A 57,671-nucleotide genomic window follows, 5' to 3' on the forward strand; every position below is an offset into this window, starting at 1 on the left:
GGACCGACGCTGATACTGGTTCAGCACCTCGCTCCATGCCGCCTTGGCGTTTTCCTCCGCCGTCGGGATGGTGTTGAAGCCGCAGCCGGCGAGCAGAGGCAGCACGACGGCCATCATCAGCACGGCCGGCAGACTGCGGAAAGGGAAGGCAAGGCGCTGGGCAAACATGGTGAGGTCCCTCGACAGAAGTTGCATGCGAAGCATTAGCACAATCCGCGCTCAAGAAAATGTCTGCCGCTGGCGCGCATTCCTGGCGCGCATTCATGCGCCGGCGAGGCCCTGTGATTGATCGCGCGAACACGATATGGTTGCCGGCAAACAGGACAGGATCATGGCGGAACGCCGCGACGATGACAGCGAATCGCGCCGCATTATTGAGCGCGTGGCGAACGAGGGCGGCCTTGGCGGCGCATCGCTGGTGTCACGGGCAGCGAAAGGCGCCCGCGATCATGTTACCGCAGCCGAGGCCGACCGATCCGATCCGATCGAGGTCTGGGGCACCCGCATCGGTCGCGCACTTGGGCTCATCGTCGCCCTCGGCCTTTTGATCTGGCTCGTGTACTACGTCTCCCGGGGCAGCTAGAGCATGATCCTGAAAAGTGGGAACCGGTTTTCTCGGACAAGCGGGAACCGTTTTGTCCGGAGATCATGCTCCAACCAAAGAGATAGATTAGGATGACGATTCAACGAAAAATTATCCGTATCTAGGATTTTCCATGAACAGCGAAAAAGCCGACGCGCCGCGCGCGGTCATCGTCATTTCCAGCCATGTCGCCCGCGGCTCGGTCGGTAACCGCGCCGCCGTGTTTGCGCTGGAGACGCTGGGCTTTCCGGTGTGGGCGGTGCCGACGGTCATCCTGCCCTGGCATCCGGGCCATGGCCGCGCCACGCGCATCGTGCCGCCGCTCGACCAGTTCAAGGCGCTGATGGCCGATCTTGAGCGCGCGCCCTGGCTGGGCGAGGTGGGCGCGGTGCTGTCGGGCTATCTCGGCGAGGCCGGCCAGGCCGAGGCCGTCGCCTCGCTGGTTGCGGCGGTCAAGGCCAAGACGCCGGACGCGATCTATATATGCGATCCGGTGATGGGCGATTCCGGCGGGCTCTATGTGCCCGAGCCGACGGCCGCCGCGATACGCGACCGGCTGATGCCGATCGCCGACATCGCCACCCCCAACCGCTATGAGCTGGAGTGGATGGCCGGCGCGCCTTTGCCCGATCTGAAATCGGTGATCTCGGCCGCCCTCCATGCCGGACCGTCAACAATGCTGGTGACGTCGGCACAGTCGATGATGACCGGCGGCACCGGCAATCTGCTGCTTGACGGCACCCAGGCGCTGCTGGCCGAACACCGCCTCATCGACAAGCCGCCGAATGGCCTCGGCGACCTGACTGCGGCCGTCTACCTCGCCCGCATCCTGTCGGGGCAGCCGCCGATCAAGGCGCTGCAATCGACCACCGCCGCCGTCTACGAAATCCTGGCGCGAACCGCCAAGCGTGGCGGCGACGAGTTGCAGCTTGAAACCGATGCCCAGAGCCTGTCGCATCCGATGGCGATGGTGCAGCTGCGCCACCTCACGCATCCGGGGCGGGACCGCCGGGCGTGACCTCGACCGTGGTCGTCGGCGTAGACGGCTGCAAGGCCGGCTGGATCGCCGTCCGCCGCGATCTGGATGCCGCGCCGTCAGTCCGCGTCTTTCCCAGCTTTGCGGCCCTGCTCGACGCCTTGCCCGCCGATGCGACAGTGGCCGTCGACATGCCGATCGGCCTGCCGGACGTCTCGCAAAGAGGCGGGCGCGGGCCGGAGACCTTGGTACGGCCAATGCTCGGAGCACGGCAATCCAGCGTCTTCTCTATCCCGTCCCGCGCGGCCCTCTACGCCGACATCAGCGACTTCACCACGGTCGAGGCTTGGTATGAGGCGCATCGGCGCGCCAGCGAGGTGGCCAAGGCGACCTCCGATCCGCCACGCGGCGTCTCGATCCAAGCCTTCGGCATCTTTGCCAAGATCCGCGAGATCGACGCGCTGCTGATTATGCGTCCGGAACTGCGCCGCCGCGTCTTCGAATCGCACCCCGAAGTGGCCTTCTGCCGGCTGAACGGCGAAAAACCGATGACGCTGCCGAAGAAGATCAAGGGCGCAGTCAATCCTGCCGGGATGGAAGAGCGCAAGGCACTGCTCTGCCGGCACGGCTATACCAGAGCTTTCCTCGACCAGCCGCCGCAACGCGGTGCTGCCGCCGACGATTTCCTCGACGCCGCAGCGATGATGCTGATTGCCGGACGCATTGCCGGCGGCGAGGCAAAGCCGTTTCCCGACCCGCCGCTTGCCGACCGTTTGGGCATTCCCCTGGCGATCTGGGCGTGAGGCAAGCGGCGAGCCATGCGTGCGGCATGGCGATTTGCGACGAAGCCATCCGCAATTCGGCATTGCCCGCGACGGGCATTTGCCGTTAGAGCCTTTCTAACTTGAAATGAGCTGCCGTCGCTAACCCCGAAAGGCTTCATCCCTAGCCCATGCCCCATCTCCCCGAACATCTTTGGACCGGCTACCGCAACTTCATGAATGGCCGCTATCTCACCGAGAGCGGACGCTATCGCGAGCTCGCCCGCGAAGGGCAGGCGCCCGAAACCATGATCGTTGCCTGCTGCGATTCCCGCTCTGCCCCCGAGGCGATCTTCGACGCCGGTCCGGGCGAACTGTTCGTCCTGCGCAATGTCGGCAATCTGGTGCCGCCCTATGCGCCGGACGGCGAGTTCCACTCGACCTCGGCCGCGCTCGAATTCGCCGTGCAGAGCCTGAAGGTGAAAAACATCGTAGTGATGGGCCATGGCCGCTGCGGCGGCATCCGCGCCGCGCTCGACACCAATTCGGCGCCGCTGTCGCCCGGCGACTTCATCGGCAAATGGATGAGCCTGATCGCGCCGGCGGCCGAAACCGTTTCGTCCAGCACGTTCATGACGGCAACCGAACGGCAGACGGCGCTGGAGCGGATTTCCATCCGCTATTCGATCGCCAATCTCAGGACCTTCCCTTGCGTCTCCATCCTCGAAGGCAAGGGGCGGCTGTCGCTGCATGGCGCCTGGTTCGACATCTCGACCGGCGAGCTCTGGGTGATGAACAAGGACACCGGCGACTTCGAGCGGCCGGATTTGACGTAGACCCATGATCCCGAAAAGTGGGAACCGGTTTTCGGATAAGGGCATGGTCAAATAAGAGGAGGCAAGAATGCGGGTTTGGCCTGCGATCGCTTTCGCGGTAGCGGCGCTGCTGATTTCGCTCGTCCCTGCCGCTCCGATGACGGCGCCATTATCGACCGCTGGTATTCGGCGCTGCTGGTCGCCGATCGCACCGAATTGTCGGACCTGCTCGCCGACGATGTCCGCATCAAGCTCGACGATCTCGGCGTCGTACAGTCGAAGCAGGAGTTCATCGCGTCGATCGACGAATGGAAGGGCGCGGTCGCCGGCGCCGCAATCCGGCATCGCGTCGAAAAGAGCGAGGCCGGCGTCACCACGGTCATCGCCTGCTATGATTTCCCCAACAATGACATGCTGATGCAGGAAACGTTCGCCGTCACCGGCAACCGCATCACCGCCAGTTCGCAAGCGGCGATCGCGGAAAATTGCGACGGCTTCTGACGCGGGCTTGAACGGCCGCGCTGTTGCGCCGCGCCAGTCATCGCCCTACATCGGTCAGCAAGCTCCGCCAATCACCGAAAGATCCCCCATGCCGTCCACGAAAACCGTCGATCTCGCCGCCCATCCGCTGACCAAATGGCAAGGGCCGCTCGGCCTGCCGGATTTTGCCAGCATCGGCGACGACGATTTCTCCTCGGTGTTCGACGCGGCGCTGAAGGCACATGAGGCCGAAATCGATGCGATCGCCGGCAACAAGGATGCGCCGACCATCGAGAATACGCTGGCAGCCCTCGAGCTCGCCGGTGAGCCGCTCGACCATGTCTCGTCGATCTTCTGGTGCCGGGCCGGCGCCCACACCAACGATGCGATCCAGGCGCTGGAGCGTGAGATCTCGCCGAAGATGTCGCGGCATTTCTCGGCGATCTCGATGAACGAGAAACTGTTTGCCCGCATCGACGACCTCTACCAGCGCCGGGAGACGCTAAAACTCGACGTCGAGACGCTGCGGGTGCTGGAGAAGACCTGGAAAGGCTTTGTGCGATCGGGCGCAAAACTCGACGCCGACGGCAAGAAGCGGCTGGCCAACATCAGCGAGGAGTTGTCCTCGCTCGGCACCACTTTCGGCCAGAACGTGCTGGCCGACGAGCGCGACTGGGCGCTGTTCCTCGACGAGGCTGATCTTGCCGGCCTTCCGGACTTCGTGAAGAGTTCGATGGCCGAAGCCGCCGAGACGCGCGGCCAGAAGGGCCGCTACGCCGTCACTTTGTCGCGCTCAATCTATGAGCCGTTCACGACCTTTTCTGAACGCCGCGATCTGCGCGAGACCGCTTTCCGCGCCTTCACCATGCGCGGCCAGAATGGCGGCGCCAGCGACAACACCGCAGTGGTGCGCGACATGCTGAAATTGCGCGCCGAAAAGGCCAGGCTGCTCGGCTATGCCTCGTTCGCCGCGCTGAAGCTCGACGACACCATGGCCAAGACGCCGAAGGCGGTGCACGACCTCCTCGACCCGGTCTGGGAGAAAGCGCTGGAGAAGGCCGCCGCCGACCAGAAGGAGCTGGAGCGGCTGGCGACCAAGGCAGGCAGCAACGAAAAATTCGCCGCCTGGGACTGGCGCTTCTACCAGGAGAAATTGCGCGCCGAGAAATTCGACTTCGACGAGGCGGAACTGAAACCCTATCTGCAACTCGACCGGGTCATCGACGCCTGCTTCGACGTCGCCACAAAACTGTTCGGCATCACTTTCGAGGAGAAGAAGGGCATCGCCGCCTGGCATCCCGACGCGCGCGTCTTCGTGGTGAAGAACGCCGATGGCAGCGAGCGCGGCCTGTTCCTCGCCGACTATTTCGCCCGATCCTCGAAGCGTTCTGGCGCCTGGATGAGCGCGCTGAAGTCTGGCTACAAGCTTGGGGATGGCTCAAAGCCGGTGATCTACAACATCATGAACTTCGCCAAGCCGCCGGCGGGGGAAGCGGCGCTGCTGTCGGTCGATGAGGCCAAGACCCTGTTCCACGAATTCGGCCATGCTTTGCACGGCATGCTGACCGACGTCACCTGGCCGTCGGTGGCGGGCACCTCGGTTTCCCGCGATTTCGTCGAACTGCCTTCGCAGCTCTACGAGCACTGGCTGACGGTGCCCGCAGTGCTGGAAAAGCATGCGCTGCATGTTAAGACCGGCAAGCCGATGCCGAAGTCGCTGCTCGACAAGATGCTGGCCGCCCGCACGTTCGGCGCAGGTTTCGCCACGGTCGAGTTCACAGCGTCGGCGCTGATCGACATGGCGTATCACGCGCGGCCGGATGCGCCGGCGGAACCGCTGCGTTTCGAAGCCGAAACGCTGGAAAAGCTTGATATGCCCGACACCATCGCCATGCGTCATCGCACCCCGCATTTCGGCCATATCTTCTCCGGCGACGGTTATTCAGCCGGCTACTATTCCTACATGTGGTCGGAAGTGCTCGACGCCGACGCCTTCGCCGCCTTCGAGGAGACTGGCGATCCCTTCAACCCGGCGCTGGCGGAACGGCTGCGGAAGAATATCTATGCCGCCGGCGGGTCGAAGGATCCGGAGGAGCTGTACACGGCGTTCCGCGGCAAGATGCCTTCGCCGGAAGCGATGATGGTGAAGCGGGGATTGCTATAGCGCCAGCTTATCTCCCCCCTCGGGGGTCGGTCCGACTGGGCTCGACCTCCTGCGGCAGATGAAGGTCGGCGCTTCACGCGCGAGGACCCCCTCTGTCGCCTTTGGCGACATCTCCCCCTCAAGTGGGGAGATCACCAGCGCCAAGGATCCGCCACCCGTGGCCACACCGGCCGCGTCAGCTTCCTGTAATCCGTCACCGCCGGATTGCTCGGATACGAGCTCGGCGCCGAGACATAGATGATCTCCGCCGCGATCGGTTCAAAGCCGGCGTAGAAATGGTTGGTCGACTTGATCAGCAATATGTCCTTCGACAACGGATCGACACCGATGTTGGAGAAGACATCCGGCTCGAAGGTCTGCGTGCGGTTGGTGTTGAGGATGATGTCGATTTCGGTGCCTTCGAGCCGCACCAGCGCCGTCGGTCCGAGCGTCACCCGGCTCGGCCCGAAGCTCTGCCAGCCCTCGGGGACGGCTTTCAACACCTTGACGCGCGCATCGATCGGTTCGCCGGCCAGCGGCCCGGCCTTGCCGCCGAAGCGCAGGTCGATGACGGCGCCTTCGCCTGCCGCCTGGCAGAAGGTGACAGCGATCGGGTCCCAGATCGTCGCCACGCCAAAATTGTCAACGCCCTGTTCCAACATTGCGCGCAGCACAACGGTACCGTCGCCGGCGACGCCACCGCCGGGATTGTCCCAGATGTCGGCAATCACAACCGGCTTGCCGGGATTTTCCTTGCGCACGGCCAGTGCCCGCGCGATGCCGTCCTCGGTGTTCAGCATCGTCATCGCCGTCCTTTCACGGATGGCGTAAAGCTCGTGCCCTAGCCTCTCCGCCAGCGCATCGCCCTTGGCCTTGTCATTGTCAGTGACGACCAGGATGCGCGTGCCCATTTCGGGCACGTCCGCCGCCATGAAGCCATGGATGACCGAGACCGACAGCACGCCGTCCTTGCCGTGCAGCGCCTTGATGCGGTCGACGAAGGAGCGCATCGGCTCGCGGCTGGTCGGCAGCACCTGGATCATGCGGCAGTCGAAGGTCGAGATCACCGGCCTGATCTCGTCGCGCGCCGCCGCCAATCCAAGCTCGACGACATGTTCGCCGCGCTCATAGAAGTCGGTGTGCGGGAATTCGAGGAAATAGGCCATGACATTGCATGCCGCGACGCGCTTTGGGGTCAGATGACTGTGCGGGTCGAGCTCGACCGCGATCACCACGTCGGGCCCGACGATTGCGCGAACCCGTTCCAGCAGATCGCCTTCGCAATCGTCATAGCCTTGCGCCACCATGGCGCCGTGCAGGCCGAGGATGACGGCGTCGACCGGCAAGGCTGCCTTCAACTGGCCGAGAATCTCGTCACGCAACGCCTCATAGGTCTGCCGCTGCACCAGCCCGCCCGGCTCCGCCCAGGTGGCGGTGCCTTCGATGACGGTCAGCCCTTCGGCAGCCGCACGCCGGCGCAGCGCGACCATCGGCGAGGAGCACAAGGTCGGTGTATCAGGATGCTTGCCCGGCCCGGCATAGAACGCCATCTCGAACGACGCCCGGTCGGTCGGCACCGGCGAGAAGGTGTTGGTTTCGGTCGCCAGCGAGGCGGTGAAGATGCGCATGAAAACTCCGTACGGCTATTTGTTTTTCGCAATTCCGGACGGAAAACCGCTCCACACTTTTCCTGGAATTGCTATTTTACGGCCCCGAGCGCCAGCCCGCGGACGAGATAGCGCTGCAGCCAGATGAACAGGATTGCCACCGGCAGCGTCGCCAGCAGCGTCGCCGCCATTACATGGTGCCATTCGATCGTGTAGCGGCCGGCGACCAGCGAGAACACCTGGATCGGCAGCGTGTAACTTTCCTGGCTGCGCAGCATTGTGAGCGCAACGACGAACTCATTCCATGCGTTGATGAAGGTGAAGATGGCGGTCACCGCGATTGCCGGCAGGCAAAGCGGCAGAAACACTTTTCGCAAGGTCAGCCAGCGGCCGGCGCCTTCCATCCACGCTGCTTCCTCGAGATCGCGCGGGATGGTGTCGAAATAGCTTTGCAGCATCCACACGGTGAAGGCGACGTTGAAAGCCATGTAGATGACGCCGAGCGCGGTCGTGGATTCGATCAGACCCCAGGCCGCCATCAGCCGGAACAGGCCGAGCACCAGCACGATCGGCGAGATCATCTGCGAGATCAGCAGGAACTGGCGGAAGGCGCCATAGCCGGCAAAGCGAAACCGCGACATGGCATAGGCGGCCGGCACCGAGATCAGGATGGCGCCGACGGTGGCGATAACAGAGACATAGAGCGAATTGGCCAGCGCCTGGCCAAAGCCGGTCGCCACCCACATGTCGGCAAAATTCGACCAGTGGAATTCGCTTGGCCACCAGGTCGGCGACAGCACCTCCTGCCGCGGTTTGACCGCGGTCAAAAACATTACCGCGAAGGGGAAGATGGTCACCACGAGCAGCGGCGAAAGCAGCAGCCATGCGATGATCGTACGCTTCAGCTTGGGCGTCATGTGCGCTGCTCCCGCATGGCAAGCCGCACATAGATCATGGTGAAGATCAAAAGGATGGCGAACATCAGCAGCGACACCGCCGATGCTTCGCCCAGCTTGCCGATGCGGAAGGCCAGCTTGTAGAGATGGGTGACCAATATGTCGGTCGAGTTGGCCGGCCCGCCCTGCGTCATCACCCAGATGATCGGGAAGGAATTGAAGACGTAGATGGTGTTGAGGACGATGGCGATGTTGATGAACGGCTTCAGCAGCGGAAAGGTGATCTCGCGGAACTGCTGCAGCGGCGTCGCCCCCTCCAGGGCCGCCGCCTCGTAGAGGTCGTCGGGGATCGACGACAGGCCGCCGAGGAAGATGGTCGTGGTGAACGGTACCGTCACCAATATGCCGATCAGCACCTGCATCGGGAATGCCGTCTCGGCGCGCGCCAGCCACTGGATGTTTTCATGGATCAGGCCGAGCCCGATCAGCGCCGAGTTCAGCATGCCGCTTTCACCGTTGAGCGCCCAGCGCCAGACCACCGCCGTCATCGTCAGCGACACCGCCCAGGGCAGCATGATGATGACGCGGGCAATGCCGCGGCCGTAGAAATCGGTGTTGAGGATCATCGCCACCGGCACCGACAACAGCAGCGCGCCGCCGACCACCAGCAACGTCCACAGGCCGGTGCGCCAGAGTGCCGCCAGGAAATCGGGATCGGCGAGGAAGGCTGAATAATTGGCGAAATCGTTGAAGTCGCGTAGCTGGCCGAAGCGGCTGACGTCATGCGTCGAGATCTGGATCAGGTCCCAGACCGGCCAGAAGATGACGACCGCCGCCAGCAACAGGCTGGGCAAGGTCAGCAGATAGGGCAAGAAGCGATTTTGCATCGGCCGGTTTTGTACCGTGGTTCTGTGGCGCTGGCACGCCAGCTCGGATCAATCTTGCATATCGGTCTTTAGCAGCGCTTCAGAAGAATGCCTTTCCTCTCCCCCGTCGATCGGGGGAGAGGTGTCGAGCGAAGCTCGGGGGGTCGACCCTTGGGGCGCAAGGCGAGGTGATGTTTGCCCCTATTGCCCTTCCTATGTCCGTTCGCGGCGGTTGCCAGGTGGTTCCCCCACTCCGTCTCGGCTTCGCCGAGCCACCTCTCCCCCTCCGGAGGGAGAGGAAAGTGTGGCGCGCCCCGATCTCAGGGGCGCGCCGGGCGCAGGGAGATACGCCCTATTTCTTGATCACGGCGTTGGCCTTGGCAGCCGCTTCCTTCAAGCCTGCCTCGGGGTCGCCGCCGAGATAGATCTTCTGCATGGCATCCGAGGTGATCTGGGCGACTTCTTCCCAGCCGGGGATGACCGGCGCAAAGCGGGCGTCGGGCAGCAGCGCGGTGAACGCTGCCAGATCGGCATTGTTGACGTAATAGTCCATCTTGGCCTCTTCCTTGTTCACCGGCAGGAAGCCTTCCCCTTGCGTGAACTTGGCGCGCTGTTCGGTGGTGAACAGGAAGTCGAGCAGCTTCCAGGCCTCATCCTTGTTCTTGGAATTCTTGAACATGATGATGGAATCGGTGACGCCGTACGTGCCGCGCGCGCCGGTCGGTCCGGCGGGGATAGCGGCCACGCCATATTTCAGGTTCGGCGCCTCGTCCTTGATCTGGTTGGACAGGAAGGGCGCGGTGATCATCATGCCGACCTTGCCCTGCTTGAACAGGTTCTGGACGTCCTCGCGGTTGTTGGAGGTGACGCCGGGTTCCGTCAGGCCTTCGTCGATCATCGACTTGTAGAGCTTGGCGGCTTCGAGCGCGCCGGGCGTGCCGAGGCCCGACGTGCCATCCTTGTTGAGGATCTCGGTGCCTTGCGACCACATCGCATAGTAGTAATAGACGTCGGTCTCGATCTCCTTGCCCTGCAGGCCGAAGCCGAACGTGCCGGTACCCAGCGCCTTGATCTTGCGCGCATCCTCCTGCAACTCGGTCCAGGTTGCCGGCGGGTTGGCGATTCCGGCCTTCTCGAACAATTCCTTGTTGTAGTACATGGCGCGCGCCGAGGCCGCGATCGGCAGGCCGTAGGTCTTGCCCTCCATGATCGACGGCGACAGGAAGGTGTCGATGAAGCGGTCCTTGAAGTCTGGCTTGATGTAGCCGTCGAGCGGCTCGGCGACATCCTGCTGGACGAAATCGATCAGCCAGCGGGTGCCGATGATCGACAGGTCGGCATTGGTGCCGGCGGTGATGTCGGTGGTCAGCTTCTGCAGCAGCACGTCCCACGGCACAACTTCGAACTTGACGGTGATACCCGGGTTGGCTGCCTCGAATTCCTTTTTCACGGCTTCGAAATACGGGCCGGTCTTGGCGCTGTATTCGGCGACGGTTACGCGCACCTCGCCGGCATCTGCCTGCGCGGCCAGGGCGAGCAGGCTCATTCCGGCCATCAGGCCGACAGTCCATTTTGCAAGCTTCATTCGATCTCTCCCATTTGATTGCGCCTGCGCTCTTGCGGCTTCCAGGCGACCAAGGCTTTATGTGACTTTCCTACATTATCCATCATTTCACGCTGTGCAAGCGGATTATCCTGTTGCTTAATTACATTTCTTAAAATAGCGTTTTCCGACTATCGTAGATCCTAAGGAGACGCGCAGGGTGGTTTCAAAGGCCGAATTTGCAGGCAAGACTGTGCTGGTAACCGGCGCCGGCGGCGGCCTCGGCTCGGCCATCGTGGCGCTGCTGGCTGAACGCGGCGCACGGGTGATCGGCTGTGACCAGTCGGCAGACCAGCTCGGCAGCCCGCATCTGGCGTCGCACCATGTCTTCGACCTCCTCGACCGGGGTTCCATCGAAGCAGCGATACCTGCGATCCTTGAGAAGGACGGCGTCCCCGACATCCTGATCAACAATGCCGGCTGGACCCGCGCCGAAACGCTTGCCGCGCTGACCCCTGACAGAATAGAGCACGAGCTCGATCTCAATCTGACCGGGGTGATGCTGTTCGCCGATCCACTGATCAAGGCGATGGCCGCGCGCGGTTCGGGCAGCGTCGTCTTCATCTCTTCCGTCAACGCCATCGCCCACTTCGGCAACCCGGCCTATGCCGCAGCCAAGGCCGGCATCAATGCCTATGCCAAAGCGATCGCTGTGGAACTCGGCCGCAACGGGCTGCGCGCCAATGTCGTCTGCCCCGGCTCGATCCGCACTGCCGCCTGGGACCATCGCCTGGCCAAGAACCCGGATGTTCTCGGCAAGCTCAAGCGGCTCTATCCGCTCGGCCGCATCGTCGACGCCACGGAAGTGGCCGAAGCGGTGGCCTTCCTTGTTTCGGATCGCGCATCGGGGATAACCGGCGCGGTGGTGCCGGTCGACGCCGGACTGACCGCCGGCTTCCTGCCCTTCATCGACGACATATTGGGAGCCTGACCATGACCGATGTCGAGTTCCGCGACCTGTCGAAATCCTTCGGACGCCACAAGATCCTCGAAAACATCAGCCTCGACATCAAGAGCGGCGAGTTCGTCGTGCTGGTCGGCCCTTCCGGCTGCGGCAAGTCGACCTTGCTGCGCATGCTGGCCGGGCTGGAGCCGATCACCGCAGGCGACCTCTTGATCGGCGGCATGCGCGCCAACGATTTGCCGCCACAGCGGCGTAACATCGCGATGGTCTTCCAGTCCTATGCGCTGTTTCCGCACCTGAAAGCGGCCGACAATATCGGCTTTGGCCCAAAGATCCGCGGCGAAAGCCGCACGGCAATCGGCGCCAAGGTGAAAAAGGCCTCTGGCGTCCTCAACCTGTTCGCCTATCTCGACCGCTATCCCCGGGAACTGTCGGGCGGCCAGCGCCAGCGCGTCGCCATGGGCCGCGCCATCGTGCGCGAGCCCTCGGTGTTCCTGTTCGACGAACCGCTCAGCAATCTCGACGCGCAGTTGCGCGTGCAGATGCGCACCGAGATCAAGGCGCTGCACCAGCGGCTGAAATCGACCATCGTCTATGTCACCCACGACCAGATCGAAGCCATGACCATGGCCGACCGCATCGTGGTGATGGATCGCGGCAAGATCCAGCAGGTCGGCGCCCCGCTGGAGCTCTACGACCGTCCCGCCAACAAATTCGTCGCCTCCTTCATCGGCTCGCCGTCGATGAGTTTTGTCTCCGGCGCCCTGAAGACGACGCCCGAGAAAAGCTGGTTCGAATCGGCCGGCGGAGGGCGACTGGCGCTCGGCAGCAAGACGGTGCCGGCTGGCAGCACGGTCGAGGCCGGCATACGGCCCGAACACTTCGTCATCGGCGAGGCTGTCGACGCGATGGCGATCAAGGTCGATGTCGTCGAGCCGACCGGCTCGGAAACCCATGTCTATGGCGCCATCGGCGCTGACACGGTGCGCGCCGTGTTCCGCGATCGGATACAGGTCAAGCCGGGTGAAATGCTGCCGGTCTCGGTCGCGCCTGCAAACATCCATCTGTTCGACACGGCGACAGGCCTGCCGCTATGAGAGCTCCGGCATGAAAACGAAAACACCACGATGAAGACGACAACCCAGAAATGAAAACGCCGGCCGACATCATCACGCGCCTGCAGCTGATGTCGCAGGACGGCACCAAATCGGACCGCCGCCTGGCCGGCCTCGTGCTGACCGATCTCGACTTCGCCTCCAAGGCGGCAATCTCGGAAATTGCCGCGCGCGTCGGCGTCAGCGAGCCGACGGTCACCCGTTTCTGCCGCAATCTCGGCTGCGAGGGTCTGCGCGATTTCAAATTCTACCTGGCGCAGGCGATTGCCATTGGCGGCCAGTATCTGTCGCCCGAACCGCTGAACCGCGACGCGCGCGAGCAGCGCATTGCGTCGGCCATCACCGAAGCGGCAATCGCCGCCATCCAGCGCGCCAGCGAAAACCTCGACATGAAGACGCTGGTGGGCGTGGCCGCGCGCATCGTCAGTTCGGGCAATGTGCTGTGCATCGGCTCCGGCGGCATTTCCTCGATGATGGCGACCGAGATGCAGAACCGGCTGTTTCGGCTCGGCGTGCCGGTGCTGGCGCAGATCGACGGGCAATTGCAGCGCATGTATGCCGCGGTCGCCACATCGGAGACGACGCTGATCGCGTTCTCGGTGTCCGGCTATGCGCGCTCGGTGATCGACGCCGTTCAGGTGGCCCAGCAATATGGCGCCACCACCATCGCCGTAACCCCGCCGGAATCAGCGCTGGCCAAGGCCGCCGATACCGTCATCCAGTTCCAGTCGCTGGAAGACGGCAACATCTACAAGCCGACCTCTTCGCGCTACGCGCTGCTGTCGATCGTCGACATGATCGTCACCTCCGTGGCCGAGACGCGCGGACCCAGGGTTCTCGAAAACCTGCGCCGCATCAAGCAGAGCGTGAACACGCTGAAGGTCGACGATCCGAAATTGCCGCTGGGGGATTGAGGATTATCCGGCGGCCAGTGTCTCGATGCTCTTCACCAGCGTCGATGGTTCGCCAACCACACGCACCGTCTTCAGCCGCGCCGTGCCGCCTGCAATGACCGACACGACCGATACCGGAACGCCCAGCGCCTTGGCCACCAGCCGTTCCAGCGCCGCATTGGCCGCGCCATTCTCCGGCACGGCGCGCACGCGCGCCTTCAAATGACTGCGCCCGTCGGCCCATGTTTCTACGGCTTCGAGCCTGTCCACAGAAGACTTCGGCGTCAGCCGGATAAACAGGTCGATGCCGTCAGCGCGCAAGCGGAATGGCGCGCTCATGCCATCGTCAGGTTCACAGGACCAGCGGCGCTATCGTGGTGAGAATGAGCTGCCTGAGAAAGAACAGGAGCAGAAGCAGGATGATCGGCGAAATGTCGACGCCGCCGAGGTCGGGCATGAATCGACGGATCGGCCGCAGCGCCGGCTCGGTCAGCCGGTAGAGCATGTTGCCGATGCTGCCGACAAACTGATTGCGCGAGTTGACGACGTTGAACGCATAGAGCCAGGAGAAGATCGCCGAGGCGATGATGACCCACCAGTACAGGTCCAGCGCCATGACGATTGTTTGAATGAGGGCGAGCATGCCGGTCTCCGATTGTTGTCGACATGTAGCCATTGCGCGCGAAACCGGCAAGGGCCGGTCGCCTACAAGCACCGGGCACAAGGGATTTCGGCAAAACCCCGCCTTGACAGGAAACCGCAGCCTTCGATAAATGCGCCATCCGCTGGACGGGGCTGTAGCTCAGCTGGGAGAGCGCGTCGTTCGCAATGACGAGGTCAGGAGTTCGATCCTCCTCAGCTCCACCAGCGGAATTTTCCTGCCTGTCGACACATCTAAGTTCCGAGACGTCTCGTCAAAGCCCCGCCTTCGCTGCGAGATAGGGCGCCAGGGCAAGCGAGTAGCTGGCGGTCAGATGATGACTGTCCCGCCAGACGATGATGTTGCCGACAACTGCCGGGCATAGTTGCGGCCCGCAAATGGCATCGAGCATATCGATGGCGCGCACATTTTTCTGTCCTTCCGCGGCCAGCGCCAACACGTTGCTCCGCTCAATATCGCTCAGTTTGGTGACGCATTTCGTTGGGGTCGAACTCAGGCAATCGCCCGGGTCGAATTTCATATAGGGCGTGTTGCGGATGGCAACGATTTGCGAGCCGGCGTCCGTCAGCCCGCCCCAGAGACTTCGCAGCCCCTCGATCATCACGTCTTGCTGAACCGCTCCGTAATTGGACTGGCTGGTGAAGATCAGATCCGGTTTCAGCTTTAGGATCTCGGCCAGCACCTTTTCGTGCCACTGCGCGCATAAGACGTTGGGTTTGCCATTCGCCGTGATGGCCACGCGGGTGAATGGGCAGGCGGATTTTGTAAAGGTAACCAGTTTGAAGTTGCGGTCCTTTGCGATCTTGTCCAGTGCCGGCACCCACTGGGCTGCATGAGAATCTCCCACCAGAACCATTGTTTTCGCACCCGTGGGATCGCCTAGAGAGCATCGTTTGGGCTCCGAGCTTTCCTCCTGGTGGCACTTCCTTGCATACACGACCGGCACGTCCCGCCTCAGCCGGGCCAGCGGCGGCAGAAGGTTCACACCGTCCGGGACCACGGCGCCGGAGACGAGAGCGGCGGGCCCGGGGTAGGAAGGCGTGCCGATCAGCGCGGTGTCGATGCGTTCGGTCTTCAGAAAGAGCAGCAGGCTGCCGGATGCGGCCACGCATGTGAGAACCGCCGCGGTGCCGTATCCCAGCGGCTTCCACCAGGCGCCGCCCCGAGCTTGCCGGTAGCGCTGCTCAACATATCGATAGGACAGATCCGATAGAAGCAGGGTCGCCGCAATCAGGCCGAAGCCGCCGGCAAGGGTCAGCGAATGACCCTGCGCCTGGAAGATGGTGATCAGCGGCCAATGCCATAGATAGACCGAGTAGGAGCGATCGCCGATGAAACGAAGTGGCAACGAATCGAGCCCACGAAACCGGCCGACTTCAACCTCGCCAGCCAGGATGACCAGCACTGTGGCCAAGGTCGGCAACAACGCACTGACGCCGGGAAATGGAGTTGCAGCGGAAAACAGCAAGGCGGACGCAACGATGCCCAGGATGCCGGCGATCGCCAGCCACTGTCTAGTGAGTGCCGCCAGTCGAAACTGGTGTTCGGTCAGCACCAGCAGACCACCCAGCGCCAATTCCCACAGGCGGGTATGGCTGACGAAATAGGCCTGGGCCGGATCCGTCGCCGTCAAAACCACAGAGGCAACAAGTGATGCCGCGAAAATGAGCGACAACGCCCCGATCAAGCAGGCCCTCAGCGGAAGGTCACGGCGGCGCGCCAGCCAGATCACGCCGATCATCACCAACGGCCAGGCGATGTAGAACTGCTCTTCGATGGAAAGCGACCAGTAGTGTTGCACCGGGCTCGGCAAGGTGTCGGCCTCGAGATAGCTGACGGCAATCGAGGCCAGCCGCCAGTTCTCGACATAAAGAGCGCTCGCCACGATCTGGTTGCCTATTTCCTCCCAGCGCGCCTTTGAGATGAAAAGCAGCGTGCCCAGCAATGCCACCAGCAGCACCAAGGTTGCTGCAGGCAACAACCGTCGCACCCGTCGCGAATAGAATTCGATCAGCGAGACGCGACCGTCGCGCAGCGCCATCTGCGCCAGCAGGCCGGTGATCAGATAGCCAGAGATGACGAAAAAGACGTCGACGCCGATATATCCGCCGGGAAGAGCATGGGGCCACAGGTGAAAGACGACGACCAGAGCGACGGCCAGTCCGCGCAACCCTTGTATTTCGGGTTGAAACCGGCGGTTCTGATCGATTGTCACCGGGTATCCCCCAACAGTCTCAGCCGGCCTGGATCAACCGGCCAGTCCCCGCCACGATCTTCATAAGGGCAGAGTGCCGTGAAGCAAGAGCCGATCGCAGCAGTTCATTCCCTTTCCGTCTCCAGCCCGCTCACCAGCGTGTCGACGAAACCCAGCAGCTCACTTTCGAGATCGGTGGACGCCAGGCCAATGAAACGGTCTTCGAGCGAGATGGCGACGATCCCATGCACGGCGGAGAACAGCGTGCGCGCGCGGGCCAAAAGCTCCGGCGTTGCCGCCGCCGGGAGCAGCGCCGCCAGCGGCTCGACCAGATGCTGGATCAGCACGGCATGTTCGGCCAGATGCCATCCGGGCACCGCCACGCCTGGCGCCATGCGATGCTCGAACAGCGCCTTCCACGCCATGCGGTTGCCGCGGGCGAAGCCGAGATAGGCCTTGGCCAGTGCCTTCAGCTTGGCCCTTGGCTCGGCGGCGGCGGTCGCCTCCTGTTCCAACGCCGCCCCAAGTCTTGCCAGCGTGATCGAATTGACGTGCAGGATGAGCTCGTCGAGGTCGGCGAAGGCCGTGTAGAGCGCGCCGAGCGCGCAGCCGGCATCGGCCGTGATGTCGCGTGCACGCAGCCCGGCGAGCCCCAAGGACTGGATGCGCGCTTGCGCGGCCTCGATCAGCCTGCCTTTGAGATCCTCGCGTTTGGCGTCCCGTTTTGCGGTCATTAACCTTCCTTATGCGCAATTCATGAACACCGTTCATTTTCTCCTTGAACGCCGTTCACAATGTGCTACGTTGTGTCGTGAACAACGTTCATAGAGGAGAAACGGAAATGTTGAAACAGTTTTTTGCTCTCGTTCGCGGCCGAAGCTACGAAGCCGCCGAGGCGGTCGTCGACCGCAACGCGCTGATAATCCTGCGCCAGCAGATCCGCGATTGCGCCGACGCTATCGCGGCCGCCCGCCGGGCGGTTGCAATTGCCATCGCCCAGAACGAACAGGAAGTCGCGCAGTTCAAGAAGCTTGTCCTCCGCATCGACGATTTGGAGAAGCGCACGATCGCCGCGATCGAGCAGGGACAGAATGAACTGGCCCGCGAAGCCGCCGAAACCATCGCCATGCTGGAAGCCGAACGCGACGCCTCCGCCGAGGCGCAGAAAAGCTTCGGCACCGAGATCGAGCGTCTCAAGCGGATTATCCGCGTCTCCGAAATGCGCCTGCGCGAATTGCAGCGCGGCCAGCGCATCGTTGCCGCGGTCGACTCGACCCAGCGCCTGCGAGAAAGCGCGCCCGGCTCCAGCCTGTCGGCGCTCAGGGACGCCGAGGAGACGCTGCTGCGCCTGCGCACCAGGCAAAAGCAGATCGACGCCACCGCGGCCGCCATGGCCGAGATGGAACAGTCGGGCGATCCTGCCGCGGTCTCAGAGAAGCTTGCGGCCGCCGGCTGCGGCGCGCCGCTGAGAAGCAGCGCCGACGCCGTGCTCGAACGGCTCACGAAGACCATGACCAAGCCGGCCTGATCGTACCCGGCCTGATTGTATCCAGTCTGATTGTATCCGGCCTGATTGTATCCAGCCTGAAACAGACCCACGCCCAACCAACCTAACCTTGAAACGAAAGGACCATATCGATGACCCCGAACACCTATTCCCCCAAGGACTCAAGCGCCTGGAAGACCTTCACCATGGCCAGTTTCGCCGTTGCCGCCATGATGATGGCCGGCGGCATCTACTTCATGGAGGCGAGCTTCGCCGCCAAGGGGTTTTATGCGATGGCCGCCATCATGCTCGTGCACACCTCGATCACCATCACCAAGACGCTGCGCGACTCGGAAGAGGCAAGCCGCTTCATCAACCGGCTGGAAGACGCCAAGACCGAGAAGTTGCTGATGGAAGTCAGCCGCAGTAACGAAGTGTAACCGGGTTCCCGCTAAACAAGGCTCAACGCGCAAGACCGCTGATCAATCCAGCCAGGATTTTAATCGGTCATGCCCAATGGAAGTCGCCGCTATGGAAATCGCCCCGATCAACCGACCGACAGCTCATCTGATGACGTCCAGGCGCTTTGCGCCCTTGTTCTGGACGCAGTTCCTGTCCGCCTTCAACGATAATTTCCTCAAGAACACGCTGGTGTTCCTTATTCTGTTCACGCTGGCGGCGGACCAGGCGGCATCACTGGTCACCTTGGCGGGCGCCGTCTTCATGGCCCCCTTCCTGCTCCTGTCGGCGCTCGGCGGCGAGCTCGCCGACCGCTTCGACAAGGCTTTCATAGCCAAGCGTCTGAAATTCGCCGAGATCGCCGCGGCGGGTGTCTCCGTCGTCGGCATCGCCCTGTCGTCCATTCCCGTGCTGATGACGGCGCTGTTGATGTTCGGCATCATCTCGGCGCTGTTCGGACCGATCAAATACGGAATCCTGCCCGATCACCTCGAACGCAAGGAACTGCCCAAGGCCAACGCCTGGATCGAGTCAGCCACGTTTGCCGCGATTCTCGGCGGCACCATAGCCGGCGGCGTCGTTTCCGCCGATGGTATCGGCGTCGCGGTGTTCGGACCGATCATGATGGCGCTCGCCGTCGGTTGCTGGCTCGTCAGCCGCTATATCCCGTCCACCGGTTCGGCGGCGCCCGACCTTGTCATCGACAAGAACATCTTCCGCTCGACCTGGCGCCAGGTCACCGAATTGCGCACCGACACGCGCATCTGGCGCGGCGGCCTGATGACGTCTTGGTTCTGGCTGATCGGCGCCATCGTGCTCTCGCTCCTGCCGGTGCTGATCAAGGATTCGCTCGGCGGCAACGAAATGGCCGTCACCGTCTACCTCGCCGTGTTCGCCGTCTCGATCGCCATCGGTTCGGCCATCGCCGCCTGGATGTCGCAGGGCCGCATCGTGCTGTTGCCGGCACCGGTCGGCACGGCGCTGCTCGCCCTGTTCGGCCTGCATCTCGCCTGGACCATCTCCGGCATGACGCCGTCGCCCCAGGCGGAAACCCTTGGCGCATTCTTCGCCGGCCCAAACACGATCCGCGTCGCCATCGACCTCGCCGGCATGGCCATTGCAGCCGCTTTCCTGGTGGTGCCGACCTTCGCCGCCGTGCAGGCCTGGTCGCCCGAAGCGCGGCGCGCCCGGGTCGTCGCCGCCGTCAGTATCGTCAATGCCGGCTTCATGACTGGCGGCGGCATCATCATGGCCCTGATCCAGACGAAGGTCTCGACCGGCGGCATCCTGTTCGGCCTCGCCGCGGCCAATGCGATTGCCGCCTGGCTGATGCTGAAATATTTGCCGACGAACCCCTTCCGTGACTTCGTCTCCATCCTGTTCCGCGCTTTCCTGCGCCTCGAAGTCGAGGGCATGGAAAACCTGAAAGCCGCCGGCAAGGCGCCGATCCTGGCGCTCAACCATGTCAGCTTCCTCGACGGTCCGCTCGCCTTGACGCTGACCGATGAGGAGCCGGTCTTCGCCATCGACTACACCATTGCCCAGGCCTGGTGGATGAAGCCGTTCATGAAACTTGCCCGCGCTTTGCCGCTCAACCCGGCCAAGCCGATGTCGACCCGCACGCTGATCAAGATCGTGCAGGGCGGCGACCCGCTGGTCATCTTCCCGGAGGGACGCATCACCGTCACCGGCGGCCTGATGAAGGTCTATGACGGCGCCGCCATGGTTGCCGACAAGACCGGCTCGATGGTTGTGCCGGTGCGCATCGACGGGCTGGAGAAGACCTACTTCTCGCGACTGAGCTCGCAGCATGTGCGCCGCCGCCTGTTCCCGAAGGTCAAGGTGACCATTCTGGAACCGGTCAAGCTCGAGGTGCCGCAGGAGCTGAAGGGCCGCAAGCGCCGCGCCGCGGCGGGTTCCGCGCTCTACCAGGTGATGTCGGATCTCGTTTTCCGCACCCAGGACATCGACAAGACCGTACTTGAAAAGATCATCGAGACGGCGAACGAACGCGGCATGAAACAGCTCGCAGTTCAGGATCCGGCCACCGGTTCTCTCAGCTACAGCAAGCTGCTCACGGCTGCCGCCGTGCTTGGTGAGAAGTTCCAGAACCTTTATGCCGACCAGCAGACGCTGGGCATCATGCTGCCCAACGCCAACGGCTCTTGCGCGACACTGCTCGGCGTCATGTCCGCCGGCAAGGTTCCGGCGATGATGAACTTCACCGCAGGTGCTGCCAATATTCTGTCCGCTTGCAAGGCCGCCGAAGTCCGCACCGTGCTGACGTCCCGCGCGTTCGTCGAACAGGCAAAGCTCGGCGCTGTAGTCGAGGAACTCGGTCGCTCGGTCGACATCGTGTGGCTCGACGATCTCAGAAAGACCATCAGTCTCAAGGATAAGCTGCTCGGCTTGCTGCGCAAGTCGACGCCGCGCGCGAAACGCAAGCCCGGCGATGCGGCGGTGATCCTGTTCACCTCGGGTTCGGAAGGTACGCCGAAGGGCGTCGTTCTGACGCACCGCAACATCCTGGCCAACGCCGCCCAGGCGGCGTCGCGTATCGACTTCCATTCGGGCGACAAGGTGTTCAACGTGCTGCCGATCTTCCACTCCTTCGGCATGACCGCGGGCACGGTGCTGCCGTTGATCTCCGGCGTGCCGGTCTATTTCTACCCCTCGCCGCTGCACTACCGCCTCGTGCCGGAACTGATCTACGGCTCGAACGCGACGATCATCTTCGGCACCGACACCTTCCTCTCCGGCTACGCGCGCACCGCGCACCCCTACGACTTCCGCTCGATACGCTACTGTTTTGCCGGCGCGGAACCGGTCAAGACAGCGACGCGCATGACGTATATGGAGAAGTTCGGCCTACGCATCCTCGAGGGCTACGGCGTCACCGAGACGGCGCCGGTGATCTCCATCAACACGCCGATGTACAATCGCTCTGGAACCGTCGGCAAGATCATGCCCGGCATGGAATACCGCCTCGATCCGGTCCCCGGCGTCGACGAAGGCGGCCGGCTGTTCGTGCGCGGCCCCAATGTCATGGCCGGTTATCTCCGGGCCGAGAAGCCCGGCGTGCTCGAACCGCTCGACGACGGCTGGCATGATACGGGCGACGTCGTCGCTATCGACGAAGGCGGCTTCATCACCATTCGGGGCCGCGCCAAGCGCTTCGCCAAGATCGGCGGCGAGATGATCTCGCTCGCCGCTGTCGAAGCGCTGGCCGGCGAATTGTGGAAGGGCTCGCTGTCGGCGGTCGCCACAGTGCCCGACGCGCGCAAGGGCGAAAAGCTGATCCTCATCACTGAGGCATCCGGCGCCACACGAGCGGAATTCCTCGCCTACGCCAAGGCCAACGGCGCCATGGACCTGATGGTCCCGGCCGAAGTGCGGGTGGTCTCAAAGGTACCGGTCCTTGGCTCCGGCAAGCTCGACTTCGCCGCCGTGACAAAAATGGTGCGCGACGAAGAGGCCTTGAAGACCAAGGCCGCCTGACCCGGCTACGGCAACGGGCCGACGCAAGAGCCGGCTCGTTCAGTATGATCAACCCTTCGCATGCCGCTGCGAGATCAGCATCGCCATGCGCTGGACTGCCCGCAGCTCCATTTCCACGCCCGGCGACGATGCCAGCGCCGGCATGTTGAGCGCCACCACGGTCAACGGCTCGAGCGTCGCCAGCAGCACATGGGTCGCCTCAAATTTCTCGAACAGCCATGCCAGCTGCTCGCGTATATCCTGGTCGACTGGCGCCCCCGGCTGCGTATCGGCGAGCGAGCGCACGGGCTCCTGCTCCAGTGCACGGGCCAGCACCTTCAGGTCGAAGTCGCCGAGGTCCCCTGCCGGCAGGATCAGCGCGCCGTCGACAAGGATATGGCTCTGCAGGCCGCGCAGGAAGCGCGCCGAGTCGGTGAGATCACCCTCGGCCATGTGCTTCAGCAACGAGTCGCGGCGCTTCTCCGCGGTGAGGCTGACGCTGTCATTGTAGATGACTGCCAGCAGCGTCGCCGACAGCACGATCACCACGCCCTGCACACTGCCGCGCCAGCCGAGATCGTCGATGCCGCCCAGCGCCAGCCCGGCGAAAACCGAGCTCAGCGTAATCACGGTAAAGGCGCCGATCGTGTCGCGATGGCCGAGGCTGGCGCGTCCAAGGCCGATCGTCAGCCAGCACAGGAACAGGATGGCGATGCCGCCAAGCCGAACCGGCACTTCGAACAGGCCGGGCCGGTAGTCGGTGACCATGAACGGAATGATCAACAGCAGCGACAGCGCCATGCGCTCGACCGTGCGGTTTTCGGCCGCCGACAGGCTGTCGCGATCGCGCGTCATCACCAACCAGCCGATGGCGAGAAAACCTCCGAACTGGAAGGCAAGTAGTACCGCCATCCGCCATGGCTCGGCAAAGCGTTCCGGGATCGGCGCCAGCAGTAGAAACAGCAGGGCGCCGCCGGCGGCAAAGAACTTTAGCGCAAACGGCGCATGCCGGCGCAACAGCCCCTCGGTCAGCAGCAGTGCGGCCAGCGGCAGCAGGCCCGCCGCCGCGATGGTGACGAAGCGGAAGAGTGCGAGGCCGGTAGTCCAGTCGAGGATGCGGCAGGCAAGCAGCACTGCCAGCACCTTGAGGCCGAATAGAAAGCGCCGCGACAGCGGATCGCCCGTGTCGCGCCCGCCTATGATCGATATCACGACAAGCAGGCCAACCAGCGCCGCCAGCGAGGTGATGGTGTCGGCGACGAGCGTGCCGTCGAGGTTCATCATCGGCCGGCTGCCATCAGCTTGCGGATAAACCGAGACGCCACGAATGAAGCCATCAGCGTGTCCATGGTCTCAGCACATTCCATTGGCGGGTGCTATCGGCCCAGTGAACCAACGGCAAAACCAGCCGCTGCAGCGTGGCCGCCGCACCTGCTACCGCAAGGGCGGCAAGTGAGCCGCGCGGAACGGTGTCGGCGAGAAAGGTGCGCGCGGCCTGGAAGCTCATCTGGCCAATCTGCAGCACGTCGTCGCCGCGCCCATAGTCGAGCTCCTTGCGGCAGAACTCGTTAAAGGTCTCGTCGCGGTGCTTGGCCGTCTCGTCGAAGGCTTTCTTCAGATCGTCCGAGCCGCCCGTATAGGCATTGGTGATGACGAAGCGCTCTTCGTCGAAACCAGCTTCGGGGCCGACGCCGAAGACATGGCGGTGCCGCGCCATGATCTGCCGCGCCAGAAGCACATGGGTCAGCGAGCGCCGTGCGCCGGCATGCGGTCCGGGAAACACATTGCTGAACGCCTCCGCGACCATGCCGACGACAGCGGGTACCTGGGTGACATTGGAAATCCAGATCGGCCGCAGTTGATTGCGCAAAAACATCAGGAAGCAGGTCAGGCCGTAGAGGATCCAGCTCAGCCCGCGGCTGCGCTCGTCGGGATCGATCATGACCAAACCGAGGTGCAAGACTTCATAGGGCTTGCCGGCGAGCGATATCTCCATCAGCGCCAGCGCGTTGAAGGCGATCGGCTGCCGGTCGCTGCGCCGGTAGACAATGGTGATGATGGAATGTTCCAGCCGGCTGCGGTCGCCGGAAAACACGCCATAGGTCAGGCTGCCGAACTTCAGTGTCTTGGACGCTACCAGCCGCAGATCGCTGCTCAGCTGCTCCAGTTCGGCAGCCTTCATCCAGCGCCCGGGCCGCTCCACGACGCGCGTCTCGTAGTCGGCGGATACGCGCATGCGCACATCCATGAACCGACCCGGCAGCAGCTGCAGAACCGCCTTGAGCACTATTTTTCCCCGTGGCAAGAACGCCGACCGTATAGTGGCCGCCGTCCACCTAAGACGCGGTAAACCCGAGACGGCAGTTCTTGGTTGTACTCAACAAAGTAAAAGAACAGCTGCCAGCCAGTGCGGGCTCAGCTTTCCGCAGCAACCAGATGGCCGCCGCCGACATCGTTCAGCGCCAGCTTCAGCGGCGCCTCCCCGATCCTGCGGGTGGCGCTCGGGATTTCCTGGTCGAGGCGCGCGAAGCGCGTTCTGCGCTGCGCCGGATCGGGCACCGGCACCGCTTCGATCAGCCGCCTCGTATAGGGATGGAGCGGGTTGGAAAACACCTGGTCGCGCGTGCCCATTTCGACGATCTGGCCGAGATACATGACGGCGACGCGGTCGGAAATGTTCTCGACCACCGCCATGTCGTGCGAGATGAAGAGATAGGCGACGCCGAATTCGCGCTGCAATTCCTTCAGCAAATCGAGCACACGCGCCTGCACCGAGACGTCGAGCGCGGAGACGCTTTCGTCAGCGATGATCAGTTTTGGTCGTAGCGCCAGCGCTCGGGCGATGCAGACGCGCTGGCGCTGGCCACCGGAGAATTCGTGCGGGTAAAGCTCCATCTGTTCGGCCGACAGGCCGACACGCTCGAACAGCGCCGCCACCCGTTCCCGGCGCTCGTCCTTCGAAGCGATGCCATGGATCACCAGCGGCTCGGCAACGAGGTCGCCGACGCGCATGCGCGGATCGAGCGAGGCGAAGGGATCCTGGAAAATCATCTGGACGTCACGGCGCACCGCCTTGCGTTCGTCGCGGCAAAGACCGGAGAGATTGCGCCCGCCAATGACGATGTCGCCGCTATACGGCGCCAGTCCGGCCAGCGCCTTGGCGGTGGTCGACTTGCCGCAGCCGGATTCGCCGACCAGAGCGAGCGTTTCGTTGGGCGCGATCGAGAAGCTGACGCCCTCGACGGCGTGGACGCGGCGGGTGACCTGGCCAAAGATGCCGCCACGCAGATCGAAGCGGACATGCAGGTCGTTGACCTCGGCGACATTGGCCGGCTCCAAGACGTCAATCGCATCCCTGGATTTCTGTCGACCGACACCACTGCCGATGCGCGGCACGGCAGCCAGCAGTTCGCGCGTATAGTCGGCCTGCGGGCGGGCAAAAATATCCGATGTCGTGCCTTCTTCGACCATGCGGCCGTCGCGCATGACGATGACCCGGTCGGCCATTTCGGCAACCACGCCCATATCGTGGGTGATCAGGATGACGCTGGTGCCATGCTGGCGCTGCAGGTCGCGCAACAGCTCCAGCACTTCGCCTTGCACGGTGACGTCGAGCGCCGTCGTCGGCTCATCGGCGATCAGCACGTCGGGCTCGAGCGCCAGCGCCATGGCGATCATCACCCGCTGGCGCATGCCGCCGGAGAGTTCGTGCGGAAACTGCTTTAGCCGGCTTTCCGCCTCCGAAATGCGCACCGCCTTCAACGCCTCGATCGCGCGCTGGCGGGCTTGCGCCGACGACAGGCTGGTATGCGCTTCGATGGATTCGGTCAGTTGCCGGCCGATCGACAGCACCGGATTGAGCGAGGTCATCGGCTCCTGGAAGATCATGGCGATGCGGTCGCCGCGAATGCGTCGCATCTGGCGTTCGTCGAGGGTTGCTAGGTCGGTGTCGCCCCGATTCCCATCCCGAAGACGGATCATGCCTGACGATATGCGCGCCGCCGGCTGCGGCAAAAGCTGCATGATCGCCAGCGCGGTCATCGACTTGCCGGAGCCGGATTCGCCGGCAATGCAGAGCGTCTCGCCGCGCGCCAGCGTCAGCGACAGGTTGGAGACTACAATGCGCTCGCCGTCCTCGCCGCGCACGCTGACGGAGAGGTTGGCGATGGAGAGGACGGGGGTGTCGGCGAGGGTCATTGTGGGTGGAGCCCTGCGACGGATTGGTTCCGTCGCACCATTCGCACAAACCTTGGCGCTGACCCCCACCCGGACGTCCGGTCCGACCTCCCCACAAGGGGGAGGTAGGGCGGCAGCGCTTTACCCTCCGCCTTGTGGGGAGGGTCGCTGCGAAGCAGCGGGGTGGGGGTGCAGCGCCGACCTGACATCATTCAAACACGCAACGCGGAAAATAGAACGACACCACCCAGTTCGGCATGTCGACGATCTCGCTGATGCGCAGATCACCACACACCGAGGCCAGCATATAGGCCTCGACCGGATCGATCTGGTAACGCCCAGCGAGCAGATCGACCATCTGCGCCACCGCCTCCTTGGCGCCGGTCATCAGGTCCGGCCCGATACCCGTCGTCACCTCATAGCCCTTGGCGTCGAGATGGCGCGTCACCGGACCGGCGGTGGTGAAGCGCGGCGTCTTCAGCCTGGCGTCCTTGACAAGGTCGAGCTTGAGCACGACGTCCATCGGGCTCTCGATCGCCGTGCCGCAGACCTCGCCATCGCCTTGTGCGGCGTGCGTATCGCCGACCGAGAACAGCGCGCCGGCCACCTCAACCGGCAGATAGAGCGTCGTGCCGGCAGCGAGATCGCGGATGTCGAGATTGCCGCCGACCCGCCGTGGCGGCACCACCGAGTGAAGCCCCATCTCAGCCGGCGCATTGCCGATGGTGCCGGCGAACGGCTTCAGTGGTACGCGCGCGCTTTTCCCGAACAGCGCCGGTTCGAGCGCGGCTGCATCGTATTTCCAGATGTTCAGCGCCGGTTCCGTGAAGTCATCGGCGAGCAGGCCGAAACCGGGAATGTTCGCCGTCCAACCGAAGCCGGACGGTTTGAACATCTCGATCGTCACCTTGAGCGCGTCACCCGGCTCGGCGCCCTCGACGAAGATCGGCCCGGTCACCGGGTTGACCCCGGCGAAGTCGAGCTTGACGATTTCGGCGACCGTGCTGTCGGCGTTCAGCTGGCCGCCGGCGGCATCGAGGCACTGGAACTCGATGGTCGCGCCGGGCGCCACCCGCTCGGCCGGGACAAAGGAATTGTCCCAGCCGAAATGGTGATGGCGCCCATGGATGGTGTAGTCGCAGCTATTGCACATCTTTTACGTACACATTGTCATAGTTGATCGGGATATGGACCGGGTCGACATAGAGGTTGTCGGCGCCGCCCATTCGGGCGGATTTCATGGTGAAGCGCTGTTCGTTGAAGACCGGCGCCCAGGGCGCGTCTTCCATCACCTTGTCGTAGATGGCGCTCCACATCTTGTCGCGTTCGCCGGCCTTTGCCGGGTCGACCACAGAATCCGCCTCGGCCGCCTTGGCGTCGAGGTCCTTATTGCAGTACCACGACCAGTTCCAACCGCCCGGCACCGCGCCGGCGCAGCCGAGGATCGGGCCGTAGAAATTCGACGGATCGGGGAAGTCGGCGATCCAGGCCATGCCGCCCGACCAGATCATCGGCGCGCCGGCCTTGTCACCGCCGGCGGCGATGACATTGGCCTGCGCCAGCGACTGGATGCTGGCCTTGATGCCGATGGCCGCCAGGTCCTGCTGGATCGCCTGGGCAATGCGCGGGTTGGGATCGGTGTTCATGGCGAACAGCTGCGTGTCGAAACCATCGGGATGACCGGCCTCGGCCAGCAGCGCCTTGGCCTTGGCTACGTCATAGGGATAACCTTTGTATTCCTTGTCGTAGCCCGGCATCGACGGCGGCAGCGGCTGGTTGGCCGGCACGGCGCGGCCGTTGATGATCTGGATGATGCGCGCCTTGTTGAGCGCCATGTTGACGGCCTGACGCACCTTCACATTGTCGAACGGCGCCATGGTGGTGTTCATGGTGACGTAGCCGGTGTGCAGCTGACCGCCTTCGACGACGCGCGCCTTCTGCTCGGGATCGGCCATCACCTCCTGGAATTTTGCCGGCGGAATGCCGTCGCCGGGCACATCGATCTCGCCCTTCTGCAAGCGCAGCAGCGCCACGATCGGTTCCTGGCCGATCTCGAAGGTGATCTTGTCGAGATGCGGCAGGCCCTTGTGCCAGTAATCCGCATTGCGCTCGAAGACGATGCGTTGGCCGAGTGTCCACTCGGCGAGCTTGAAGGCGCCGGTGCCCACCGGATGCTTGCCGAAATCGGCGCCATATTTCTCGACCTCTTCCTTCGGCACGACATGGGCGAAATTGATGGCCATGACATGCAGGAAGGTGGCGTCGGGCCGGGTCAGCTCGAACTTCACCGTGTAGGGATCGACGACGGTGACGCCGGAAAGGCCTTCGGCCTTGCCGGCAGCGACATCGTCATAGCCCTTGATCGAGCCGAAGAAGCCGGCGCCGGGGCTCTGCGTCTTCGGATTGGTGACGCGGTCGAGCGAATATTTCACGTCGTCGGCCGTCATCTCGCGGCCATTGTGGAATTTCACGCCATGGCGCAGCTTGAAGGTAAAGGTCTGGCCGTCGGGCGAAATCTCGTAGCTTTCTGCCAGATCGGGTTTCAGGTTGGTGGTGCCTGGCTCGTAATCCATCAGCCCATCGAACAGGCTCTTGATCATCGACCAGTTCTGCCAGTCATAGCCGATCGCCGGATCGAGGGTCGCAACATCGTCCTTGTAGGTGATGGTGATGGCGCCGCCTTGCTTGGCGTTGGGATCGACCGTGTCTTCGGCGCGGACGCTTGTCATGCCGAGCATGAGGGCCAAGGCGGATGCCGCGACTGTGGATGCGAGAAACTTTTTCATTGTTGTGTTCCCTTTCTCTGTTTCATTTCATCTGAGCTTGATGCGGGGATCGATGAACGGCGCGATGATGTCGGCGAGCAGATTGCCGAGCACGATGGCGAAGGCCGACACCAGCGTGACGCCCATGATGATCGGAATGTCGACGCGCTGGATCGCCTGCCACGCCAGCTGACCGATGCCGGGCCAGCCGAACACGCTTTCGACGACGACGATGCCGCCCATGAAGATGCCGATGTCGATGCCGATCATGGCGATGACCGGCAGGATGGCATTCGGCAGTGCGTGGCGGAATATGATGGCGCTGCGCGCCAGGCCCTTGGCCCGCGCCGTGCGGACATAATCCTGGCGCAGGACGTCTATCATCGACGAGCGCATCATGCGCGCATACCAGCCGGCGCCGAGTACGCCCATGGTCAACGACGGCAGCACCAGATGGCGCCATGTGCCGTAGCCGCCGATCGGAAACCAGCTTAGCCGCACGGCAAAGACGTAGAGCAGCAATAAGCCGACGACGAATTGCGGCGCCGAGACGCCGACGAAGGAGGCCACCATCAGGGTCTGGTCGGTGGCGGAGCCGCGCTTGACGGCGGCGATCAGCCCCATGCTTAGACCGATCAGCAACTCGCACAATATGGCGCCCACCATCAAAAGCAGGCTGGCCGGCAGCCGCGAGACGATGAGCTCGGTAACCTCCGAGCGCTGGATGTAGGAGCGGCCGAGATCGCCGCTGATTAGCTTCGTCAGGTAGTGCCAATACTGGACGACGAAAGGCTGGTCCAGGCCGAGCTGCTGGCGGATGTTTTCCACGGTCTGCGGCGTAGCACTGCGGCCGGCGATCTGCCGCACCGGGTCGGCCGGCAAGAGGTAGAGCAGCGCAAAAGTGATCAGCGAGACGCCAAGCAGGATGAGCAGCGACTGGATCAGCCGGCGGCCGAGATAGGCGATCATGACCGGCCCCCCATTATTCCCGGCCCCTTTGCGTCGGATCGAGGATGTCGCGCAGCGCGTCGCCGATCAGATTGAAGGCCAGCGCCAACGCCAGGATTGCGGCGCCGGGGAAGAACACCAGCCAGGGCGCGGCCTGGAAATAGGTCTGGTTCTCGAAAATGATGTTGCCCCACGACGCCGTCGGCGGCTGCACGCCGATGCCGAGGAAGGAAAGCGTCGCCTCCAGCAGTACCGTGGTGGAGATGCCGAGCGTGCCCCAGACGATGATGGTGGGCAGGAGATGCGGCAGGATGTGGCGAAACAGGATGCGCGGCGCACTCGCCCCGATGCTGCGCTCGGCGTCGATGAACTCGCGTTCGGCCAGCGACGATGTCTCGGTGTAGATGACACGCGCCGTCTGCACCCAGTTGACCAGCGCGATGACCATGGCGACGATCCACAGGCTGGGCTGAAACACTGCCGCCAGGCAGATGGCGAGCAGCAGCGCCGGGAACGCCATCATCAGATCGGTGAAGCGCATCAGCGCGCTGCCGATCCAGCCGCGGAAATAGCCTGCGGTGACGCCCACCAAAGTGCCGATCAAAAGCGCCACGCCATTGGCGACGATGCCGATGATCAGCGAGGTGCGGGCGCCGTAGAGGATGCGGGTCAAGAGGTCACGTCCGAGCAGGTCGGTGCCGAGCCAGTACTGGGCGCTGGGCGGCAGCGGCGAGCCCTCGATGGTCAGGCCGTCGAACATCTGCTCGTTGGGGTCATAGCCGGTCAGCCGGGGCGCCAGCACAGCGCCGGCAAGGACAATGGCGACGATGACCAGGCCGAGCAGCGCGAGGCGGCGTTTCACCAGCCGGCGCCAGACACCGGCGCGCGGCTTGACCGGCATGCGCACCGGCAGATCAGGCGCGATGGGACTGGTCATCGCCGCCTTCTTCCCCCGTCGCTTCCTCGCTTGTCATTGCCACGATCCGACGCGCGGCATCCTCGACGCTGATCTGCCAGCTCATCGCCAGCGAACGCAGCTGCGCATAGGCGCGCTCGTCGTCGCTGCCTTTCGACAAGGCCGTCACCGCGCGCACGATGGTCTGGCGCTCGGCGACGCGCTGGCGCAGCGACGCTATCTCGCCGGCTAAATGTTTTCGGGCCTCGAAACTCTGTCTCGCGATCAACAGAGCGCTGTAGACGCCGGCATTGCCGACCGGCTTCAGCAGCTGCGCATCGGCCTTGTGCGACAGCGCCCATTCGATACGCCCCGGCGCCTCGGAACCGATCAGCGCCACCAGCGGCATCGGCGCCTCACCTGCTTTCCACGGGAATTGCTCGTCAAAGCCGAGATCGGCATCGAAGAAAACGAAATCGGCGGCGAGAGCTTCCGGCGGCAATTCCGGCCAGCAGTCGATCGTAGCCAGGCCGATGGCCGACAATTGCCTGGTGATGGCCTGCACCGTCGGATGCGGGCGATGCAGGATGAAAGCCCGCGCGCCGCCGAGATTGGGGATGCGCGTCCGGGTCATGACACCACCCTCAGGCGCGGACGGCCGAATGTCTTGGCGGGGTCGTAGCGCGACAGATAGGGATCCGGCGCGACCTCATCCTCCTGGCTGACGACCTCGAAGAAGCCATCGGCGATCCGGCCGATGATCACCGGCAGCGTCGCGTGCTGGGAGTGGGCGTCGATGGCGATCGGCCCGAGCCGGGTGGAGAAGCGCCGCTCGGCGAAGGCTTTGGAAAATTCCGCCGGGCCGGCATCAGTGTCGCGCGACAGCACGTCGGCCATCACCTGCACCGAGGCATAGGCGGAGGCCTCGAAGGACGAAGCGAAGGCAGCCGGCCGGGGCGCGAAATAGGGCCCGACTGACAGATGCCCTTTCCCTGTCTCGCCGATCGCCGGCAACTCGCCTTCGGTGAGGTTGCAGGAGATGACGGGGCAGTTTTCCGGCCTGAATTCCGCATCCTCATCGCCCAGCTCGCGGTAAGCCGCCAGGAAGGCGTAGGATGAGGTGCCGATCAGATTGTTGAGGATGAAGCTCGGCCTCGTCGCCCGGATTTCCGCGATCAGCCGCGACACGTCGGTCTCGCCGATGCGCAGATAGCGCTCGCCCAGCACTTTGCCGCCGGCATCCGCGATCAGGTCGCGCGCCACGCGGTTCATCTCCCAGCCCCAAATGTAGTTCGAGCCGAGCAGGAAGCCGTTGGCGCCGAAACGCGGCACGACATGCGCCATCAGCGGAACCAGATGCTGGTTGGGGCAGGCGTGCATGTAGACGACATGCTCGTTGGCCTCGAACCCTTCATAGGGGCAGGCATACCAGAGCATGCCGCCGGCCTTCTCCAGCACTGGGATGGTTTCCTTGCGGCTCCACGAGGTGACGCAACCGACGACATGGCGCGCGCTGCTGGTCCTGAAAATGTCCTCGCACAAAGTCGCGTAGCGATCGGCATTACTTTGCGGATCGCGCTCGACCGGAACCACTTCGATGCCATAGCTCCGATCGGCATTGATGTCGGCGATGGCGCGCATGGCGCCCATCCGGCACGCATCGGAGACCAGCTGGTAGCTGCCCGAGCGGGAATACAGGATGCCGATCTCGATACGCCGTTTCAAACCGATCCTCAGAAATGACAATGCCCCGCAGCCAGCGCCGGAGGGCGAGGCATGCGAGGCATATTTGCCGCCCGGCGACCAAGGCCGGTATTTTGCGCTAGCGTATTCGGTCCGGCGGGTCAGTCAAGCGGGAAAGTATGTGGTCATGGGATCGGCCTTGTCCGGCTGCTTCTAGTTCCGCAGCGTGAACATCAAAGGCGCCACGACAGCCGTACCGGCCTTCTCAGGCGGTGGCGCGGGCACCGTCGCACCCTGCAGAATGCCGAGCGCGGCGCGATCGAGATCGGCGTCCCCCGAAGATCGTGTCAGCCGGACGGAGGTCACCTTGCCCGAAGCGCTGACGACGAAGGTCACATTTGCGGTACCCACGGCGCGCCGCGACCTTGCCGCGCTCGGGTAGCGCTTGTGCCGATTGATCCATCCGATCAGCTGGGAGTTCCATTTGCTTGCATTGACTGATGATCCACTCGATTGCGAAGCCTTCGGCGCCGACGCCTTCGCCGCTGCCTTTTGATCGACACTGGCGGTCACGACCGCTTTCGCCGGCGCGGCCTTTTCCTTCTTCTCTTTCTTTGCTTTCGGCTTGGGTTTTTCGGCAGCCTTCTTCGCCTTCTCGATCGGCTTGTCCTCCACCGGCTTGTCCTCCGTCGGCTTGGTCTCCACCGGCCTGGTCTGCAGCGGAATGACCACATCCGGCGCTATGGTCGGGACGATGTCGGGCACCACCTCATCCAGCGGCGGCGATTGATCGGGCTGCTCGGCCGCTGCCGTCTCGATCGGAGCGGTCTTATCGAGTTGAGCCGCTTCCCTCTTCTCGGTGACCAGCTCCGGCTTACCGGGCTCGGGCTCCACGACGGGCTTCAGTTCGGCAACCGCCTCCTCGATCTGGTTCGGCGGCTCGGGCGTCACCACGTCGGCCGCTGAGTCCACCCGCACCGCCGGCGCCACCATCATCGGCGACAGCTCGATAGCCACAGCCGGCGGCGGGCCGCCATCGGCCATGTTGGCCAGGCTGAAGCTCTGGACGGCATAGACGAACGCGACATGCGCGCCGACAATGACAATGGCCGCAGCCGCCCACAAGCCAATTTCGCGCACGCCGGCGCGCGGCGGGTCGGCCGCGGGGGCGGCGGCCAGTTGCGTCACGGGGCGGCGCCCGGGTGCGCCGCGGATGCGTCCTCCGGCACCGTCTCCAGCCCCACCAGCGCGATCTTCAGATAACCGGCGCCGCGCAGCAGGTTCATCACCTCCATCAGCTCGCCATAACCGACCGCCTTGTCGGCACGCAGGAAGATGCGGGTCTGCTTGTCGCCCTTGGTTCTGCCGTCGAGCACCGCGGCGAAAGCCTGGCGCGGCACGCTGTCATTGCCGATCGCCAGCGTCAGATCGTCCTTCAGCGTCAGGAACAGCGGCGTTTCCGGCCGGGGTGCTGGCGTCGCCGTCGAACCCGGCAGATCGACATTGACGTCGACTGTCGCCAAGGGGGCAGCGACCATGAAGATGATCAGCAGCACCAGGATGACGTCGATGAACGGGGTGACATTGATCTCGTGGTTTTCTTCGAGATCGCCATCGATAGCCTCGCGAATTCTAGCCGCCATGGCCCATCACTCCGCCGCCAGCGCGGGCGCCTGCGGCACCGTGCGGAAATCGAGATCGCGGCTGACCAGCCGTTCGACCCCGGCCGAGGCATCGGCAAGAAGCTGCCGGTAGCCGGCTATCGACCGCGCAAAGACGTTGTAGATGACCACCGCGGGAATGGCCGCGACCAGGCCCATCGCCGTGGCGAGCAGCGCCTCGGCGATGCCGGGCGCGACGACCGCGAGGTTGGTGGTCTGCGCCTGCGAGATGCCGATGAAGGCGTTCATGATGCCCCAGACGGTGCCGAACAAGCCCACGAAGGGCGCCGTCGAGCCGATCGTCGCCAGCACGCCGGTGCCGCGCGACACGCGCCGCGCCGCCGCCGCCTCGATGCGCGACAGGCGCGACGTCACTCGTTCCTTCAGCCCGTCGCCGGTAACATGGCCGAGCGCACCGGCCGAAAGGGCAGTCTCTTCCTCGGCCGCCCGCACCAAAAGCGCACCGGGGCCGCCACTGTTGCCAAGCGCGCGCCCGGCCTGGCGCAGCGTGGCGGCATTGCCGATGGCGCGCGCAGCGCGACGGGCGCCGAGCTTGCCGAAGAGAATCTCCAGCGATTTGGCCAGCCACACCGTCCAGGTGACGAGCGAGGCGAAGGCCAACCCGATCATCACCGCCTTGACGATGATGTCGGCGGCCATGAACATGCCCCAGGGCGACAGATCGTGCGGCAGCGTCAGCGATATTGCCGAAGGCTCGGCCTGCGCGGATGCACCGGGCTGGGTTGCCGGCTGTGGCGCGGTCGGCGCCGCCTGCCCGGCAGTTGGCGAAGCCGGCGCGACAGGCGCAGCCGGTGCGGGCCGTTCGACTGCGACCGGGGAAGGCTGGGCCGCCGACCGGGCAGCTGCAGCGGGTTCCGTCGTCACCCTGGGCTGCGTGTTTGGCTGCTCTTGCGCAGCAGCGCTGCCGGCCGACAGCATGACCGCGGCCAGCGCCGCCAACAAACCATTTCTGGACACGCTTCTTCCTCGCTTCGTCATTGCACGTACGATCGGCTGGTCGGTGACGGAATGTCGACCCCGGAAATCCAGCCACTGGTTCTGGCTTCTCTCAAACGCGGCACAGCCGCTGGAAACAATTCAGGCGGCCGAGTGCCCTGCTTGACTATAAAACATGAGTTTACTAGTCAACAAACAAGATGGCTTTTTGGCCAACGATTATCGGCGCGATGTCTCAGCGGCACATCGTCCTGGCGTCGGTCTACCTGGTGTCGTCGCACTGAGGGATGGACGGCCGCAGGGTTGCTGGGCCACGATACCGGGCAGCAATTGAGGCAGGCTGCGATGATCAAGGCGATACCGTTCGATTTCCCCTATGACGGCCGGCTGGTGCCGGCAAACACCGCGTTGCTGGTCATCGACCTGCAGGAGGATTTCCTCTCGCCGACCGGCTATTTCGCCAGGAAGGGTTATGACCCCGCGCCGCTGCGCGCCATCCTGCCGACAGTCAACCGACTGATATCAGCGGCACGCGCGGCCGGCCTCACCATCATTCACACCAGGCAGGGATATCGCGGCGACATGGCCGACATGACGCCGTACGAGAGATGGCGCCGCAAGCGGGCGGGTCTCGAAGGCACCGACGTGCTGCTGCGCTCCGGCCCCGGCTTTCAGATCGTCGCCGACATCGACGTCGCGCCGCACGACATCATCGTCGACAAGACCTGCAACAGCGCCTTCACCTACACCGACCTGGAACTTGTGCTGCGCGCACGCGGCATCACCCATCTGATCTTTTCCGGCTGCACGACCGATGTCTGCGTGCACACGACGCTGCGCGAGGCCTGCGACCGCAATTTCCAGTGCCTGACCATCGCCGATGCCTGCGCCAGCGGCGACCAATACGCGCATGACGCGGCGCTGCATATGGTGACGGTGGAGGACGGGGTATTTGGTACGCTGACGGAATCTGACGCGGTGTTGGAGGCGCTGGCCGTGCTGAGTGGTGATTAGACGCTGGCGGGACAGCACCCCTCTGCCCTGCCGGGCATCCCCCGCAAGGAGGGCGATCAGACATCACGTCGGCTTTCGCCAATTACCAACGTTGAGAGCCGGCGCTCAAGCTGCCAATCTTCCCCTTTGAGGGGGAGATGTCCGGCAGGACAGAGGGGGGTGCTGTCCCCGCCGGCGTTCCCGATCGCGATCTCGCTACCCAGCTGCGTGAATATCCGACCCGCCCCGCGAGGCAAACGCGCCGGGCTGCGGCACCTCCGCCTCACGGCGTGCCAGCGAATTACGCAAGAGCGCGATCGTCTCGCGGCCGACGCTGGCGATCTCGCGCGGCCTGTCGACGCCAACGATCATGAACTCGCTGATGCCCAGCGCCGCATAGGACAGCAGCGACAGGGCGATCTGCGCCGGTGGTCCGGAAAGTTCGACCGCCTTGTGTCCGACGGTAGAGGCGCCACCCTCCGAGCGGACCCGGACCGGAAGCGCAAAACGCAGCTTGCCGGCGCGGCCATGCTCGGCGGCGGCGCTGCGCGCCCGTTCCATCAGCTGGCGGATCTCGTCGGGCGAACCAGGCGCCAGCTCGAAGACGTCGGCATGGCGGCCGGCGACCTTCAGCGCCGTGCCGGACTGGCCACCCATGCGGATGGTGATATCGACGCCATGCGGCCCCTTGCGCGGCACATAGCCACCCTTGATGCTGTAGAACGCACCTTCATGGTCGAAGGGCCGGTCGTTCGACCACAGCCGCTTCAGCAGCACCAGATATTCGTCGATGCGCTGCCAGACCACGGTGTGGCCGACCGGACGCGTCTCGGCATCGTCGTCATCCAGCGGCTCGCTCAGCATCCTCAGCGCCAGCCGGCCGCCGCTCCTGGCGTCGAGCGCCGCCAGTTGCCGCGCCGCAACCGCAGGCGCGATCACGCCGGCCCAGTGCGTCAGCACCACTTCCAGCGACGAGGTGCGGTCCAGCGCCTGGGCGGCGATGTCCATATTGGTCAACAGCCCGGCCGGGTCGTCGACGACGATGTTCTGGAAGCCGGAATCCTCGATCAGCGACAGCTTTGTCGCCGTCTCGACGAAATCATAGAAGAACGGAACGGCCGAACCGGCGTCGGCGGCATGCGTTTTACCGGGAACATGCGTGAACTCGATCGGCATTGCCATCTCCTCCATCACGTTGGATGTATGTCGCCCAAAAGTGGCCCCGGTTTTTGAGACGACGACATGCGTAAAAACAAGCGGTCAGCGCCAAAGCGCATCCGCATTCGGTTCATCAACTCCGGTCACTCACTGAAAGCGATAGGTCGCCACCCTTCGGCCTGAACGGGTCAGGGAATCAAGCCGAGCACGACTGCCCCGGTGAACACGAACGCAAGGGCAAAGACGAGATAGGCGAAGGCGCCGGCATAGGCCGGGCGGAAAGCCTGGCTATTGGCCAGCCTCTGGCTGGTGCGGTCCGTCTCGGCGTTCTGGATATAGGACATATCGACCTCCGTCTTGCGGATTAATCTATAAAATCAGTAGACTTTGTCGAGTGCTATTTTTTGGCGATATGTAGAACGATTTTCTCAGTATGCCTTATTATTTGGTTTTGGATTGCTGGGGGACCCCTGCTGGCGACAAGCGAGCGACAAGCTTGGCCGACGTCTGCATAGGCGATAGCATCGCCATTCCGGCATAAATGCGGATCATTTCGATCGGGAACGGGAACAGAACATGGGTACAAGACTAGCCGGCAAGATTGCAATCATCTCGGGCGGCGCGACCGGAATGGGCGGAGCGGCCTCGGAATTGTTCGCCGCCGAAGGCGCCAAGGTGGCGATCATCGACCGCAATGGCGAGGCGGCGGCAGCCACTGCGGCGGCGATACGCGCGCGGGGACATATCGCCGAACACTGGGTGGCCGACGTCTCGGACGAGGCGCAGGTCGAGGCCGCAGTGAAGGCGGCGACTGCCAGGCTCGGCCCGGCCACGGTGTTGTTCAACCATGCCGGCACCATCGTGATAAAGCCGTTCCTGGAGACGACAGTGCAGGAATGGGACTGGCTGCATGCGGTCAATGTCCGCTCGATGTTCCTGATGACGCGCGCCGTGTTGCCGGGCATGATCGCTGCCGGTGGCGGTTCGATCGTCTGCACCTCGTCGATCTCGGCTGTGGCGGCCACACCCATGGAGGTGCTCTACGACACCACCAAGGGCGCCTGCCACATGTTCGCGCGCGCCATCGCAGTCGAATTCCGCGACCGCAACATACGCTGCAACGCCGTCTGTCCCGGCTTCATCCGCACGCCGCACGGCCTGCGCGAGGTCGCCGATCTCGGCAAGCTCGGCGTCGACGTGTCGGACGCCGCATTGGCCGCACAGCAGGGCCGCATCGGTGAGCCGGAGGAAGTGGCCAAGGCAGCGCTGTACCTCGCCAGCGATGAGTCCAGCTTCGTTAACGGGACGCATCTGTTTGTCGATAATGGTTTTACGGCGATGTGAGTATCCCAGGCTTGGCGCCCTTCCTCTCCCCCGTCGATCGGGGGAGAGGTGTCGAGCGCAGCTCGACGGAGTGGGGGTCGACCCTTGGCGCAAGGAAGATCCATGCGCACCCGTTGGCAACAGGGCGAGGTGGTTCCCCACTCCGTCGCTGGGTTGTGTGCGTCAAGTTCTGCAAAATGGGCGATCATGAAACTGGTCATGCGGCTTGGCGTAGAGCGAGCTTCTTGTGCTCGCGCAGATCATCCATGTTGATATAGCGGTTGGCCTCCATCCAGTTTTCGTTGGTTTCGACGGCCAGCGCCCTGACCAGGCGCAGGCAGCTTTCGGCGTTCGGGAAGATGCGCACGACATAGGTGCGCCGGCGGATTTCCTCGTTGAGCCGTTCAAGCATGTTGGTGGACTTGAGGTGCTTGTGATGCTGACGCGGCAGCCGGAAGAAAGTCAGCGTCTGTTCTATGGCTTCTTCCGCCCAGGTGGTCAGCCGCGGGTAGCGGGCGGACCATTTGGACAGCCACGCGGCGAGATCGGCCTTGGCCTCGGCGAGATCGCGCCGGTCGTAGAGCCAGCGCAGTTCCTGCAGACAATCGTCGCCGTGCTTCCTGGGCAGGTGATCGAGCGCGTTCCTGAGGAAGTGGACGTAGCAGCGCTGCCATGCTGCTTCCGGGATCACCTCGCCGATCGCCGCGACCAGGCCGGCATGGTCGTCGGACACGGTCAGTTCCACGCCCTTGAGACCGCGTCGTTTCAAGCCGACGAGGAAGTCCTTCCAGGCCGAGCGGCTCTCGCGATTGGCCATCTCCACGGCCAGGATCTGCCGGCGCCCGTCCCAGTCGATGCCGACCGCGATCAGCACCGCCTGGCTCATCACGATGCCGGCTTCGCGCACTTTCTCGTAGCGGGCATCGAGAATGAGGTAGGGGAATGGCTCCTGAAGCGGTCGTTCGGCAAACGCCTTCAGGCTCTCGTCCAAGCGCTTGTTGATGGCCGAGATCGACGAAGCCGAGAACGCATGACCGCACAGCTCTTCCGTGATCGCCTTGACCTTGCGGGTCGACACGCCCTGCACATACATCTCCGCAAGCGTCGCCACCAAGGCCGCTCCGAACGCTGGTAGCGCTCGAACAGCTCGGTGGAGAAGTGACCCGCCCGGTCCTGTGGAACCCGCAGCTCAAGCTTGCCCACCCGGGTGACCAGGGTGCGGCCGTAGTAACCCGAGCGATACCCAAGGCGCTCAGGCGTGCGTTCGCCCTTCGAAGCACCCAGCGCCTCCTCCATCTCGGCCTCGAGAACCTCCTGCATTACCGCACGGATCACTTCGTGCAGCCCCTCCGGGTTCGAAAGCAGAATGTCTTTGACGGCAGCGCTGGTCGATTTACCTTCTGTCTTGGTCATGGTGGCGTTCCTTCCAGGAATCGGTGACGTTGAACATCACCAGCCTGCCATGACCGCCCTCTCTCAGCGAATTTGCAGAACTCTCAGCACACTACCCGTCGCTGCTTCGCAGCGCCACCTCTCCCCCGGGGGGAGAGGAAGGGCGCCAAGTCCTACTCGCTTACCGCTCTTCTCGTCGAAACGGCTTCAGCAGCGCCGACGGCGCAACCGCGTTGCGTGACATCACGGCCATCGCGACGATGGTGAAAATGAACGGCAGCATCAAGAACGTCTCATAGGGAATATGCCCGAGGCCGCTCGCCTGCATGCGCAATTGTAGCGCATCGACGAAGGCGAACAGCAGCGCCGCGCCCGCAGAGCGCCACGGGTCCCAGCGGCCGAACACGACCAGCGCGATCGCCACCCAGCCACGGCCCGACACGACACCAAAGGTGAAGGCGTTGAACTGTGCCATGGTGAGGAAGGCGCCCGCAAGCCCCATCAGCGCACCGCCGAGGATGACCGCCTGGAAGCGCGTGGCGATGACGCTGACCCCAGCGGAATCAGCGGCGCGCGGGTTCTCGCCGACCATCCGCACCGACAGCCCCCAAGGCGTGCGGTCGAGCACGAAAGCAGCGAGCGGGATGGCAATGATTGCCAAGTAGACCAGCGCAAACTGGTTGAAAACCGCTGACCCCAGAACCGGAATATCCGACAGCAGCGGGATCGGCACCGTCTGAAAACCCTTGATGCTGGGCGGCACCGATTGCTGGCCGAAGGTCAGACGGTAGAGGAAATAGGCAAGGCCGGACGAGAACAAAGTAACGCCGATGCCGCAGACATGCTGGCTGAGGCCGAGCGCCACGGTGAACAGCGCATGCAGCGCGCTCATCGCCATGCCGGTCAACACCGCGGCCAGCACGCCGAGCCACAGGCTGCCGCTGAGGCTGGCGGCGGTGAAGCCGGTCATCGCGCAGAGCAGCATGATGCCTTCGATACCGAGATTGAGCACGCCGGCCCGCTCGGAGAACATCTCGCCCAGCGTGGCAAATGCCAGCGGCGTGGCGATGCGGATAATGGCGGCGAGGAAGCCGACCTGAAAGATCTGTTCGAACACCGCGCTCATAAGGCGGCACCGACGCGGCGGATGCGATAGGCCGTGAACAGCAGCGCCACCAGCATGGCGAGCAGCGCCGTGCCCTGGATGACATCGCTGAGGAACGCCGGCACGCCGGTGGCGCGCGACATCGCTTCGGCGCCGGTCATCACGGCGGCCAGGAAGATCGCCGCCGGTACGACGCCGAGCGGATTGAGCCTGGCCAGCATGGCAACGACGATGCCGGAATAGCCATAGCCCGGCGAAATGTCGCTCATCACCTGGAAATGCACGCCGCCGACCTCGCCTACGCCGGCAAGCCCGGCCAGCGCGCCCGACAGCAGCGCCGTCGAAATCAGCACCCGCTCGACGTGGATGCCGCCATAGCGGGCGGCTTCCGGGCTTTCGCCGGTGACCCTGATCCGGAAGCCGAGCGTGGTGCGCACGATCAGGAACCAGATCAACGGTGCCGCGATCAACGCGGCGATGACACCCAGATGCAGCCTTGTGCCTTCGAGCAGCACCGGGAAATTCGCCGAATCCTCGATCGGCGGCGAGATCGGATAGCCGCTGAACGAGTCCTTCCACGGCCCCTCGATCAGCGCCATTAGCGCATAGTAGATGACCGAATTGAGCAGCAGCGAACTGACGACGTCATCGACTTTGAATTTCACTCGCAGGGTCGCCGGCACAAGCGCGACAGCGGCACCGGCAGCAGCGCCGGCCAGCGCCATCGACAGGATCGCCAGCGCGCCCGGCATTGGGATGGCGCCGACGAAGCAGCTGGCCACGGCGCCGGCCAGCAATTGGCCCTCGGCGCCGATGTTCCAGAATTTGGCCCGGAAGGCGACGGCCACAGCCAGCCCGGTGAAGATCATCGGGGCGGCGCGCACCAGCGTTTCGGTGATGGCATAGCTGTCGCCGAACGAGGCCGACAGCATCACGCCATAGGCCTCAAGCACGCCGGCGCCGGCCAGCGCGATGAGGCCGCTGCACAGGACCAGCGCTGCGCCGATGGCCAGCAGCGGCAAAGCGAGATTGAACCAGGCGGGGGTGGAACTGCGGGCTTCGAGGCGGAACATCAGCTATGCCCCTCCGCCGCCCAGACGGTCGCGCCGCCCTTCATCCGCCTGCCGGCACCTTCTCCCCGTATAGACACGGGGAGAAGGGATCCGGGCCCTATGCAACTCCCCTCTTGCAGCTGTGGTGATTGGCGAAACCATGGGTGAGAGCCCCTCTCCCCGTCTCTATACGGGGAGAGGATGCCGGCAGGCAGGTGAGGGGCAGCGCTGACGCTTAAAGTCAGCCAAAAGCGGGCAGTATTATTTGAGGTTTCTGCGAGGAACCGAGTGAGAAAGTCCATCTAGGCTCTGCCCTCCGCCCCGGTCATCAGCAGCCCAAGCCGCGCGATGGTCGCATCGGCGCTGTCCAGCGTGCCGGCGATGCGGCCCTCATACATCACCGCGATGCGGTCGCAGAGCACCAGCAGCTCTTCGAGATCCTCGCCGATGACGATGATCCCGCAGCCCTTGGCACGCATGTCGAGGAATTTTTCGTGGATGAAGCGGGCGGCACCGATGTCGAGGCCGCGCGTCGGCTGCGAGACGATCAGCACCTTCGGGTCGAAAGCCAGTTCGCGCGCCAGCAGCGCCTTCTGCAGATTGCCGCCCGACAGCGCGCCGGCGCGGGTCATCGGCCCGGGGCACCTGATGTCATAGGCCTTGATCTGTTCTTCGGCGAAGGCGCGGATCGCATCTGGCTTGAGCAGGCCCCGGCTGCTGAAAGCCGCAGTACCAATGCGCGGCAACACCATGGAATCGGCGAGCGGCAGATTGGTGACCAGCCCGGTCGTCATACGGTCTTCCGGGATGCGGCCAAGGCCGAGCGCCTGCACCTCGCGCGGCGAGAACCGCGTAACAGGTTTGCCGGCTATCGTCATCGCGCCGGCGTCGGGCGCGCGCGTGCCGGAAATCACCTCGGCCAGCGCCCGCTGGCCATTGCCGGAGACCCCGGCAATGCCGAGGATTTCGCCCGCGCGAACGGCAAGCGATACATCGCGCAGCGGCGTCCCCGAATGCCGTGAGGTGGAAATACCGTCGAGCGTCAGCACCGCCGCGCCTGGGGTCGAAGGTCCTCTTGCCGGCGGCACGATCTCATGGCCGCACATCAGCTGCGCCATTTCTGCCGATGTCGTGTTCGCCGGATCGTCGACACGGCCGGCGACGCGGCCGTGCCGCAATACGGTGCAGCGATGGGTGAGCGCCCGCACCTCGTTCAATTTATGCGAGATGAAGATGATTCCGAGCCCCTGCGCCGCCATCGAGCGCAGCGCCGAAAACAGCCCGTCGACCTCGCCCGGCGCCAACACCGCCGTCGGCTCGTCGAGGATCAACAGGCTGGCGCCGCGAAACAGCGCCTTGACGATTTCGAGCCGCTGCTGCTCGCCGACCGACAGCGCGGAGACAGGCAGGTTGGGGTCCAGCGTCAGCCCATGCCGACGGCTGATGTCGGACAACCGGGCAAGTCCGCCGGCGCGGTCGATGCGGCCGGATTTGCCGGGAATGCCAATCAGAAGGTTTTCCAGGACCGTCAGCCTTGGCGCCAAATGAAAATGCTGGTGCACCATGCCGATGCCGGCGGCCAGCGCATCGGCCGAACTGGTGATCCGCACGGTCTTGCCCTGGATAAGAATTTCGCCGGCATCCGGCGCATAGGCGCCGAACAGCACATTCATCAGCGTCGTCTTGCCGGCGCCGTTTTCGCCCAGCAGGCCGAGGATCTCACCTGGGGCGACGCTTAGATCGACAGCCTCATTCGCCTTGACGGCGCCGAAGCTCTTGGTGATGCCGCGCATTTCGATGAGAGGGGCGGACAAGGATGCTCCTGCGGAGATACCCCTCCCCCTCGAGGGGAGGGTGCCGAGCGAAGCGAGGCGGGTGGGGTCACCTCAACTGCCTCAACCCATGACTTAGCAGGATGGAGCACTTCGCGGAGGACCCCACCCGGCCCTGCGGGCCACCCTCCCCTCAAGGGGAGGGGGTGCGCCGAGCTAATCCGAAACCGGCGTGTTCTCATCCACATCCACCCGGAAATTGCCTTCCAGGATCTCGACCTTCTTCTTCTCGACCAGATCCTTCACATCCGCCGGCAGCGTCTTGTCGAATTTATGGTAGGGCGCCAGGAACGACCCGCCCTTGGCCATGCGCGAGAAATCGCCATAATCCTGCGCGGTGAAGACACTGGCCTTGACCAGCTTGATCGCCTGCTCGACCGTCGGATACATGTCCCAGACCGGCCCGGTTATGACCGTGTCGGGGCCGAGGCTCGACTGGTCGGACATGTTGGAGATGGCGAGGATCTTCTTGTCCACCGCCGCCTCGATGACGCCGAAGCGCTCGGCATAGATGACATCGACGCCGGCATCGATCTGGGCGACCGCCGCTTCCTTGGCCTTGGGCGGATCGAAGAACGAGCCAATGAAGGCGACCTTCTTCTTGATGTTGGGATTGACCTCCTTGGCGCCGGCAAAGAAGGCGTTGACCAGCCGGTTCACTTCCGGAATGCCCATGGCCGCCACCGCGCCGATCGTGCCCGACTTCGACATCTTGCCGGCGATCATGCCGGACAGATAGGCCGGCTCGTGGATCCAGTTGTCGAAGACGCCGAAATTGGGCTCGGCCGGGCCGGCGCCCGAGCCGAACAGCCATGCCGTCTTCGGGAACTGCTTTGCCGTGCGGCGCGATTCACGCTCGGCGGCGAAGGCGTCGCCCAGCACCAGCTGGTACCCGCCTTGCGCATATTCGCGCATGACGCGGCTGAAATCGGCGGTCTGCACCTTTTCCGACCATTTGTATTCGATGCCGAGTTCCTTCTCGGCCTTCTGCAGGGCGACGTGGATCTGGTTGTCCCACGGCTCCTCGATCGGCGTGGCGAAGATCGCCGCCACCTTCAGCTTCTTGTCCTTGGCGAGGGCTGCACCCGGCAGCATGGCTGCGGCCAGGCCAAGTGCGCCGAGTTCCAGCACGTCGCGCCGCGACAGGCCGGTCGATTGCGATTTGTTTTTCCGGTTTTCCATCTAGTGCCCCTCTGTTTGACAGCCGTGTCGAGCCGACTGTTCCGAAATCAGACGCGGAACTATGGAACGGGTGCGGACTTTTGTCCACATGGTCAAATTTGGCGGGACTGCTGCCGGGCTCACGCCTTTTAGCGCAGCGCTTTCTCGCCGCCGGCTACGGTGATGACGCCGACGATGATCAGCCCGGTCAGCAACAGCCGAACGCCGGCGCTGACGCCGAACGTGTTGAGCATGGTCAGAAGCAGTACCAGGAACAGCGCCGCGCCCCAGACACCGGGAACATTGGCCTTGCCACCGGCGACCGAGGTGCCGCCGATGACGACGACGGCGATCGAGGCCAGCAGGTACTCGTTGCCGATATCGACATTGGCGCCGCGGAAATAGCCGGCGAGCAGCGCCCCGTCCATGCCGCCGAGCGCGCCCGACAGCGTGTAAGTCAGGAAGCGGGTGCGGCCGACATTGACGCCGGCAAGCCACGCGGCGCGGATGTTCTGGCCGATCGCCAGCACCGAGCGGCCATAGATCATGCGCTGCAAGGCGATGGCCGCACCGATGGTGAACAATACGGTAAGGATCGCCAGCACTGGAATGCCCAGGATTTGCCAGTTGGCAAAATCGGCAAAGCCGGGCGGCGGCTTGATCTGCAGGCCACGCCCATAGCTGATGTCGATCGACTGGATGATGAAGCTGGCCGACAGAGTGGCGATGATCGGCGGGATCCTCAGCGCCCAGATCAGGAGATAGTTGACGGCACCGATGGCGGCGCCGCAGGCGAGCGCGGCGAGCAGCCCGACCACGATCATGGAATCGCTGCCGCCCATGACCTTCATGGCGACGGCACTGGCGAGCCCGATATTGGCCGGCAGCGACAGGTCGACATTGCCTGGCCCGAGCGTGATGACGAACATTTGGCCGACTCCGACGATGACGGTGAACACCGCCAGCGACAGTGCCGCCGTGACCATGCCACCGCCGCCATAGCCGCCGGTGAAAGCGATGGTCGCCAGCCAGACGAACATCGCGCCGATGAACGACCATATCCAGGGTTTGGCGGCCAGCGATTTCACAAATGTCATCGCTATCTATCCCTGCGACTGATCAGGACGCGGGCTGCCAGCACGATGATCAGGATGGCGCCGTTGGCGGCGACCTGCCAATCCGGCGGAATGTGCATGAAGGTGAGCAGAGGCGATGCCGCCAGCGCCAGTGTCAGCGCGCCGAGCACGGCGCCAATCGGCGATACCCGGCCGCCGACGAACTCGCCACCGCCGAGGATGACGCCGGCGATCGCCAGCAGCGTGTAGCCATTGCCGATATTAGCGTCGGCCGAGGTGGTGATGCCGATCAGCGCCATGCCGGACAGAACGCCGAATAGGCCGGTCAGCGCAAACAGCACGATCTTGGTTCGAAGCAGCGACCAGCCAGCGCGCCTGAGCGCCGCCGGATTGCCGCCGGATCCCCGCAGGATAACGCCATAGGAGGTGCGCATCAGCCCAAAATGCACCACCGCTGCGATCGCCAGCGCGGCGATGATAGGGAACGGAATGAAGGGCGGCTTGAAGGCCATCAGCGACAAGAGCCAGTCCGGCGCCTTGCCACCGGGCTTGGGCAGCACCAGAATGGCAAGCCCCTGCCAGACAAAGCTCATGCCCAGCGTCACCACGATCGACGGCAGATTGCGCAGATGGATCAATGCGCCGAGCAGTGCATAGACCCCGATGGCGCCGAGCAGGATGATCACGCCGAGCAGCGGCGCGTCCTTCAGCCAGGTCGCGGTGACGCAGCCGACAAAGCCGACAAAGGTGCCGATCGACAGATCGAGCTCATTGCCGGCGATGACGAACATCTGGGCGATCGTCGCCAGCGCGATCGGAATAGCGAGGTTCAACATCAGGCTGAAGCCGAAATAGCTGATGGCGCGTGGGTTGAGCCAGGCGATGGCGATAACCACCAGCGCCAGCGACAGCGCCGGCAACAGGCTGCGCAGCAGGCGCGCGCGGGCCGCGCTGCTGCGCGGCGAGGACGTAGGGCCGGGAGCGACTGCCGTCATCTCAGGCCGCGTCGCCGAATGAGGACTGGATGATCTTTTCCTCGGTCAGCTCGTCGCGCGTGAGATTGGCGACGATGCGGCCGTTCTTGAAGACATGGATGTGGTCGCAATTGTCGAGCTCTTCGGTCTCGGTGGTGTACCAGAGGAAGGTCCGGCCCTTGGCCGCCTCCTCGCGCACGAGATCGTAGACCTCAAGCTTGGTGCCGATGTCCACGCCGCGCATCGGATCGTCCATCAGCACGATCTGCGCATCGGAACCCAGTGCGCGGGCAAACAGCGCCTTCTGCTGGTTGCCGCCGGACAGCGAGAAGATGTTGTTGGTCATGTCAGGCGTGCGGATGCCGATCTTCTGCTTCCAAAACTCAGCAAGCTCGGCCTCGCGCTGCGGCGAGATCAGCAACCCTTTGCGCAGCCGCGCCAGCGAGCGGATGCCGATGTTTTCGGCAATAGACCATTGCGGGAAAATGCCGTCCGATTGGCGGTCTCCGGCCACCAGCGCCACCGGGGCGGTCACCTCGATATCAAGCCTTCTACGCGTCGCGGCGGCAAAGATCGCCAGCAACAGGTCGGTCTGGCCATGGCCGGCAAGCCCGGCAAGCCCGATGATCTCGCCGGCGCGAGCGACAAGCTCCTTGCCGTCCTGCTGCCGCTCGGGCCGCGCCCGCACCCTGAGCGGGCCCGCCGCCGGCCTGGCGGCGATCTCCGCCGCGATCTTCTCGCGCGCTTCCGCGCCGCCCATGGTGGCCACCAGCCGGTCGCGGTCGAACGCTTTTGCAACGTCCGTGGCGACCACCTTGCCGTCGCGCATGACCACGATGCGGTCGGCATTCTGCAGCACCTCGCCCAGCACATGCGAGATCAGGATGCAGCTGCCCCCGGTGGCTACGAAACGGCGCACGAAGGCAAGCAGTTGGCCCGCAGTATGCGCGTCCAGCGAAGAGGTCGGCTCGTCGAGAATGACCAAGTCGAGCGGATCGCGCGTCACCGTGAAGGCGCGCGCCACCTCGACCATCTGCCGCCGGCCGATGGAGAGATCGCCGGCAATGTCGTCTGCCGAGATGCCGTGATCGGGAAAGATTTCGTCCAGCTTGGCGGCAATGAGAGCAGCCGCCTTGCGTCGCCAGCCGAAGCCGGTGAGCGCCGGATGGTTGATGCGCGTATTCTCCGCGATACTGAGGTTAGGGCAGAGCGACAGTTCCTGGAACACGCAGCGTATGCCGAGTTTCAGCGCGCGCGCCACCGAGTAGTCGGTTTCGGCATTGCCACGCACCGCGATCTCACCGCCATCGGGCTGCAGCGTACCGGCCACCATATGCATCAGCGTCGATTTGCCGGCTCCGTTGTGGCCGACCAGCCCGACGCATTCGCCTGATACAACATGGAAGTCGACGCCGTTAAGCGCCCGAACGGCGCCGAAATGTTTTTCGGCGCCGTTCAGCCTGATGATGTCCAAACGGGCGGCGCCGAAATGTTTTTCGGCGCCGCCCAGTCTGATGATGTCCGTATTGGCCTCAGGCATGCTCAACGATATCCGGTCGGTCATGCCGCTGGCAATGAATGCAATGCATCACTTGATATTGGCTTTGATCGCCGCGATTGCGTCTTCCTGGCTGTATTCGTGGGTGGCGACGCCGCCCTCCTTGATTTTCGGCAGCTCGGTCTCGAAATTGTCCTGGGTAAAGGCGAGATACGGCACCAAAAGGTCATGCGGAATGTCGGTGCGGCCGTCGAGCACCTGCTGCGCCACCCAGAAGGCCAGCGACGACACGCCGGGCGCGATCGAGGCCGACCAGGTCTGGTAGCCATCCTTGTCCTTCTGCTCCTTCCACCATTTCAGCTCGTCCTGGCGGTTGCCCATGATGATGGTCGGACGCGGCTTGCCTGCGGCGGCAAAGGCTTGTGCCGCGCCATAACCGTCACCGCCCTGGTCGACGATGCCGACGATGTCGGGCAACGAAGGCAGGATCGTCGCGACCGCCTTCTGCGCCGTCGTCTGGTCCCAGTCGCCGGTCACCGAACCGACGATCTTGAACTCGGGATGGGCGGCGACGCCTTCGAGGATGCCGGCATGGATGGCATCGTCGATCGAGGTGCCGGCAAGGCCGCGGATTTCCAGCAAATTGCCGCCCTTGGGCTGGAACTTGGCCATCTGCTCGACTTCCTGCTTGCCCATGTCCTTGAAGTCGACGACGACGCGGTAGGCGCAAGGTTCGGTGACGGTCCCGTCGAAGGAGACGACGACGATGCCGGCATCGCAGGCCTGCTTGATGGCGCCGTTCAGCGCATCCGGCGATGCGGCATTGATGACGATGGCGTCATAACCCTGCAGGATCAGGTTCTGCACCTGGGCAGCCTGGGTCGGCACTTCCTTGTCGGCGGTGGTGAAGATGTCGGCGGCGCCGACGATCTTATCCTCCACCGCCTTCTTGGTGACGATGCCGTAGCTGTCGAGCATCGCCTGGCGCCACGAATTGCCGGCGTAATTGTTGGAGAAGGCGATCTTCTTGCCGCTGGTGTCGGCAAGCGCCGTGCCCGAGGCGAGCATCGCCGCCAGAGCGCTCAGGACGAGCAGTTTCTTCATGTCATAATCCTCCCATGGATTGTCGGCCCCGCCGACTGTTGCTGATGGTTTTGGCGTTGGCTGCCTGTTTTTTATCTATTGTCAGACAAATGCAGATGAGCTCGCTTGTCAACTGCGATCGGTTACGCTTTGGCGATCAACTTCAGGTGCGATGATTGAAAAGCCTTCGCCTGCTGGTCTAGGGAAGGGCCCAGGAGACCATGCATGGCAGCGACGCCGCCGACCCTTCCCCCCAGTGCACCCAAAAGAATGGGCGCGCCCGGAATTCCGGCGCGCTGGACGTCAAGCGCCAAGAGCGGCGTAGGTGCCGCGCTTTCGACGGCGAGCCGCGTCTGGTTCACGCTCAGCCATGGCATCGTCAATGAAGTCTACTATCCCGGCCTCGACAGCGCCTGCACGCGCGACATGGGACTGCTGGTCACCGGTCCCGGCGGCTGGTTTTCCGAGGAGAAGCGTGACGCCACACATGCCATCGAGCCGTTCGAGGACGGCGTGCCCGCCTACCGGCTGATCAACGCGACGGCGCGTTACCAGATCGAAAAGCGCATCCTGGCGGATCCGGCGCGCCCGGCCTTGCTGCAGGAAACCAGCTTCACGGCACTCGAGGGCGTGGCCACGGACTACCGCGTCTACGCCCTGCTGGCGCCGCATCTGGTCAATGCCGGCATGGGCAACACCGCCTGGATCGGCGAGCACAAGGGGAGGCCGATGCTGTTCGCGTCCGGGCGCGGCACCTGCCTGGCGCTTGCATCCTCGCTGCCCTGGGGTGATTGCTCGGCCGGCTATGCAGGCTTTTCCGACGGCTGGCAGCAACTCAGCCGCGCCGGCCGGCTCAATCCGGCCTGCCAAAGGGCGGAGGACGGCAATGTCGCGCTGACCGGCGAGATCGGCTTTTCCTTACGCAACAGCAAAGCCTTGCTTGCGCTTGGGTTTGGGGCAACGCCGGATGAAGCGGCCGAAAACGCCGCCGCCAGCCTGAAACGCGGGTTTGAGCCGGCGGCAAAGGTCTATGTCGCGAAATGGCGGAAATGGCAGGCAGGCCTGACGGCGCTCGACCACCATGATGCATCCGGCCTCAACACCTACCGCGTCAGCACAGCGGTGCTGGCGACACACCTGTCGCTGGCGAGGCCCGGTGCGGCCGTCGCCAGCCTGTCGATCCCCTGGGGGTTCAGCAAGGGCGACGACGACCTTGGCGGATATCATCTGGTCTGGCCGCGCGACCTCGTCGAAACTGCGGGCGGCTTCCTCGCCGCCGGCGATCCGGCGCAGGCGCTTGAGATCCTCGCCTATCTCCGTTCCATCCAGCAGCCGGACGGCCACTGGCCACAAAATGTGTGGCTCGACGGCTCGCTCTATTGGCCGGGCATCCAGATGGACGAATGCGCCTTCCCGCTGCTGCTTGCCGATGCGCTGCACCGCGCCGGCCACCTGCCGCGCGCAAAGCTCGCCGCCTTCATGCCGATGGTCGAGAAAGCAGCGTCCTATATCGTGCGCAATGGCCCCGTCACCGGGCAGGACCGCTGGGAAGAGGACGCGGGCTACAGCCCATTCACGCTCGCCGTCGAAATATCGGCACTGCTTGGCGCCGCCGATCTGTTCGACGTCAACGGCAAACCCGAGCCGGCTAACTATTTGCGCGAGGTCGCGGATTGCTGGAACGACCAGATCGAGCGCTGGACCTATGTCAGCGGCACACCGGAGTGCCACGAGGCTGGCGTCGACGGGTACTACATCCGCATCGCGCCGGCCGACGCTTCAGGCGCCGCATCGCCGAAGGACGGCTTCGTACCGATCAAGAACCGTCCGCCGGGCGATACCGACAAGCCGGCCGAAGCGATTGTCAGCCCGGACGCGCTGGCGCTGGTCCGCTTCGGCCTCAGGGCCGCGGACGATCCGCGCATCGTCGGCACGGTCAAGATCATCGACGCGCAACTGCGCTGCGACCTGCCGCAAGGGCCTCTATGGTACCGCTACACCAGCGACGGTTATGGCGAACACGCCGACGGCGCCCCCTTCGACGGCAACGGCCAGGGCCGACCCTGGCCGTTGCTGGCCGGCGAACGCGCTCACTACGAGCTGGCCGCCGGCCGCAAGGACAAGGCGGCAAGCCTGCTCGACACATTCGAGGCTTCGGCTGGGGTGGGCGGTCTGCTGCCGGAACAGGTCTGGGACGGCGCCGACATACCGGAGCGCGAATTGTGGCTGGGCAAGCCGTCGGGCAGCGCCATGCCGCTGGTCTGGGCGCATTCGGAACACATCAAGCTGTTGCGCTCGCTCCGCGACGGCGCCGTCTTCGACATGCCGCCGCAAGGCGTCAAGCGCTATGTCAGGGACAAGACCGGCTCGCCGCTGAGGATATGGCGCTTCAACAACAGGCTGCGCACCATGGAAGCCGGCAAGACGCTGCGGGTTGAACTGCTGCAGCCGGCACTGATCCGCTGGAGCGGCGACCAGTGGCAGACCAGCCATGAAATCAACACGTCCGTGAATGTCTTTGGCGTCCATATGGCGGATCTGCCGGTGACCGATATTCCGCGAGGTAATACGATCGTCTTCACTTTTTTCTGGCCCGACGGCGACCGTTGGGAGAATGTCGACTTCACCGTCGGCATTGAGAACTAACTCGCCAGCAATTTCTTTCCTCAAGCGACTAGGACAACACCATGCAGATCGGAATGATGGGACTGGGCAGGATGGGCGCCAACATGGTGCGCCGCCTGATGCGCGACGGCCATCAATGCGTCGTCTACGACATCAACCCGGCAAGCGTTGCCGCCCTGGTTGCCGATGGCGCCATCGGCGCCGCATCGATGGAGGAGTTCGTCGGCAAGCTTTCCAAGCCGCGCAGCGCCTGGCTGATGCTGCCGGCGGCGATCACCGGCAAGATCGCCGACCAGGTGGCAGCATTGATGGAGCCCGGCGACATCATTATCGACGGCGGCAATTCCTATTATCACGACGCTGTCGACCAGGCGGCCGAGCTTGCGGCCAAGGGCCTGCACTATGTCGATGTCGGCACCAGCGGCGGCGTTTGGGGCTTGGAGCGCGGCTACTGCCTGATGATCGGCGGCCCCGATACGGCGGTCAAACACCTCGATCCGATCTTCGCCACGCTGGCGCCCGGCGCCGATGCCGGCGCCACGCCCGACAAGGCGGGCGGGACCGCACCCTTTGGCTACCTGCATTGCGGACCGAGCGGCGCCGGCCATTTCGTCAAGATGATCCACAACGGCATCGAATATGGCGTCATGGCCGCCTACGCCGAAGGCATGAACATCCTGAAATCGGCCAATGCCGGCAAAAGACAGCGCACTGCCGACGCCGAGACCAGCCCTTTGGAAAACCCGCAATACTATCAGTTCGACATCGACCTGCCGCAGGTGGCCGAGGTCTGGCGCCATGGCAGTGTGATCGGCTCCTGGCTGCTCGACCTCACCGCCGGCGCTCTGAAGAGCGACCCGGCATTGGCCCAGTTCGGCGGCCGCGTCTCCGATTCCGGTGAAGGCCGCTGGACGCTGAAGGCGGCGATCGACACCGGCGTGCCGGCGCCGGTTCTGTCCTCGGCTTTGTTCGACCGCTTCTCCTCGCAGGGCGAATCCGAATTCGCCGACAAGCTGCTGTCGGCCATGCGCTATGCCTTTGGCGGCCATGTCGAAAAGCCGAAGGCCGGCAAGTGAAGGCCGCAGGGGAGACGCGCAAGATGAGCCCGGAACGGTCCGACACGCTGGTGCTCTTCGGAGCAACCGGCGACCTTGCCCACAAGAAGATATTTCCGGCCCTCTACCAGATGGTAGCCAAGGGGACGCTGACCGAGCCGGTGATCGGCGTCGCCTTCGATGCCTGGGACATCAACCAATTGCAGGCGCGGGCCCGCGACGGCATCGTCAACGCTCTCGGCAAGATCGACGAAAAGATCTTCGCCAAATTCGCCAGTCTGCTGCGCTATGTCAGCGGCGACTACCGCGACGGCGCGACCTTCGAGAAGCTGAAGACGGCGCTCGGCTCGGCGCAGCGGCCGCTGCACTATATGGCGGTGCCGCCGACCATGTTCGAGACCGTTGTCCAGGGGCTGGAGCAATCCGGTACCGCGCATGGCGCGCGGCTGATGGTGGAAAAGCCGTTCGGCCACGATCTCCAATCGGCGCGCTGGCTGAACCGCGTGCTGCATCTGGTGTTCGAAGAGCAGTCGATCTTCCGCATCGACCACTATCTCGGCAAGGAGGCGATCCAGAACCTGCTCTATTTCCGCTTTGCCAATTCCTTTCTCGAGCCGATCTGGAACCGCAACTTCGTCGAAAGCGTACAGATCACCATGGCCGAGGACTTCGGCGTCGAAGGCCGTGGCAAATTCTATGACGATGTCGGCGCTATCCGCGATGTGATCGAGAACCATCTGCTCAACATCCTTTTGCTGCTCGCCATGGAACCGCCGGTCGGCCGCTCGGCCGACGATCTGATCGACGAGAAGGTGCAGGTGCTGCGCGCCATCCGCACGCTGACCAAGGACGACGTCGTGCGCGGCCAGTTCACCGGCTACCTCGCTGAACCCGGCGTGAAGCCGAACTCGCCGGTCGAAACCTTTGCTGCCGTGCGCTTCATGGTCGACACCTGGCGCTGGCAGGACGTGCCGTTCTTCATCCGCACCGGCAAGAACATGCCGGTGCATGTGACCGAAGTGATCGTGCGGCTGAAGCGGCCGCCGCTCGACGTCTTCGATCCGATCAAGCCCAGCGACGCAAATTACGTGCGCTTCCGCATCGACCCGCAGGTGGCGATCTCGATCGGCGCGCAGCGCAAGGCGCCCGGCGACGACATGGTCGGCGAGCAGGTCGAGCTCACCGCGCTGGACGATTCGAAGGGCGACATGCCGCCCTATGAGCGGCTGATCGGCGATGCCATGAACGGCAATGGCCAATTGTTCACCCGCCAGGATGCCAGCGAGCTTGCCTGGCGCATCGTCGGCCCGGTGCTGGGCGACACCACGCCGCCGCATATGTATGAGCCGAAGACCTGGGGGCCTGCCGACGCCATGGCCAGCTTCGGGCCGCCCAACGGCTGGATCAATCCGAGTTGAGCAATTCCAGGAAAAGTGCGAGCGGTCTTTCCGTCCGAAATTGGGTAAAAACAAAGAGTTGGAGCATTCCCCCGTTTCCCTGAAACGCGGGAATGCGCCAAGTGAGCGGAGGAAACGACATGGCCAAGGCAGCCAGGCCCGCGAAGGCCAAGGCCGAACCGATCGTGCTGACGATCGATGTCGGCGGCTCGCATGTGAAAATCCTCACCAGCGCAGGCGGCGAGATGCGCCGCGCCGATTCCGGACCGGACCTGACGCCGCAGCAGATGGTCGCCACGGTGAAGACGCTGGCCGAAGGGCTGGCCTATGACCTGATCTCGATGGGCTATCCCGGCCCGGTCAGGCACAACAGGCCTTCGCTCGATCCCGCCAATCTCGGCAAGGGCTGGGACGGCTACGATTTTGCTGCCGCCTTCGGCAAGCCGGTCAAGGTCGTCAACGACGCGCTGCTGCAGGCGATCGGCAGCTACGATGGCGGGCGCATGCTGTTCCTCGGCCTCGGCACCGGCCTGGGCGCGGCGATGATCCTCAACAATGTCGGCCAGCCGATGGAACTGGCGCATCTGCCGTACCGCAAGGGCGGCAGTTTCGAAGATTATGTCGGCGAGCGCGGCCTGGAGAAATACGGCAAGAAAAAATGGCGCAAATACGTTTTCGACGTCGTGGGGCGGCTGCGTGCGGCGCTGCAGCCGGATTATGTCGTCATCGGCGGCGGCAATGTCGACAGACTGGATGAATTGCCCGCCACATCCAGGCGCGGCGACAATACGCGCGCTTTCGAGGGCGGTTTTCGACTATGGCGCGACAAGGCGCTGATCGTCTGATAGTATTAAAATTCAGTATAGTTGTTCAAAATGACGTGTGGCGCGATACGAAGTCATTGCGTTACGCAGATTTGGCGATTAGATCGGTGGCACCGGATGGAATCATCTGGCGCAACCGCACATATGCGGCAAGACAAATGACTAGAGCGGATTTCCGGCTCCGCTGGGACCACTCTGGGAGTTTCCGCCACCCCCCTAGCGACGGAGAGATAAATTGGCCGACGACAGCAACGACTCTGACAAGGACATCGACCTGCTCGAGCTTACCGCCCATATCGTGTCCGCTTACGTCGAGAAGAACCGCTTGCCCGTTGCCGGCCTGAGCGATCTCATCGCCAGCGTTGCGGCGTCGATCGGCGGGCTCAGCCAGCCGCCGGCCCCAGTGGCGGCGCCGCAGATCCCGGCCGTCAATCCCAAGCGGTCGGTGACGCCGGATTACATCATCTGCCTCGAGGACGGCAAAAAATTCAAATCGCTGAAGCGCCATCTCGGCGTCCATTTCAACCTGACGCCGGAAGCCTATCGTACCAAATGGGCCCTGCCGGCCGACTATCCGATGGTTGCCCCCAACTACGCGGCGTCGCGCTCCGAGCTGGCCAAGTCGATCGGCCTCGGCCGCAAGGCCGCAGTTGCCGCGCCGGCGAAAGCCAAGGGCCGGAAGGCCAAAGTTCCGGCCTGAGTGGGATCAGCGCCTCGGCCCTGAGCCAATCGTTTGGACGACTGGAACAGAAGCCTGCCGGCGAATGAGCCTTGGCAGGCTTCGTGCTTTTATGGCTTGTACCTCTGAGTGTCAGGACTTTGGGGGAGCAGCCATGAACTACGCCAGAATGGTGATCGAGAAAGAGGCGCCGGAGGAATACGGCTACGATCGCATTCGGTTCAATCTCTCCGAAAGCTCGATCGCCGATCAGAAACTCTCCGACGTCGGCCTGTCGCTGCCGGATCTCACGCTGTTCTACGGCGAGCATCGCGGCGACAAGGAGTTGCGGGCGCTGATCGCGGCGCAGGATTCCGGCATTTCGCCTGACGATGTTCTTGTGACCGCCGGTGCGGCGGGCGCGCTCTTCATCATTTCGACCTCGCTTCTGTCGGAGCGCGACCACCTTGTCGTCGTCCGGCCGAACTACGCCACCAACATCGAGACCCCCAAGGCGATCGGCTGCGCCATCTCCTATGTCGATCTCGATTTCGACGCAGGCTTTGCCATCGATTTCGGCCGCGTCGCCGCCAGCATGCAACCGAACACCAAGCTGATCAGCGTCACCTGCCCGCACAACCCGACCGGCACGATGATGGGCCGGGCCGATCTCGACGCGCTGATTGCGCTGGCTGAAGCGAGCGGCTGCCATCTGCTGGTCGACGAGACCTATCGCGACCTCTCCTATGGACAGCGCCTGCCGGCGGCGGCTTCTCTCAGCCCCAAGGCGATCAGCGTCTCGTCGCTGTCGAAAGCCTTCGGCATTCCCGGCATCCGCATTGGCTGGCTGATCACCAGCGATGCCGAACTGCAGGAGCGCTTCCTCGCCGCCAAGGAGCAGATCGGCATTTGCGGCAGCGTCATCGACGAAGGCATTGCGCGCGGCATGCTGGGGCGCCGCGACGCTTTCTTGGGCGCGCTGCTGCCCGAGATGGCGAAACGCCGCGACATTGTGCAAGACTGGATCGACCGCGAGCCGCTGGTCGACTGGGTGCGGCCACAAGGCGGCGTCGTCGGATTTCCAAGGCTCAATGTCAGTCCAGACTTCGACCTCGACCGTTTCTACGTCAATCTCTTGGAAAACCACGGCACCTATGTCGGTCCCGGCCACTGGTTCGATATGCCCAAGCGCTTCTTCCGCGTCGGTTTCGGCTGGCCGAAAGAGGCGGAATTACAGGGCGGCCTCGACGCCATCACTGCCGCGCTGAGGCAGTAACGTCCGCGTGCAATCGGGCGAGCGGCTGGAAAACCGCTTGATCCAGGCCCGATTTTCACGCATACGCGCCCCGAACTTTGATAAGTTTCATTGGCCGGAACAGCGCCCATTTCCGGGAAGTGCCCCGCCGGCCAATGCAAGCAACGGGGCCTGTATCCATGACATCCCATTCCCATACACCGCCT

The 57,671-nt window shown here is 63.9% G+C and carries 51 protein-coding genes, 1 tRNA gene and 2 pseudogenes (2 of these 54 only partly in view); 22 read left to right on the plus strand and 32 right to left on the minus strand.

From position 1 onward, the window contains the following. Positions 1-168, minus strand: partial view of a LemA family protein gene (locus NKK52_RS23530; RefSeq protein WP_023681434.1) — the 5' end (the start) only. It extends 465 nt beyond the left edge of the window; the window shows 168 of its 633 coding nt (coding positions 1-168); the start codon lies at positions 166-168; the stop codon falls past the left edge of the window. A gap of 163 nt (positions 169-331) precedes the next feature. Between NKK52_RS23530 and NKK52_RS23535 the strand changes: the two genes are divergently transcribed. From NKK52_RS23535 to NKK52_RS23560, 6 genes and pseudogenes are all read left to right on the plus strand, one after another. Continuing rightward, positions 332-583, plus strand: a complete 252-nt coding sequence (locus tag NKK52_RS23535) for a hypothetical protein (RefSeq protein ID WP_023681435.1) — start codon at positions 332-334, stop codon at positions 581-583. A gap of 133 nt (positions 584-716) precedes the next feature. Beyond that, entirely contained in the window at positions 717-1,601 is an 885-nt protein-coding gene (gene pdxY / locus NKK52_RS23540) for a pyridoxal kinase PdxY (RefSeq protein ID WP_023681436.1), read from the plus strand. Continuing rightward, positions 1,598-2,362 carry a DUF429 domain-containing protein gene (locus NKK52_RS23545; protein WP_023681437.1) on the plus strand — a complete coding sequence of 255 codons (765 nt, stop codon included), beginning with the start codon at positions 1,598-1,600 and terminating at the stop codon, positions 2,360-2,362. Before pdxY ends, NKK52_RS23545 begins: the two co-directional genes overlap by 4 nt. Positions 2,363-2,511: 149 nt before the next feature. Further along, entirely contained in the window at positions 2,512-3,156 is a 645-nt protein-coding gene (locus NKK52_RS23550; protein ID WP_023681438.1) for a carbonic anhydrase, read from the plus strand. Positions 3,157-3,223: 67 nt separating this feature from the next. Beyond that, positions 3,224-3,636: pseudogene (locus tag NKK52_RS23555) on the plus strand (nuclear transport factor 2 family protein). 88 nt (positions 3,637-3,724) lie between these two features. Further along, positions 3,725-5,779: a M3 family metallopeptidase gene (locus NKK52_RS23560; protein ID WP_023681439.1), complete on the plus strand. Its 2,055-nt coding sequence runs from the start codon at positions 3,725-3,727 to the stop codon at positions 5,777-5,779. A 131-nt stretch (positions 5,780-5,910) separates the two neighbouring features. Here NKK52_RS23560 and NKK52_RS23565 read toward each other — a convergent pair whose 3' ends face one another. The 4 genes from NKK52_RS23565 to NKK52_RS23580 form a co-directional block, all read right to left on the minus strand. Continuing rightward, positions 5,911-7,386 carry a M81 family metallopeptidase gene (locus tag NKK52_RS23565; protein WP_023681440.1) on the minus strand — a complete coding sequence of 492 codons (1,476 nt, stop codon included), beginning with the start codon at positions 7,384-7,386 and terminating at the stop codon, positions 5,911-5,913. A 71-nt stretch (positions 7,387-7,457) separates the two neighbouring features. Beyond that, positions 7,458-8,282, minus strand: a complete 825-nt coding sequence (locus tag NKK52_RS23570) for a carbohydrate ABC transporter permease (protein WP_023668609.1) — start codon at positions 8,280-8,282, stop codon at positions 7,458-7,460. Then, positions 8,279-9,148 (minus strand): carbohydrate ABC transporter permease, encoded by an 870-nt coding sequence (locus NKK52_RS23575; protein ID WP_023681441.1) that lies wholly within the window; start codon positions 9,146-9,148, stop codon positions 8,279-8,281. The genes NKK52_RS23570 and NKK52_RS23575 overlap by 4 nt, the downstream gene beginning before the upstream one ends. 331 nt (positions 9,149-9,479) lie before the next feature. After that, positions 9,480-10,712: an ABC transporter substrate-binding protein gene (locus NKK52_RS23580; RefSeq protein ID WP_023681442.1), complete on the minus strand. Its 1,233-nt coding sequence runs from the start codon at positions 10,710-10,712 to the stop codon at positions 9,480-9,482. Between the two features lie 178 nt (positions 10,713-10,890). Here NKK52_RS23580 and NKK52_RS23585 point away from each other — a divergent pair, with 178 nt between their 5' ends. Genes NKK52_RS23585 through NKK52_RS23595 form a run of 3 tightly spaced genes read left to right on the plus strand, consistent with a single transcriptional unit; the run spans position 10,891 to position 13,663 of the window. Further along, entirely contained in the window at positions 10,891-11,661 is a 771-nt protein-coding gene (locus NKK52_RS23585) for an SDR family NAD(P)-dependent oxidoreductase (protein WP_023681443.1), read from the plus strand. 2 nt (positions 11,662-11,663) lie between these two features. Then, the gene (locus tag NKK52_RS23590) at positions 11,664-12,731 is read left to right on the plus strand and encodes an ABC transporter ATP-binding protein (protein ID WP_023681444.1); all 1,068 of its coding nucleotides are present in this window, start codon (positions 11,664-11,666) and stop codon (positions 12,729-12,731) included. A 50-nt stretch (positions 12,732-12,781) separates the two neighbouring features. Beyond that, the gene (locus NKK52_RS23595) at positions 12,782-13,663 is read left to right on the plus strand and encodes a MurR/RpiR family transcriptional regulator (RefSeq protein ID WP_023681445.1); all 882 of its coding nucleotides are present in this window, start codon (positions 12,782-12,784) and stop codon (positions 13,661-13,663) included. 3 nt (positions 13,664-13,666) lie between these two features. On the opposite strand, the gene NKK52_RS23600 is transcribed toward NKK52_RS23595, so the two are convergent. Next, positions 13,667-13,981, minus strand: a complete 315-nt coding sequence (locus NKK52_RS23600; protein WP_023681446.1) for a DUF167 family protein — start codon at positions 13,979-13,981, stop codon at positions 13,667-13,669. Positions 13,982-13,994: 13 nt separating this feature from the next. Beyond that, the gene (locus NKK52_RS23605) at positions 13,995-14,285 is read right to left on the minus strand and encodes a YggT family protein (protein WP_023668602.1); all 291 of its coding nucleotides are present in this window, start codon (positions 14,283-14,285) and stop codon (positions 13,995-13,997) included. 148 nt (positions 14,286-14,433) lie between these two features. On the opposite strand from NKK52_RS23605, the gene NKK52_RS23610 reads away from it, so the two are divergent. Next, a tRNA-Ala gene (locus tag NKK52_RS23610) sits at positions 14,434-14,509 on the plus strand. A gap of 47 nt (positions 14,510-14,556) precedes the next feature. Here NKK52_RS23610 and NKK52_RS23615 read toward each other — a convergent pair. Beyond that, positions 14,557-16,518: an acyltransferase family protein gene (locus NKK52_RS23615; protein WP_084633816.1), complete on the minus strand. Its 1,962-nt coding sequence runs from the start codon at positions 16,516-16,518 to the stop codon at positions 14,557-14,559. 104 nt (positions 16,519-16,622) lie between these two features. Continuing rightward, positions 16,623-17,231, minus strand: coding sequence for a TetR/AcrR family transcriptional regulator (locus NKK52_RS23620; RefSeq protein ID WP_023681448.1), 609 nt, complete (start codon positions 17,229-17,231; stop codon positions 16,623-16,625). A gap of 107 nt (positions 17,232-17,338) precedes the next feature. Here NKK52_RS23620 and NKK52_RS23625 point away from each other — a divergent pair, with 107 nt between their 5' ends. The 3 genes from NKK52_RS23625 to NKK52_RS23635 all read left to right on the plus strand — a co-directional run bounded on the left by NKK52_RS23625 (position 17,339) and on the right by NKK52_RS23635 (position 21,940). Then, positions 17,339-18,025: a PspA/IM30 family protein gene (locus NKK52_RS23625; RefSeq protein WP_023681449.1), complete on the plus strand. Its 687-nt coding sequence runs from the start codon at positions 17,339-17,341 to the stop codon at positions 18,023-18,025. Between the two features lie 110 nt (positions 18,026-18,135). After that, positions 18,136-18,423, plus strand: a complete 288-nt coding sequence (locus NKK52_RS23630; protein WP_023681450.1) for a YiaA/YiaB family inner membrane protein — start codon at positions 18,136-18,138, stop codon at positions 18,421-18,423. 91 nt (positions 18,424-18,514) lie between these two features. Then, a complete protein-coding gene (locus NKK52_RS23635; protein ID WP_023681451.1) occupies positions 18,515-21,940 on the plus strand; it encodes an acyl-[ACP]--phospholipid O-acyltransferase in 3,426 nt (1,141 codons plus the stop codon). A 48-nt stretch (positions 21,941-21,988) separates the two neighbouring features. Here the strand turns inward: NKK52_RS23635 and NKK52_RS23640 are convergent, their stop codons facing one another. The 12 genes from NKK52_RS23640 to exbB form a co-directional block, all read right to left on the minus strand. After that, on the minus strand, positions 21,989-23,203 hold the full coding sequence (locus tag NKK52_RS23640) for a hypothetical protein (protein WP_023681452.1): 1,215 nt from the start codon (positions 23,201-23,203) through the stop codon (positions 21,989-21,991). A gap of 52 nt (positions 23,204-23,255) precedes the next feature. Beyond that, the gene (locus tag NKK52_RS23645) at positions 23,256-24,206 is read right to left on the minus strand and encodes a hypothetical protein (RefSeq protein ID WP_031203678.1); all 951 of its coding nucleotides are present in this window, start codon (positions 24,204-24,206) and stop codon (positions 23,256-23,258) included. A gap of 128 nt (positions 24,207-24,334) precedes the next feature. Continuing rightward, positions 24,335-26,116, minus strand: a complete 1,782-nt coding sequence (locus NKK52_RS23650) for an ABC transporter ATP-binding protein (protein ID WP_023681454.1) — start codon at positions 26,114-26,116, stop codon at positions 24,335-24,337. A 187-nt stretch (positions 26,117-26,303) separates the two neighbouring features. Next, positions 26,304-27,248 (minus strand): acetamidase/formamidase family protein, encoded by a 945-nt coding sequence (locus tag NKK52_RS23655; RefSeq protein ID WP_023681455.1) that lies wholly within the window; start codon positions 27,246-27,248, stop codon positions 26,304-26,306. Continuing rightward, on the minus strand, positions 27,238-28,833 hold the full coding sequence (locus NKK52_RS23660) for an ABC transporter substrate-binding protein (RefSeq protein ID WP_444849001.1): 1,596 nt from the start codon (positions 28,831-28,833) through the stop codon (positions 27,238-27,240). Before NKK52_RS23660 ends, NKK52_RS23655 begins: the two co-directional genes overlap by 11 nt. 75 nt (positions 28,834-28,908) lie before the next feature. Continuing rightward, a complete protein-coding gene (locus tag NKK52_RS23665) occupies positions 28,909-29,829 on the minus strand; it encodes an ABC transporter permease (RefSeq protein ID WP_023668591.1) in 921 nt (306 codons plus the stop codon). A 13-nt stretch (positions 29,830-29,842) separates the two neighbouring features. Further along, positions 29,843-30,745, minus strand: coding sequence for an ABC transporter permease (locus NKK52_RS23670; RefSeq protein WP_023681457.1), 903 nt, complete (start codon positions 30,743-30,745; stop codon positions 29,843-29,845). Further along, positions 30,723-31,337: an ANTAR domain-containing response regulator gene (locus NKK52_RS23675; protein ID WP_023681458.1), complete on the minus strand. Its 615-nt coding sequence runs from the start codon at positions 31,335-31,337 to the stop codon at positions 30,723-30,725. The genes NKK52_RS23670 and NKK52_RS23675 overlap by 23 nt, the downstream gene beginning before the upstream one ends. Next, complete coding sequence (locus tag NKK52_RS23680) at positions 31,334-32,428, minus strand: transporter substrate-binding protein (protein WP_023681459.1); 1,095 nt, start codon at positions 32,426-32,428, stop codon at positions 31,334-31,336. The genes NKK52_RS23675 and NKK52_RS23680 overlap by 4 nt, the downstream gene beginning before the upstream one ends. Before the next feature lie 171 nt (positions 32,429-32,599). Continuing rightward, positions 32,600-33,574 (minus strand): energy transducer TonB family protein, encoded by a 975-nt coding sequence (locus NKK52_RS23685; protein WP_023681460.1) that lies wholly within the window; start codon positions 33,572-33,574, stop codon positions 32,600-32,602. Continuing rightward, positions 33,571-34,029, minus strand: a complete 459-nt coding sequence (exbD, locus tag NKK52_RS23690; RefSeq protein WP_023681461.1) for a TonB system transport protein ExbD — start codon at positions 34,027-34,029, stop codon at positions 33,571-33,573. Before exbD ends, NKK52_RS23685 begins: the two co-directional genes overlap by 4 nt. A 6-nt stretch (positions 34,030-34,035) precedes the next feature. Beyond that, positions 34,036-35,025, minus strand: a complete 990-nt coding sequence (gene exbB / locus NKK52_RS23695) for a tonB-system energizer ExbB (protein WP_352500526.1) — start codon at positions 35,023-35,025, stop codon at positions 34,036-34,038. A gap of 324 nt (positions 35,026-35,349) precedes the next feature. On the opposite strand from exbB, the gene NKK52_RS23700 reads away from it, so the two are divergent. Continuing rightward, positions 35,350-36,018: a cysteine hydrolase family protein gene (locus NKK52_RS23700; RefSeq protein WP_023686098.1), complete on the plus strand. Its 669-nt coding sequence runs from the start codon at positions 35,350-35,352 to the stop codon at positions 36,016-36,018. A gap of 195 nt (positions 36,019-36,213) precedes the next feature. Here the strand turns inward: NKK52_RS23700 and NKK52_RS23705 are convergent, their stop codons facing one another. Together NKK52_RS23705 and NKK52_RS23710 are read right to left on the minus strand one after the other, a co-directional pair. Then, on the minus strand, positions 36,214-37,173 hold the full coding sequence (locus NKK52_RS23705; RefSeq protein WP_031204589.1) for an LLM class flavin-dependent oxidoreductase: 960 nt from the start codon (positions 37,171-37,173) through the stop codon (positions 36,214-36,216). A gap of 170 nt (positions 37,174-37,343) precedes the next feature. Next, positions 37,344-37,499, minus strand: coding sequence for a hypothetical protein (locus tag NKK52_RS23710; RefSeq protein WP_023670454.1), 156 nt, complete (start codon positions 37,497-37,499; stop codon positions 37,344-37,346). Positions 37,500-37,731: 232 nt separating this feature from the next. Between NKK52_RS23710 and NKK52_RS23715 the strand changes: the two genes are divergently transcribed. Then, on the plus strand, positions 37,732-38,499 hold the full coding sequence (locus NKK52_RS23715) for an SDR family NAD(P)-dependent oxidoreductase (protein ID WP_023686096.1): 768 nt from the start codon (positions 37,732-37,734) through the stop codon (positions 38,497-38,499). 196 nt (positions 38,500-38,695) lie between these two features. Here NKK52_RS23715 and NKK52_RS23720 read toward each other — a convergent pair. The 9 genes and pseudogenes from NKK52_RS23720 to NKK52_RS23760 all read right to left on the minus strand — a co-directional run bounded on the left by NKK52_RS23720 (position 38,696) and on the right by NKK52_RS23760 (position 49,672). Continuing rightward, positions 38,696-39,891, minus strand: a pseudogene (locus NKK52_RS23720) (IS256 family transposase). 160 nt (positions 39,892-40,051) lie between these two features. Further along, on the minus strand, positions 40,052-40,996 hold the full coding sequence (locus NKK52_RS23725; RefSeq protein ID WP_023683938.1) for an ABC transporter permease: 945 nt from the start codon (positions 40,994-40,996) through the stop codon (positions 40,052-40,054). Next, positions 40,993-42,048 (minus strand): ABC transporter permease, encoded by a 1,056-nt coding sequence (locus tag NKK52_RS23730; RefSeq protein WP_023683937.1) that lies wholly within the window; start codon positions 42,046-42,048, stop codon positions 40,993-40,995. Before NKK52_RS23730 ends, NKK52_RS23725 begins: the two co-directional genes overlap by 4 nt. Before the next feature lie 281 nt (positions 42,049-42,329). Continuing rightward, positions 42,330-43,841, minus strand: coding sequence for an ABC transporter ATP-binding protein (locus tag NKK52_RS23735; protein WP_023715879.1), 1,512 nt, complete (start codon positions 43,839-43,841; stop codon positions 42,330-42,332). Between the two features lie 174 nt (positions 43,842-44,015). After that, complete coding sequence (locus NKK52_RS23740; RefSeq protein ID WP_023683935.1) at positions 44,016-45,041, minus strand: BMP family protein; 1,026 nt, start codon at positions 45,039-45,041, stop codon at positions 44,016-44,018. Positions 45,042-45,169: 128 nt separating this feature from the next. After that, on the minus strand, positions 45,170-46,117 hold the full coding sequence (locus NKK52_RS23745) for an ABC transporter permease (RefSeq protein ID WP_023683934.1): 948 nt from the start codon (positions 46,115-46,117) through the stop codon (positions 45,170-45,172). Between the two features lie 2 nt (positions 46,118-46,119). Beyond that, positions 46,120-47,091, minus strand: coding sequence for an ABC transporter permease (locus NKK52_RS23750; RefSeq protein ID WP_023683933.1), 972 nt, complete (start codon positions 47,089-47,091; stop codon positions 46,120-46,122). 1 nt (position 47,092) lies between these two features. Continuing rightward, complete coding sequence (locus NKK52_RS23755; protein WP_352629969.1) at positions 47,093-48,610, minus strand: sugar ABC transporter ATP-binding protein; 1,518 nt, start codon at positions 48,608-48,610, stop codon at positions 47,093-47,095. A gap of 48 nt (positions 48,611-48,658) precedes the next feature. Next, positions 48,659-49,672, minus strand: a complete 1,014-nt coding sequence (locus NKK52_RS23760) for an ABC transporter substrate-binding protein (RefSeq protein ID WP_023683930.1) — start codon at positions 49,670-49,672, stop codon at positions 48,659-48,661. 204 nt (positions 49,673-49,876) lie between these two features. Here NKK52_RS23760 and NKK52_RS23765 point away from each other — a divergent pair, with 204 nt between their 5' ends. The 7 genes from NKK52_RS23765 to NKK52_RS23795 form a co-directional block, all read left to right on the plus strand. After that, positions 49,877-52,297, plus strand: a complete 2,421-nt coding sequence (locus NKK52_RS23765) for a glucan 1,4-alpha-glucosidase (protein ID WP_031204116.1) — start codon at positions 49,877-49,879, stop codon at positions 52,295-52,297. Between the two features lie 41 nt (positions 52,298-52,338). Further along, complete coding sequence (gnd, locus tag NKK52_RS23770; RefSeq protein WP_023683928.1) at positions 52,339-53,352, plus strand: phosphogluconate dehydrogenase (NAD(+)-dependent, decarboxylating); 1,014 nt, start codon at positions 52,339-52,341, stop codon at positions 53,350-53,352. A 23-nt stretch (positions 53,353-53,375) separates the two neighbouring features. Continuing rightward, complete coding sequence (gene zwf, locus NKK52_RS23775) at positions 53,376-54,749, plus strand: glucose-6-phosphate dehydrogenase (protein ID WP_023687745.1); 1,374 nt, start codon at positions 53,376-53,378, stop codon at positions 54,747-54,749. Positions 54,750-54,868: 119 nt separating this feature from the next. Beyond that, positions 54,869-55,573: an ROK family protein gene (locus NKK52_RS23780; protein WP_023670469.1), complete on the plus strand. Its 705-nt coding sequence runs from the start codon at positions 54,869-54,871 to the stop codon at positions 55,571-55,573. Between the two features lie 214 nt (positions 55,574-55,787). Then, a complete protein-coding gene (locus tag NKK52_RS23785; RefSeq protein ID WP_023670470.1) occupies positions 55,788-56,252 on the plus strand; it encodes a Ros/MucR family transcriptional regulator in 465 nt (154 codons plus the stop codon). 133 nt (positions 56,253-56,385) lie between these two features. Continuing rightward, positions 56,386-57,486 carry a pyridoxal phosphate-dependent aminotransferase gene (locus tag NKK52_RS23790; protein WP_023687742.1) on the plus strand — a complete coding sequence of 367 codons (1,101 nt, stop codon included), beginning with the start codon at positions 56,386-56,388 and terminating at the stop codon, positions 57,484-57,486. Positions 57,487-57,644: 158 nt separating this feature from the next. Then, on the plus strand, positions 57,645-57,671 hold the start of the coding sequence (locus NKK52_RS23795; RefSeq protein ID WP_023683924.1) for an MFS transporter. Its footprint extends 1,215 nt past the window's final position; 27 of the gene's 1,242 nt are visible here — the first part of the coding sequence; the start codon lies at positions 57,645-57,647; its stop codon lies beyond the right edge, outside the window.

The organism is Mesorhizobium sp. C277A (assembly GCF_040324395.1).
In the GTDB taxonomy this organism is placed as follows: Bacteria; Pseudomonadota; Alphaproteobacteria; order Rhizobiales; family Rhizobiaceae; genus Mesorhizobium.

Bases quoted from the DNA above. Each gene is read 5' to 3' on its own strand.
- NKK52_RS23570 (WP_023668609.1), bottom strand. From the start codon at position 8,282: ATGACGCCCAAGCTGAAGCGTACGATCATCGCATGGCTGCTGCTTTCG.
- NKK52_RS23575 (WP_023681441.1), bottom strand. From the start codon at position 9,148: ATGCAAAATCGCTTCTTGCCCTATCTGCTGACCTTGCCCAGCCTGTTG.
- NKK52_RS23650 (WP_023681454.1), bottom strand. From the start codon at position 26,116: ATGACCCTCGCCGACACCCCCGTCCTCTCCATCGCCAACCTCTCCGTC.
- NKK52_RS23715 (WP_023686096.1), top strand. From the start codon at position 37,732: ATGGGTACAAGACTAGCCGGCAAGATTGCAATCATCTCGGGCGGCGCG.
- NKK52_RS23700 (WP_023686098.1), top strand. From the start codon at position 35,350: ATGATCAAGGCGATACCGTTCGATTTCCCCTATGACGGCCGGCTGGTG.
- NKK52_RS23710 (WP_023670454.1), bottom strand. From the start codon at position 37,499: ATGTCCTATATCCAGAACGCCGAGACGGACCGCACCAGCCAGAGGCTG.
- NKK52_RS23635 (WP_023681451.1), top strand. From the start codon at position 18,515: ATGGAAATCGCCCCGATCAACCGACCGACAGCTCATCTGATGACGTCC.
- NKK52_RS23765 (WP_031204116.1), top strand. From the start codon at position 49,877: ATGGCAGCGACGCCGCCGACCCTTCCCCCCAGTGCACCCAAAAGAATG.
- NKK52_RS23620 (WP_023681448.1), bottom strand. From the start codon at position 17,231: ATGACCGCAAAACGGGACGCCAAACGCGAGGATCTCAAAGGCAGGCTG.
- NKK52_RS23725 (WP_023683938.1), bottom strand. From the start codon at position 40,996: ATGAGCGCGGTGTTCGAACAGATCTTTCAGGTCGGCTTCCTCGCCGCC.
- NKK52_RS23780 (WP_023670469.1), top strand. From the start codon at position 54,869: ATGGCCAAGGCAGCCAGGCCCGCGAAGGCCAAGGCCGAACCGATCGTG.
- NKK52_RS23730 (WP_023683937.1), bottom strand. From the start codon at position 42,048: ATGTTCCGCCTCGAAGCCCGCAGTTCCACCCCCGCCTGGTTCAATCTC.
- NKK52_RS23630 (WP_023681450.1), top strand. From the start codon at position 18,136: ATGACCCCGAACACCTATTCCCCCAAGGACTCAAGCGCCTGGAAGACC.
- NKK52_RS23600 (WP_023681446.1), bottom strand. From the start codon at position 13,981: ATGAGCGCGCCATTCCGCTTGCGCGCTGACGGCATCGACCTGTTTATC.
- zwf (WP_023687745.1), top strand. From the start codon at position 53,376: ATGAGCCCGGAACGGTCCGACACGCTGGTGCTCTTCGGAGCAACCGGC.
- NKK52_RS23790 (WP_023687742.1), top strand. From the start codon at position 56,386: ATGAACTACGCCAGAATGGTGATCGAGAAAGAGGCGCCGGAGGAATAC.
- NKK52_RS23750 (WP_023683933.1), bottom strand. From the start codon at position 47,091: ATGACGGCAGTCGCTCCCGGCCCTACGTCCTCGCCGCGCAGCAGCGCG.
- NKK52_RS23665 (WP_023668591.1), bottom strand. From the start codon at position 29,829: ATGATCGCCTATCTCGGCCGCCGGCTGATCCAGTCGCTGCTCATCCTG.
- NKK52_RS23745 (WP_023683934.1), bottom strand. From the start codon at position 46,117: ATGACATTTGTGAAATCGCTGGCCGCCAAACCCTGGATATGGTCGTTC.
- NKK52_RS23565 (WP_023681440.1), bottom strand. From the start codon at position 7,386: ATGCGCATCTTCACCGCCTCGCTGGCGACCGAAACCAACACCTTCTCG.
- NKK52_RS23625 (WP_023681449.1), top strand. From the start codon at position 17,339: ATGTTGAAACAGTTTTTTGCTCTCGTTCGCGGCCGAAGCTACGAAGCC.
- NKK52_RS23740 (WP_023683935.1), bottom strand. From the start codon at position 45,041: ATGGAAAACCGGAAAAACAAATCGCAATCGACCGGCCTGTCGCGGCGC.
- NKK52_RS23755 (WP_352629969.1), bottom strand. From the start codon at position 48,610: ATGCCTGAGGCCAATACGGACATCATCAGACTGGGCGGCGCCGAAAAA.
- exbD (WP_023681461.1), bottom strand. From the start codon at position 34,029: ATGGCGGCTAGAATTCGCGAGGCTATCGATGGCGATCTCGAAGAAAAC.
- NKK52_RS23535 (WP_023681435.1), top strand. From the start codon at position 332: ATGGCGGAACGCCGCGACGATGACAGCGAATCGCGCCGCATTATTGAG.
- NKK52_RS23670 (WP_023681457.1), bottom strand. From the start codon at position 30,745: ATGACCAGTCCCATCGCGCCTGATCTGCCGGTGCGCATGCCGGTCAAG.
- NKK52_RS23640 (WP_023681452.1), bottom strand. From the start codon at position 23,203: ATGATGAACCTCGACGGCACGCTCGTCGCCGACACCATCACCTCGCTG.
- NKK52_RS23550 (WP_023681438.1), top strand. From the start codon at position 2,512: ATGCCCCATCTCCCCGAACATCTTTGGACCGGCTACCGCAACTTCATG.
- NKK52_RS23705 (WP_031204589.1), bottom strand. From the start codon at position 37,173: ATGCCGATCGAGTTCACGCATGTTCCCGGTAAAACGCATGCCGCCGAC.
- NKK52_RS23655 (WP_023681455.1), bottom strand. From the start codon at position 27,248: ATGTGCAATAGCTGCGACTACACCATCCATGGGCGCCATCACCATTTC.
- NKK52_RS23560 (WP_023681439.1), top strand. From the start codon at position 3,725: ATGCCGTCCACGAAAACCGTCGATCTCGCCGCCCATCCGCTGACCAAA.
- NKK52_RS23580 (WP_023681442.1), bottom strand. From the start codon at position 10,712: ATGAAGCTTGCAAAATGGACTGTCGGCCTGATGGCCGGAATGAGCCTG.
- NKK52_RS23675 (WP_023681458.1), bottom strand. From the start codon at position 31,337: ATGACCCGGACGCGCATCCCCAATCTCGGCGGCGCGCGGGCTTTCATC.
- NKK52_RS23595 (WP_023681445.1), top strand. From the start codon at position 12,782: ATGAAAACGCCGGCCGACATCATCACGCGCCTGCAGCTGATGTCGCAG.
- pdxY (WP_023681436.1), top strand. From the start codon at position 717: ATGAACAGCGAAAAAGCCGACGCGCCGCGCGCGGTCATCGTCATTTCC.
- NKK52_RS23605 (WP_023668602.1), bottom strand. From the start codon at position 14,285: ATGCTCGCCCTCATTCAAACAATCGTCATGGCGCTGGACCTGTACTGG.
- gnd (WP_023683928.1), top strand. From the start codon at position 52,339: ATGCAGATCGGAATGATGGGACTGGGCAGGATGGGCGCCAACATGGTG.
- NKK52_RS23590 (WP_023681444.1), top strand. From the start codon at position 11,664: ATGACCGATGTCGAGTTCCGCGACCTGTCGAAATCCTTCGGACGCCAC.
- NKK52_RS23760 (WP_023683930.1), bottom strand. From the start codon at position 49,672: ATGAAGAAACTGCTCGTCCTGAGCGCTCTGGCGGCGATGCTCGCCTCG.
- NKK52_RS23660 (WP_444849001.1), bottom strand. From the start codon at position 28,833: ATGCTCGGCATGACAAGCGTCCGCGCCGAAGACACGGTCGATCCCAAC.